Genomic DNA, 57671 nt, shown 5'->3' on the forward strand with positions numbered 1-57671 from the left:
CCCACCGTCGGCCACAGGCGGGAGGCCTGGGCATCCGCGCCCCCGCGGGCCTGGGCGACCCGCTGGAGTGCCATGGCCACGTCCTGGTTGGTCGACAGGGCGTCCCTGACGAGCCTGGTCAGCGTGGGGTCGCCGAAGCTGCGCCACCAGGCATCGTCGATTGGCGTGGCGGCGGCGGATGCCGGGTCGTTCATGAAGGTGGGAGCCAGCGGCACGGATGGGGACGGGGCCTGAAGCTGCGGGGCCGAGCAGGCGGAAAGAAGCGTCACTGCCAACGCGGCCACCGTAGAACGGCTGGATCGCATGCGGACGTCACGGCTGCGATGCAATGGAGGCGTCATGTGTTTCCTGCATTTAGTGGACTTACTAGTACAGCAAGTCTAGCGGCATATAATGGACTGTCAAGTCCATAAACACATTCAATGGCACAAAACGACGAACCCGCGCCGCCTCCCGCGCGTCGCGGTCGACCACGCGACCCCGAGCGCTTGCGACGCATCATGGAAGCAGCCCGCAGCCACTTCTTCGCCCATGGCCTGGAGCGCGCCAGCGTGGACGCCATCGCTGCGGAGGCAGGTGTATCGAAGATGACCATCTACAGCCACTTCGGATCGAAGGAAGGGCTTTTCGAGGCGGTGGTGCAGGACCGCACCGACCGTGTGATGGGTGGCTCTGCCGGTGTTGAAGCGCTGGATCCGCTGCAGCCGCGCAAGGCGCTGCTCGCTGTCGGCGAACAGTTCCTGGCGCTGACGCGCGAAGAGGGCGCCCTGGGCAAGTTTCGTTCGGTCTACGGCGCCGCCAGCGCGTATCCCGAAGCCTGCCGGGCGTTCTACCGGCAGGGAGCGGATCGACTGAACAACGAGCTCGCCGCGTACCTGCGCCGCGCGAGCGAGGCCGGAACAATGGCAGTGAAAAACCCACGCTTGGCGGCCGATCTGTTCCTGGCCATGTTCCTGGGGGATGGCCATATTCGCGGCCTGCTGATGCTGGAGATGCCCGACGCACGCGAGAACAAGGCGCTGTTGCGCGAGGCTGTGCGGGTCTTCATGGCGGCTTACGCAACCCCCGGCTGAGGATTGAACTGCCAATTTCAGATCGGAGGCGATGTGGCGACTTTGCGGGCGTGCTGGACGAAGAATTCCAGGAAGATGCGGGTGCGCAAAGGCATGAATTGCCGGCTGGGCATTGTGGCCACGAGTTTCAACTCGTCGGCGCTGACCCACGGGGCCAGCACTCGGCGCATTTGTCCACCGTGCAGTCGGGCGGTCAAGGCGAGATCGGGCAGCACCGTGAGACCGGCGCCCGACAAGGCCGCTTGATACGCCACCTCATCGTCGTTCGAAATCACGGACGAAGCTGACAAGACCTCGAAGCTGCGGCCACCTTCCGCAGGATTCACGAGCCTGATCGTCGGCAGCCGCGTGCCGGGCTCGCGCAAGCGCACCAGACAGTGCCCTGACAAGTCTTCAGGCGTCCGCGGGGTGCCTCTGGCCTGCAGATATGTCAACGAACCGCACAGCACATAGTTCATTTCGAGCACGGGGCGAACGACGACATCGGGGTCCAGCTGATCGTCCTGCCTCACGATCGTGAGGTCGAACTGGTGCAGTTCCTGCGCGGGCCGATCGGATGTGTGAATTTCGACCATGACATCGGGATGCTCACGTTGGAACTCGGCCACGCAAGGCGCCAACAGGTTGACCGCGACCAGGGAGGTCGTCACGACGCGCACGCTCCCCGATATCTCTCGCGAGTGCTGCTTTGCCTGGTCCCCCGCCTCGTCGATCTCGGCGAGGATGAGGCGCAGTCTGGACAGGTAGGCGTTGCCCGCCTGCGTGAGCGCGATTTTCCGGGTCGTGCGATGCAGCAGCCGGACGCTGAGCGAGCGCTCCAAGTCCTGGATCAGCCGGGTGACCACCGCCGGCGCGAGATCCATCTTGCGAGCGGCTGCGGCAAACCCGCCCTCGTCCACCACGCATCTGAAGACGTGCATCGATTGAAGAAGATCCATCGGGACACCCTTGCGTTGGTGCGCCTTCGGTTCGCGCTGGAGGCACTGCATCGGTCAATGAGCGCACCACCCCGTGACGAGCACGAGCGGTTGGTGGCTCGCAGCCGCGGGTCCGCCGCCTGTGGCCAAGGGCGTCAGCCCAGGCCGAATGTCTTGCGAAGACTTCCATCGACGGGGCCGGCCGGCATGAAGCGGCGCAACTTGCTCAGGAGCGATGCCTCGCCCTTGGGTGTGCGACGCATCCTCCAGTTGCCGAGCGCGGCGTCGACGATGGTGGCGGCGACGCTGTCCGGCCCCGGAGCCTTCTGGACGCTTCGCACGATGGCCTTTGACACGAGGTCCCGATCACCATCGTAGTCGGAGATTCGATTCGCCGTCTGCGGCGCGTTGAGGTCCAGATTGGTCTTGGTGTAGGACGGTTCGACCAACACCACACGGACTCCAAACTTGCGAACCTCGTGATCCAGCGTTTCCGACATCCCCTCGATGGCGTGCTTGGATGCGGAATAGAGCCCCATGTAGGGAGCGGGCAGGAAGCCCAGCACGGAACTCAGGTTGATGATCCTTCCGGAGCGCTGCTGCCGCATGTGCGGCAGCACGGCCTGCGTTGTGCGCAGGGCGCCGAATACGTTGGTGTCGAACAGCGCCTGTGCCTCGGCGATCGACGTCTCTTCAACCGATCCGAGCAACGTCCCGCCAGCATTGTTGACAAGCACGTCGATCCGCTTGGACTTGCCGACGATGACGTCGATGGCTTGCTTCACGGAGGCGTCGTCGCGCACATCCATTTCCACGAACTCGACTTCAGGGATGGCCTGTGCCTTCCTGATGTCTCGAACTGAGCCAAACACCTTGCAGCCCAGCCTTGCGAACTGTTCTGCAGTAGCGCGCCCGATGCCGGATGAGACGCCGGTGACGAAAACGACTTTGGAACTTGACATGTTCTTTCTCTCAGTGGGCTGTGGTGAACCGATGCTGTCTGGTGCCCGGTACCATGTTTTACTGTACCCTTTAGTCCACTAAAGTTTATCCCAACATAACGTACTGTCAAGTACAAAAAATCGTTGCGGCGTTCGACCGCTTGCAGAGTGGAGACCCGCCGCGACTGCCGCAACTGCCGCAGGCGCGGTCGAGCTCATCGTCGATGAGGCAAGGGTGGGTGGGCCTCACCTTGCCGGCCAGCGGTCGAACGAAATTGCCGCTGGCCGATGGTGAAAACGAAGGCCTGTGCGCCTTCGTCCGACGACTGGCGAATCAGCTGGTAGAGGCGCTGCGCATCGATCCTCAGCCTTGCTTCGCAGCCGCCGGCATTGCCGAAACATCCATCCACATCGCTCCCCACAGGTGCCCGTCCGGGTCGGCCAGGTCGCGGCCGTACATGAAACCCCAGTCCTGAACCGGGTTCACGTCGGCCTGCCCGCCGTGGGCGGCTGCGGCGCTGTTCATCGCGTCGACAGCCTCGCGGCTGTCCAGGCTGAGCGTGAGCATCGTGGAGGCGGTGCCGGCTGGTGGGAACGGCCGCTCGGTGAAGGTCCGCCATTTGGCGTGGGTGAGCAGCATCACCTGGATGGTCTCGCTCCAGACCATGCTGGCGCCGGTGTCGTCGGTCCATTGCGGGTTCGGCTCGAATCCCAGGGCCTTGTAGAAGGCGACCGATGCCTGGAGGTTGGCAACCGGCAGGCTGACGATGATCATCTTGGTCATAGGGTTTTCCTGTGGCTTGTCTGAGGGTTGAAGTCTTCACACCTGTGGAGACTCCACCCGCACGACGATCGACGCCGGCCGGAATCGACAGGCGCGGCGTGGAACGCGCTGTCGATCCCCGGTGTGCCGGATCGTCGTTCCCCTGACTGGCCCGGTCGGCCAGGCTTTGGAAAGGGCACCATGAAACTACTCCTGACTTCCGCAGGCATCAAGAACCCGAGCATTCACGGCGCGCTGCTCGAACTGCTGGGCAAACCGATCGCCGACTGCCGCGCCCTTTGCATCCCGACAGCGGGATACGGGCATCCGCGTGTGACGCCTGACATGGCCTGGCATTTCGTGGCTGGCAAGGAGCTGGACACGCCGATGTGTGAACTTGGGTGGCGGTCCATCGGGCTGCTGGAACTCACGGCGCTGCCCAGCATCGACAAGGCACGCTGGGAATCGTGGGTGCGGCAGGCGGACGTGTTGCTGGTCAATGGCGGCGACCCGATGTACCTCTGTCACTGGATGCGGCAGTCCGGGCTTGCGGACCTTCTCCCCTTGCTGCCAGAGATGGTCTGGGTGGGCCTGAGCGCGGGAAGCATGGTGATGACGCCGCGGGTCGGGGTGGACTTCGTCTCGACCAAGCCCTCCATCACCGGTGACGACATTGCGCTCGGGATGGTCGACTTCTCGATCTTTCCTCACCTGGACTACCCGAGCTTCCCGGACAACACCATGGCATGCGCGGAAAAGTGGGCGGCCAGCCTCGGCTGCCCGTCATACGCCATCGATGACCAGACTGCCCTCAAGGTGGTGGACGGCTGCGTGGAAATTGTCTCGGAGGGACACTGGAGGTCCTTCGGCCGATGAGGGCGAGCGCTGGTGTGCTTGCCGGGGCGATTTCGCCATGCCCTGTACCCATTTCGCGACCGCCTCACAAATGCCTCGTGCGGTATGGCCGCAGTCCATCAGGCGCAGGCAAATCCTGAGTCCTGTTTTCTTCGATCTGTCGAGAGGAAATACCTCAAGTCCATTCTTCACAGGCGGGCCAGCTGCTGTGAGAACATCGGTGCGGCGCCGCCAAACCAGACATGATGCTTGTCCTGAAGTGCGCGGCATGACTGCTGTTTTAGGGAGCTGCAGTTGAACAAACTACTTGCCGCCGCGGTTGCCGGATCGGCCTGCGGGCCATCGATGTCGGACGATGACGCAGGACCCGCCGTGGCCCGCATCCTGAATGCCATCCGGACGCATTTGGGCATGGAGGTCGCTTTCGTCTCCGAAATCGTCGGGGGGCGCCGCTTCTTTCGCCATGTCGATGCGCGAAACCCGGACGGGTTTGTCCAGCCGGGCAATTCCGACCCCGTGGAAGACAGCTACTGCCAACGTGTCGTCGATGGCAGGCTGCCGGAGCTCATGACCGATGCCTGCATGAACGCCGAGGCACTCAGCCTGCCGGCGACACGCGCGTTGCCGGTGGGCGCCCACATGAGCGTGCCCATCCGGCTGCACGATGGGCGTGTGTACGGCACGTTCTGCTGCTTCAGTCATGCGGCGAATGAAACCTTGAATGATCGCGATCTGGGCATGATGCGAGTCTTTGCCGAAATGGTCGCAGAGCAGGTCGATGCAGACTTGTCGAAGCACAAGGCGATCCAGACGATCGAGCGGCAGATCGACAGGGTTTTTGAATCGGGCGGGCTCGGGATGGTCTACCAGCCGATCTACGACGTCGTCGACGATCGGGTCGTCGGTTTCGAATCGCTTGCCCGCTTTTCCTCTGAGCCCTATCGCACGCCCGATGTCTGGTTTGCCGAGGCTGCCTGGGTGGGGCGGGAGCTGGAGTTGGAATCGAAGGCCATCCGCATGGCCCTGACTGCGCTCAAGGTTCTGCCTGCCGAGGTTTATGTGGCCGTGAATGCGTCGCCCGAGATGATCGTCAAGGGCCGGATCGCTGATGCGCTGCAGGATTTGCCGCTGCACCGCGTCGTCCTGGAGGTCACCGAGCACCATGCCGTCGAGCGCTACGAGGACATCGTGGCCGTGATGAGGCCGCTGCAGAAGGCCGGTTTGCGCATTGCCATTGACGATGCTGGCGCCGGCTACGCGAGCTTCAGGCACATCCTCAATCTCCAACCCCAGATCGTGAAGCTCGACACCAGCATCACCCGTTCGATCGACGCCGATCCTTCGCGACGCGCGCTGGCCGCAGCGCTGCACGGATTCGCCTTTGAAACGGGTTGCAGCATCGTTGCCGAAGGCATCGAAACGCCAGCCGAACTCGAGACACTCAAGCGCCTGGGCATCACGCGAGGCCAGGGCTTCCACCTCGGTCGCCCAATGCCAATGGCCCAAGCGCAGGCAGTGGCACATTGAGGCCTCGATGACGCCTCGCCAGGCCGCCTCGGCCGACTGGGCATGGCTGGCTGCGCGGCCGGCCAGCGCGCTGCATGCGGGCACCGGCATGCCTTGACCTGCCTGCAGGACTTCACACTGACCTCACCGAAGGTCCGCACACTCCAGCGCACAGCAACCGACACCCAGGGCGATCATGTACCGGGGACGGCGCGCAGGAGGAATCGATGAAGGTCGTCTTGATCAACCCGCCGCACACGGCCATTGGCAGCCGGATTCCGGACGACCATTTGCCGCCGCTGGGGCTGCTCTGCATCGGCGGGCCGTTGATTGACGCCGGTTTCGCGGTGGCACTGATCGATGCGGACCTGTCGAACATGCCGCTGAATCGCATCGTCGAAGAAGCGGCCAACCGAGAGCCGGATGTGGTGATGCTGGGTCATTCGGGCTCCAGCTCCGCACACGCCACCGTGGTCGCGCTGTGCGGTGCCCTCAAGCAGCGGCTGTCCGACCTCATCATCGTCTATGGCGGCGTGCATCCCACCTATCACTGGGACGAGATCCTGAGGGACAGCCCGTGCATCGACTTCATCGTGCGCGGAGAGGGCGAGCAGACCGCCGTTGACCTGATGCGGGCGCTGAAAGGGAAGGGCGACCTGCACGCGGTGCGTGGCATTGCCTTTCGCGATCCGCAGGACTCGGCGAAGGTCGTTGAAACCCCGGCGGCTTACATGATCCGTAACCTGGACGACCATCGCATCGGCTGGGAGCTGATTGACCACAGCAGCTACTCTTACTGGGGTGGCAAGCGCGCAGTCGTCCTGCAGTTCTCACGCGGCTGCCCCTACCTGTGCAACTACTGCGGGCAGCGCGGGTACTGGACGCAGTGGCGCCACCGGGACCCGGTGAAGCTGGCCAGGGAGATCGGCAGGTTGCACCGCGAGCACGGCGTGGAGCTGATCAACTTCGCCGATGAACTGCCTACGGGTTCGCGTCGGATGTGGCGCACTTTCCTGGAGGCCTTGATTGCCGAGAACGTGCCGGTGCTGCTGGTCGGCTCCACGCGGGCAGGCGACATCGTCCGGGATGCCGATATCCTGCACCTGTACCGGCAGGCCGGGGTCATTCGCTTCCTGCTGGGCATCGAGGCCTACAGCGAAGCCACGCTCACGCAAATCCGCAAGGGCGCCAGCGTGCATGAGGACCGGCAGGCGATCCGATTGATGCGCCAGCACGGCATCATCTCGATGGCGACCTACGTCGTCGGGTTCGAGGAGGAACGGGACGTGGACCTCTGGCGTTCCCTGCGCCACCTGTTGCGCTACGACCCGGACCAGATCCAGCTGCTGTACCTGACGCCGCACCGCTGGACGCCGTTCTACAAGACCGCCGAGCACCGCCAGGTCATCCAGACCGACACCCGCCGCTGGGACTACAAGCATCAGGTGCTGGCCACTCGCCACATGCCGCCGTGGCGCCTGTTCCTCTGGTTCAAGTCCATCGAGCTGATCCTGCAGCTTCGCCCCAAGGCGTTGTACCGACTCTTGGGTCACCCCGATGCTGTCTTCCGGCAATCCATGCGCTGGTACTCGGAGATGGGGCGCCGAACTTGGCTGCGCGAAGTTTTTGAATTCATGTTCAAGACCGTTCGAGTGCGCGAGGGGCAGAGCCTGAAGACCTTCCTCGGGCCGACGCTGGAGGCGCGGGAGTACGCGCTGGAGAAGGCCAATCCGGCCAATTCCGCCAGGCGGATCATTCCGTTGACCGAGTCTCGATAGACGCGCGCGGCGACGGAATGCGGGCTTGGCGGGGCGAAGCTCACGCGCCGCGAACGCGCCTTTCGGCGCCGTCCCAGACGTCGACAGGCTTTGTGCTCATCGGGCCATACCGCCCGCCTGAAGAGGCGGCTTTGTGAAGCATGCCGGTTCGGTTGGCGATGACGACCGCTTCGGTCCGGCTCCTGGCCGAGAGCTTGGTCAGGATCGCCGACATGGCCGCGAACGTGACCGCCACAAGGATCAGTGCGAGGTCCCGGTCCGCACACTTGCGACGCAGCACCTCGGCGCCCGCAGGCTGACTTGCCAGGATCACCCCGGGGCGGGCGTCGGAGATGGCCGTCAGCAGTTCGTCGGCGGTCGCCGCTTCCCGCCCCAGTTTCAGCTGGGTGGACATGCGGATCATGGCGGCCAGGCCGTGACGAACCACCGGGCTCTCGTGGACCAGATCAACAATGATCGGCTGGGACAGGTTCATCTTTCGACCTCGAGGCTTGCATGCGGGTGGACTAGCGCTTGCGCAGTGCCAGGGCCTCGTCGGCCAGGCGCCGGGTGAGTTCGCCGGCCCCCATTTCGCGCCCGAGTGCAGCGGCCTGGCCTGACCACAAGGACATGAAATCGCCCGAGCCTTTTGCCTCCGCGGCGGCACGCAGCGGCGCCAGCGCGCCACCGGCCAAAGGGAAGGCTGGTGCCAGCGGCGACAGCGGCCCCAGCTCGCGCATCAGGCGGTTGACGATGCCGCGTGCCGGCCGGCCGGTGAAAAGATTGGTCAGCGCGGTGGTCTCGACTTGCGGGCTGCGCAGGGCCGCCCGGTGCGCGGCCGGCAGCTTGGCTTCGGGCGTGTAGAGGTAGGCCGTGCCGACCTGCACGGCGGCGGCGCCCAGCATGAAGGCTGCCGCGACGCCGCGTGCATCGGTGATGCCGCCGGTGGCGATCACCGGCAGCTCGACCGCGTCGACCACCTGCGGCACGAGCGCGAATGTGCCCAGCTGGCTGTGCACTTCGTCGTGCAGGAAGACGCCGCGATGGCCGCCGGCCTCCAAGCCCTGGGCAATGATGGCGTCCACCCCATGCGCCTCCAGCCAGCGCGCTTCCGCCACCGTCGTCGCGGAGGAGATCACCTTGGCCCCGGTGGCCTTGACGCGCGCGAGCAGATCCGGCGCGGGCAGCCCGAAGTGAAAGCTCACGACCGCCGGCCGGCATTCTTCGACCAGCGCGCACATCGCCGCGTCGAAGGGGTTGCGATTGGAGACCGGGACCGGCGCCTCGGGGTCCAGGCCCAGTTCCAGGTAGAACGGGCGCAGGCGGGCCCGCCAGGCGGCCTCGCGCGCGGCATCCGGCTGCGGCGCCTGGTGGCAGAAGAAGTTGATGTTGAACGGGCCGGCTGTCTGCGCACGGATCAGCGCGAGCTCGCTGCGCACCTGCGCCTCGCTCAGCAGCGCGCAAGGCAAGGCGCCCAGGCCGCCCGCCTGGGTCACGGCAATCACCATCTCGTGCAGCGAGGGGCCGGCCATCGGCGCTTGCAGGATGGGCAGATCGATGCCGAACAGATCGAGAAGGCGGGTGTCGGGCCAGGCGCTCATGATGGGGACTCCGGGATTGAGTAGGCGGCGGTGTCGCGGTGGGTGATAATACCAATTGAGAGATTGATATCTTGCTATCAATCTTATTTTGAGAACATTTCATGGATCTTTCTTCGCTGGACATCTTTTGCATCGTGGCCGACGAGTTGAGCGTCACGCGGGCGGCTGACCGTCTTCAGCGCGCGCAGTCGAACGTCACGACACGGCTGCGGCAGCTGGAAGAGCAGCTGGGCACCGCCTTGTTCTTGCGCGAAGGCAAGCGCATGACGCTGACCCCCGAAGGCCAGCTGTTCCAGACCTATGCCCAGCGCCTGCTGGCCCTTGCCGCCGAGGCCAAGGCGGCGCTGCAGCCGCAAAACCCGAAAGGCCGCCTGCGCGTCGGAACCATGGAAAGCACGGCGGCGAGCCGCCTGCCCGGCCTGCTGGCGCGATATCACAAGCGTTGGCCGGAGGTGGCGCTGGAGCTGCAGATGGCGCCTTCGGCCAGTCTGATCGAGCAGCTGCTGGGCCACCAGTTGGACTGCGCCCTCGTCGCGGACACGGCGGTGCTTGGTGTGGCGCTGGATGACAGCCTGGAGGCCCGTGCGGTGTTCCAGGAGGAACTGCTGCTGTTGCTGCCGGCCGAGCATCCCGAGGTCGACAGCGCCGGGCAACTGCGGGTCAGCAGCCTTGCAGCGCTGGAGCCGGGTTGCACCTACCGGCGGATGGCGCAGCAATGGCTGGCCGGCAAACCGGGCATGCGGGTGCTGGAGCTGGGCTCGTACCACGCCATCTTCGCCTGCGTGGCGGCGGGCACCAGCGTTGGCGTGGCGCCGCGTTCGGTGCTGGAATTGCAGCGCAAGCCTCCCGGCCTGCGCACCCAGCCGCTGGCGCAGGTCGACACCTTGCTGCTGCATCGTCGCGGCTATGTCTCGGCAGCCTTCGAGGCCCTGCAAGGCATGCTGCTCGAACGCTGACCCTGCGCCCACCGGGCCGCGCGTTCACCGACATTGCGCAGTTTCTCCAGCAGTTGCGGCCACCCGGGGTTGGCTGCCCAAGGCAGTGCGGGCTCGGTGCCTTTCCCTAAGCGCCTGGGCCGGCCGGCAGGGTACGCTCAGCTGGCCGAGACCATGATCAGCAACGGCTACTTCAATGGCGAGTGCGTGCGCCTCGATGGCGCCATTCGCATGAGTCCTCGACAACGAACAACGCAAGGAGACATCCCATGGCAGCAGAGGCATTCATCGTTGCAGCGGCGCGAACGGCGGGCGGCAGGCGCAACGGCCGCCTGTCTGGCTGGCACCCAGCGGACCTGGCAGCCCAGGTGCTGGACGCGCTGGTCGCGCGTTCGGGCATCGCCCCGGCCGCCATCGACGACGTGATCATGGGTTGCGTGGGCCAGGCCGGCCAGCAGGCTGCCAACGTGGCACGCAATGCGATCCTGTCGTCTTCGCTGCCCGAGGCCGTGCCCGGCACCACGGTGGACCGGCAGTGCGGTTCGTCGCAGCAGGCGCTGCACTTCGCGGCGCAGGCGGTGATGTCCGGCAGCATGGACGCGGTGATCGCCGCTGGCGTCGAGAGCATGAGCCGCGTGCCCATGGGTCTGCCGATGACGCTGCCGGCCAGGAACGGGCTGGGCACCTATGTCAGCGAGGCCATGCAGCGCCGTTACCCCGGCGTGGAATTCAGCCAGTTCAGCGGCGCCGAGCGCATCGCGCAGAAATACGGCCTGTCGCGCGAGGCGCTGGACGACTACGCGTACCAGAGCCACCTGCGTGCGATTGCTGCCAGCCAGGGCGGCGCGTTCGACGCCGAGGTGGTGGCCGTGGCGGCGCGCAACGCGGAGCAGGGCGACCTGGGTGAGCTGCATCGCGTGGACGAAGGCATCCGCTTCAGCGTGACGCGCGAGGGCTTCGCGGAAGTCAAGACCATCCAGCCCGACGGCGGGCTGTTGACCGCGGCCAGCGCCTCGCAGATCTGCGATGGCGCCTCGGGTGTGCTGGTGGTCAGCGAGCGTGGACTGAAGGCGCTGGGCGTGAAGCCGCTGGCACGCATCCACCACATGAGCGTGATGGGGCATGACCCGGTGATCATGCTGGAAGCCCCGCTGCCGGCCACGCAGCGGGCGTTGCAGCGCGCCGGCCTGGGCATCCACGAGATCGACCTGTTCGAGGTCAACGAGGCCTTTGCCTCGGTGCCGCTGGCCTGGCTGAAGGCACTGGAGGCCGACCCGGCACGGCTCAACGTGCACGGTGGGGCGATTGCGCTGGGCCACCCGCTGGGCGCCTCGGGCACCAAGCTGATGACAACGCTGGTGCATGCGCTGCAGCGCCGCGGCGCGCGCTACGGCCTGCAGACCATGTGCGAAGGCGGCGGCCTCGCGAACGTGACCATCATCGAACGACTGTGATGGTCCAGGCTGCGCCACATGCGCAGGCCGAGCGCCACGGCGAGGAACCTGCTGCGCCGAAAAGCGCATTGCTGCCTGGGCTTTTCCAGGCATTGCCGACGCATGCCGGCGGCAGCATCCGGGGTTCCGAGGCCAGGCCTCCAGCGACAGGATTCTTCCCCATGAACTTCAGCAGCATCGGTGGTGGCGCAGGCATGTCCGCTTACATCAATGCCTTGCTTGCGAAGGCGAGCGGTGCTGCCGGCACGACGGGCAGCAGCACCGACAGCGCCAACGCAGCGGCAACGCCCGCCACGGTGGCTGCCAAGGCGGCTGCGGCCGCGTCGCTCGCCGCTGCCTCGCAAAGCTTCAAGTCCACCAGCGCGCAACAAAAGCTTGACCAGAAGCAGACCGCGCTGGCGACCGACATGCGGGCCGCGATGGCCAAGGCCGGTGTCGCGTTGAGCGGCCCGGTTGCGTTTTCGGTGGACGCCAAGGGCGGGCTGACGGTGGAAGGCAGCGACAAGGACAAGGCTGCAGTGGCAGCCTTCCTCAAGGCCGATGCCAGCAAGCCGGGCTTCTCGTCGCGCCTGAGCGCGCTGTCCACCGAGGCCAGCGCACTGTCCGCCACCATCCGGCAGAGCGCCGCGATTTCGCAGGCTGCGCGCTATGCCGGTGCCTCCGGCAATGTGATGTCGATGTACAGCTCGCTGCTGGCGCAGCAGGATGCGACACCGGCCACGTTCTCGCTGTCCGCGGCGAGCAGCTCGCTCACCTATGCGGGCGTGTTGTCGTCAAAGGCCTGAAGCAGGCCTGGCCTGAGATCAGGCAGTGAGGCGAGCCGCGGCATGGCCGGGCGGCTCGCAGGACGCAAGGAAGTTGAGGGACCGGGAGGTTCAGACCGCGAAGTCTTCCAGCGACTTGCCGCTGTTGATCGCGGCCGTCAACCAGCGCGGCTTGAGCCCGCGGCCGGACCATTCCTGGCCGGTGGCGGCGTCGCGGTACTTCGCAGCGACCTTGGCGCGGCCTTCGCTCGGCACCTTGGCGCCAGATGGCTTGCGGCCGGCGGCAGCGATGTCGTCCACCGTCAGGCCGTATTCGGCCATCAGCGACTTGATCTTGCCGATTGCATCGGCGCGGGCGCCGGTCTGCATTTCAGTGATCTGCTTGTCCAGCGCGGCCTTTTGGGCCAGAAGTTCTTGAAGTGTGCTCATGGGCCGCGATGATAGTGCCGATGACGGGCCGGGCAGGCAGCGGCCCGCTCAGCCGCCATGGGCACGTGCTTCATGCGCGGTTTCGCAGCGCGTGCAGCGCTGGGCGGCAGGTTGCACCAGCAGCCGCGGCATGCCGATGGGTTCGCCGCAGTCGACGCAGTTGCCGAAGCGGCCTTCGGACATGCGCTGCAAGGCCTGGTCGACCTGGCGCAGCTCGAAACGGTCGCGGTCCTCATGCGCCTGCACCAGGTGGGCTTCGACCTCGACCTCGCCCAGGTCTTTCTGGTCCATGACATCCGGTGCCGCCTGCTCCCGCTGTTGTTGCCGCGCCAGGTCGGCGGCCTGCACGGCCGACTGCAGTTCGCTGCGGCGGAAGCTCAGCAGTTCGCGCAGCGTCCCGAGGGAAGCGTCTGTCGACGGGTTGTTTGTTGCCTGGTTCATTGTGTTCTCCATCAGTGGGCCATCAAAACCGGCAGGGTCATCGAGTCCAGCACGGTGCGGGTGGCGCCGCCCAGCACCCATTCGCGCAGGCGGTTGTGGCCGTAGCAGCCCATGACCAGCAGGTCGGCCGAGGCATCGGCTGCCAGCGACAGCAAGGCTTCTCCCACCTGCTGCTCGGGCAGGCCGTGCACGGCCATCGGGGCGGTCACGCCGTTCAGCCGCAGCCAGCGTTCAACGGCTGCACTGCCGACCCGGTCGGCGTCGCGTGTCGCGGTGTCGCAGGCCAGGTGGATGGACTTGGCCTGGCGCAGCCAGGGCAGGGCCGCGGTGGCTGCGCGGGCGGCCTCGCGCGTGGGCTTCCATGCCAGCAGCACCTCGCGCCCGATGGGCTGGAAGCGGCCGGTGTGCGGCAGGATCAGCGCCGGCTTGCCGCTGTCGGTCAGCAGCGTGGCGATGAAGCCGGGCGGCACGGCACCGGCCATGCCGTCCTGCGGGTCGACCTGGCCGAGCACCAGCAGATCGGCCAGCAGCGCATGCTGCAGCACGGTGGATTCGAAAAGCTCGTTGCCGGTCTCGGCCCAGGCCATGGTGCCCGCAGGCAACTGGCGCTCGAACAGTGCGCGCGCACGGCCGCGCTGTTCCCGGTCCAGCTGTTCGAACACGGCATAGGCCGATTCGGCGCCCGCTGCGCCGGCAAACGGCAGGGCCAGCAGCGTGGGCACCACGGCGTACAGCGCAGTCAGCGCCGCCTGGTGTTCACGCGCCAGCCCCTGGGCCAGCGTGAGCCGGTCGGCCGAGCGGGCCGATGCGTCGAGGTGGACGAGGATGTGCTTCATGGCGAGGGCCTCCGGTTGGGCGCGAATGGAACAGCGCAGCGTCCCATCATGAACACCGGAACCCCGGGCGCGTTGATGCGCATCAAGAACGGAGGCGCTCAGGCGCGCCGGCCGGCCTTCCGGCCTTCCTCTTGCTCGATCTGGCCCTGCGTGCGGACCCGGACGCTGCTGCCGCTGGCCGTGACCATCGGCAGCGCCAGGTCTCAGCCTCTCAGGGCTGGCCCAGGTTGCGATGGGTCTGCGCGCTCAAGGCATGAAGGCTGGCGAGATCGTCGAGACGGGGTCCTGCGTGGCCGGGTCGACCTGGGTGATCAGCCCCTTTTGCAGCAGCGCCTGCACGCTGTCGGGCACGCTGCTCTGGGCGGTTGGCCATTTGGCGGCAGCCTCGGCGTCCAGCAGGTCGGCCAGGTGGGCCAGCGGCGTGTAGCCATTGACCAGCAGCAGCAGGCGGCGCAGCGGCTCGGCCAGTTCGAGGTGGCTGTCGATCACCTGTTGCTGGCCTTCGGGCGTGCGGGCGAAGACCGCTTCACCGTTCAATTCAGCCTGGAAGTGCATGGAAACTCCTTCGTGGATACGCGGCGGGTTTCGTTGCGCGAACTGCAGCACATGGCGTGCCGGCGATGTTCGCGGGCAATGGAACGCACCCGGTTGGCGGGTGTTGTCTCGCTCCAAGGGGAGGGCAGGGGCGCTCAGGTCTTGTGGCAATCATCATAGGGCCAGTCTCCCCAGGCTGTGGCCCCCAAAGTGCCTGTCCCGGCCAATCGGCCAGGGCGGGCCTGTTCCCTTTGCCAGGCCTGCCGCAGGGAAAATCAGTTGAGCAGCCGGCCAATCAACTTCACGCCCAGCATTTCGCCCTTGGCGCCTGTCACCTTGGAAATTTCGCGGTAGGCGCTGGCCTGCACCTTGTCGGGCAGCGGCACGAACTTGGCCTGGCGGGCCAGCGCGTCGCCGTGCAGGTAAGCCCAGGTGACGAACTGCAGGGCGCGTTCCGCCCGCTCGGTCTGCTGGGCCACGCGCGGCACGGCAATGTAGGTGCCCATCGTGATGGGCCAGGTGCGCTGGCCGCGCATGTTGTTGATCGGCGCCGAGAAGTCGCCGTTGCTGTACCAGGTGCTGTGGGTCACCGCTTCGCGAAAGCCCTCGACGCCAGGGGCGACGAACTGCCCTTCGGCGTTTTTCAGCATCACGCCGGCCAGGCCATCGTCCAGTACATAGTTGTAGTCGATGTAAGCAATTGCGCCGGAGGTCGCGCGCAGCGTCTCGGAGACGGCGCTGCTGCCCTTGACCGCCAATGCGCCTGCCGGCCAGTCGAAATGGTTGGCCACGCCGCGGCGCTGCTTCCATTCCGGGCTGACGCGGGCCATGTAGTCGGCGAAGTGCCAGGTCGTGCCCGAGCCATCGGCCCGCACCACCAGCTTGATCGCCAGCGAGGGCAGCTTCAGCTCCGGGTTCAGCGCCTTCAGTTCCGGCGCGTCCCACTGCGTGACCTGGCCGAGGAAGATGCGGGCCAGCAGCGGGCCGTCCAGCTTCAGCGCGTTTGGCCCGATGCGCGGCAGGTTGACCACCGGCACCACGCCGGTGATCACCGTGGGGAACATCACCAGGTCGTTTTTCTTCAGGTCCTCGGCGCTGGCCATCACGTCCGAGGCACCGAAGTCCACGTCGCGCTTGGCAATGCGGGCCATGCCCGCGCCCGAGCCGACTGGCTCGTAGCTCAGCGAGTCGCCTTTTTCCTTGGCGTACTCGGCGCCCCAGATGCGGTAGACCGGTGCTGCGGCCGATGAGCCGGCGCCTGTGATGGCTTCCGCCCGGGCCGGTTGGACACCGCACAGTCCGGTCAGGCCGACCAGGCAAGCCGACAGCAGCGGCAGAAGTCCACGCCTGTGGCGGGGGGAGGCGACGCGCTGGGCGGCGGCAGGAAGGAACAGGCTCATGGGGTACAGCAGTGACGGCGGCGCGGGAAAACCCGGTATTTTCGCTGACTTGGCCGCCCCGTGCATGACCACGCCGTGACCGCCTCTGGCGCGAAGGTCTATGCCGCCGCACCCGGCTTGTGCGCCGCCCGCTGCGAAAGCTGTTCCAGCAGGCGCAGCAGGAAGGGCAGTTCCAGGTCCTCGGTGGCTTCTTCGCCTTCGCCAGCAGGCAGCGAATCGCCGAAGCGCACGCCGAAGTCCTCGGCCAGGCGCTGGTTGCAGCCTGCGAAATCGGTCAGCAGCTGCTGGCGCTCGTGGCGGCCCAGCAGGTGCTTCCTGGCCGGCAAGCCGTCGCGTGCCAGGGCCTCGGCGGCGCGCATCAGCGGCGGCAGCGCGTAGTCCAGCTGCATGCGGTTCATGCGGTTGAGCAGCAGCGCCAGCCGCATGTCGGGCGAGACATTGGCCTGCTCCCCGGGCAGGTCCAGCGCCGGCAGGCCCAGGCATTGTTCGAACGAGGCCAGCAGCCCGATCTCGCGCACGGCGGGGCCGTCGAAGTCCGACACCCGCACCCGGGCCGGCAGCGCAGCCCAGCGCGAGAGCATGGCGTGGTAGTCCAGTCGCGCCCGCGTGGCCTCGGCGCGAACGAAGCCCAGCATCGGCCTGGCCTCGCGGCGCAGCACTTCCCGCGTGAACTGGTTGAACAGCGATTCGGCAAACAAGTCCTGCCTGCGCAGGTAGCACAGCACCTCGATGTCGAAACTGTCCGCCAGCGGCGCGAAAAACGCCGGGATGCGTGGCACCGGTTCGGACAGGCCCTCCTCGCTGATCAGCATCGTGTGCGCGCCCAGCGCTGCCGCGGCCTGCCACTCCCGCATCAGCGTGCTGCGCTCGCGGTCCTGCAGCTGCGCGTCGTCCGAGATCGCGGCGCGGAACACCGAGCAGTGCTTGGGCTGTGCTGGCAGCGGCGGGCGGCTGGTGTCCGGATAGAACAGGCCGTGGTCCTGCAGCAGCCGTTCGCGCGCGGTGGCCAGGCCATGCTGCAGGCTGGTGGTGCCGGTCTTGTGGGTGCCGATGTGAAGCACCAGGCGAGGGCGGGTGGCCTGGCTCACAGCCGGTAGCGCCGGCCTTCGCCGCGGCCGAAGCGGGCGTAGTGCTGGCCAGGGTCCATGCCGGTGCGGGCCACATCGGCGTTCAGCGCGAGGTATTGCGCGGGATCGAAATCGGCCGGCAGCGGCGCTTCCGTGTGGGCACTTCGGCGGCGGTTGCCGCGCGAGGCGGTCGGGCGCCGCAAATCGTGCCACCAGCCGGCCAGGCCGCGCAGGCTCCCGCTGGAAGAGGCCTCGGCTTCGCTGCCTGCGGCCTGGCGGCGCAGGCGGGTCAGGTTGGCCAGCTCACGCTCCATGCGCTGGCGTAGCTCGCGCACCGGCACCGCCTGCGGCAGCGCCGGTTCATGGCTGCGGCTGGCCACCGGCAAGGCTTCCAGCGGTGTGTCGCCGCAGCGGCCGGTGCCGGGTGCTGGCCGGCGGGCGCTGGTCTCGGCCAGCAGCTGCGTGGCGGCGGCATGCTGCTGCGCCACCTCGCACCAGAACTCGGCCCGGCCGGAAGCGGCCAGGCGCTGCTGCCAGAACGGCTGCAAGGCATCGAATTCCTGCACCCAGCGGCTGAGTGCTGCCAGGTAGCGCGTCATCAGCGCCAGGCGCTCGGCAGGCGTGACCGGCGGCAGCTCGCGGTAGCTGCCGGCGCCGCCGTTGACCAGCACCACCGCGCGGTGGCGCGCGGCATCGGGCTGGTAGCCGGGGTAGACAAATGGCCGCAGCAGCACGCCGCTGTCGCCCGCATCGCGTTCGAGCCGCTGGCGGTCGGCCTCCGGCAGCGGGCTCATGCGGGCGGCCAGGCAGGCCGGCAGGGCCCGCAGGTAGTGCTGCTCGAACTGCGGCGTCAGCACCAGGCTTTCGCGGTCCAGCAGGGTTTCCAGCACGCGCAGGTAGAGCTGCATGCCGGCCAGGTCGTCAATCGAGCCGTGCTCCACCATGCGCTGCTCGAACCAACGCGCCAGCTCGGCTGCACCACCGTCGGAATGCGTCAGGTTGATCAGCACCGCATGCAGGATGGCCATGTATTCCTGGCCGTAGGAATGGCCTGGCTCGTGCCAGGCGGCGAGGTTGGGGTTGGTGATCACCGGCACGCCGGCGGCCTGCGCGCGCAGCGAAAATTCGATGTCGTCGCCACGCAGGAAAAACGCCGCCGGCAGGCCGATGCGGCGCAGCGTGGCCAGCGGCAGCGCGAAGAAGATGAAGGTGGTGTATTCGCAGTGGTTCAGCGGGCCGAACTCGTCCAGGTGGGCGAAGTTCTCCAGCGACAGGCCGTGCTTGAGCAGGTGCGGGAACAGGTTGCGCTTGCGGCCGAAATCGCCGCGGGCGTGGAAGTTCAGCCGGCCCCAGAAACCGCCGTCTTCCCAGACCTGCGTGGGCTTGCTCTTCATCAGCACCGGCAGGCTGGCCACGTGTTCGACTGCCCGGTAGGCGCAGGCCATGAAGTGCCGCGCCAGCGACTCCATCGACAGCACCAGGTCGTCGTCCAGAATCAGCACTTCCTGAGGTGCCTCTTTTGGCGTGGCGTCGCAGTGCTGCAGCAGCTGGTGGATCAGGTGGCTGGCATTGCCGCCGCCGCCCAGGTTCGGGCCGGTGAGCACCCGCAGGTTCAGGCCCAGTGCGGCGGTGGTCGTGGCAGGCCAGAGTTCACCGGCATCGGCACTGGTGTCCAGCACCCAGAACTGCATCTGGCCCAGCAGTTCGGCATGGAAGGGGTCTTCCTGCGCACCTTGCACCAGCCGCTCCAGTTGGGCCTGCAGCTCGTGCGTGCGGCCCCAGGTGCGCAGCAGCACCGCCAGGCGCAGGCGCTCGCGCGGCCGGGCGCGGGTGCACCAGGCGGCCTGGTGGATGCGCGCGCCGTCGATGGCGTCCACATGCCAGAACAGGCGGCTGTTTTCCGGCAGCGCCGACAGCGAGCCCAGCGGCAGTGCATGGCAGCTGCGCGAGGCGCTGTCCACATGCAGCTCGCGCAGGACCACCGGGGTTTGCCCGCGCGAAGCGCGCATCACGCGCACCCGGAAGCTGCCCTGCGCGTCCAGCACCAGGGCCAGTTCGCGCGCAGTGGAGAGCTGGGCCCAGGGCTCGACATAAAAACTGTTGCGCAGGGTGCCGCTGCCCAGCCAGTCGTCGGCCCGCAGTTCCAGCGCGGCTTGCGAGGCGGCCAGCATCAGGCCTTCGCTGCCGGCGAGGTAAAGCTGCTGGGCACCCAGCATGGACCTGTCGATGCCTTGCAGCCGGTACCAGTCGGTGCCGGCGTGTCGGTGCCAGGGTTGCAGGGAGGTGGGCGAGGGCGAGGTCACGGGCTTGGGACCGGGCGGTCCTGTTCTTGCATGCGCCGTCATCTTCGTTGCTGCCGGTGACGGTTTCGCGTCAGCAAACACATAAGGCTGGCGTTTGTAGAAACGTGAACGTCATGTAAAGGTCATCTTGGCCGCCTAAGCTCGCCTCGGTTCCGGGAGGGGGCACACCATGCAGTACCAAGCTTGCGAGCGTCGCAAACCAGCGGCCGGCCGGCCATGAATTCATTGCGACCACCGCTGTCCAGCCAACTGGAATTTGGCGACGCATTCTTGCGCGGCGTGGAGGCCGCGCACGCCATTGGCTCGCCGCAGCAGTTCTTCGTCTGGCTGCGCCTGCACATTCACCGCTTCGTGCCGCATGAGCTGGCCTTGTGCCGCATGGATGGTGGCCGCGGGCTGCGGCGGGCCCGCATGCTCAATTGCGTGCCGCTGCCTGAAGCCCTGAAGCTTTCGCTGGCCGACCCCGAAGCGCCAATGTGGCGCCGCTTGCTGGAACTGTGGGAGCGGGGCGACGAGCGCGCCTTGCAGATCCCGCTGGCGCAGCGGGAGGCGGCTGGCGCCAGCCGCGGGGCCGAGCCTGGCAACCCGCTGTTCGCGGGCCTGGGCGAGGCCGGCTTTTGCAGCTTGCGCGTGCATGCGCTGCACACGGGGCTGTCGCGCGGCGGGCCTGAGCTGTTGTTCGCTTTTGTCAGCCAGCACCCGGCCAGCGAGGCTGGCGTGGCCGACGCGTTGACGGCGCTGGAGCTCTGGGTGCCCTACCTGCACTTTGCCTGGTTGCGCGCCGAAGGCGGGGCGCAGCTGGCTTCGCGCCGGCAGCCCGTGGGCGAGGGCTCGGCGCTGTCTGCGCGCGAGCTGCAGGTGCTGTCTGCCGTGCGGGACTCGCATGCCAACGCGCAGATCGGCGAGCTGCTGGGCATCAGTCCGCTGACGGTGAAGAACCACCTGCGCAGCATCCAGCGCAAGCTGGGCGCACGCAACCGTGCGCACGCGGTGGCCGAGGCCATGGCGCGAAGGCTCATCGCCTGAGCCTGGCAGGTTAGGGGGGTGCCGGACCGGGCCGGGTTGAATGACAGCTGGTGCGCGGCGCATGGTCCGAATGCCGCATCGCAATCGGCCTGCGTGCCCCTCGCGGTGTCACTCCTGCTGGTGATAGTGAGGTCTGTTGCACGCTGTACGAAGCGCAACTGCCCTGACAACCAAATTCCCTGGATGGAGCCTATCCCATGAAAACTCGCCTGATCGCTCTCGCCGCGCTGGCTGCCGTTGGCAGCGCGCATGCCCTGACCCCCGCCCAAATCGACGCGGCCCGCACCGCCGGCACCTTGAAAGAGGTCTACATGGCCGGCGGCTCGGCCCAGCGCCTGTTCGTCGGTGCCTGGTTCCAGGCGCAGTGCAACCCGTCGACGTTCGACGTGTTCTTCAACGGCACCGGTGCCGCGCCTTCCGGCAGCAACTACCGCGCCTATTCCTGCAACCTGAAGAAGAAGGTTGGCAACTGGGTGGTCGGCACCCCGGTGCTGTTCGTCAAGCGTGACGCAGGTGGTTCGTTCCAGGGCGTGAACCCGATCGCCACCGCCACCCCGCAGGACCTGATGGCCGTCAACGGCACCTGCACCGCCACCGGCAACGCTTCGCCGGCCACCGACATCCTGGTCCCCAGCTTCGCCTGCAACAACACCGTCTCGCGCCTGGCCGATGCCGGCGTCTCCGACGTCGAGCCGGCGCTGTTCCAGAAGCCGGTCAACCTGCCCGCGCCGCAAGTCAAGGTCGACACCACGACGCTGGACTCCAAGGCCTTCAACCAGACCATCATGGGTGTGGTGGTCAACAAGAAGCTGTACCGCGCGCTGCAGGAAGCCCAGGGCCTGATCGCCGCCGGTGGCGTGATCGACGAAGCCCCGAACAAGATGCCCACGCTGTCGCGCACCTTCGTCGCTTCGGCCATGTCGGGTCAACTGACCGGCAGCACCGCCGACAAGCGCGGCTGGAACATCGTCGTGCCGGCCAGCGTCGACGCCGCCGTGCTGGGCAAGCAGGTCAACGTCTGCCGCCGCAACATCGGCTCGGGCACCCAGGCCAGCTTCAACGTCGAACTGCTGAACGCCGGCTGCGGCACCGGCACGGCGACCTACGCACCGGTCGGCCAGACCGTCGGCACCGACAACTCCACCGTCGTCGCTTCGCCCGCGCTGGCCGAAACCGGCACGCTGGCCTGGAACCTCGGTTCGGGCTCCGGCGCCGTCGAGACCTGCCTGGGCACCACCGTCGAAGGCCTGCCTGGCACCGCCTACGCCATCGGCATGCTGAGCCGCGAAAACACCCCGACCCCGACGGGCACCAGCACCGACAAGGGCTACCGCTTCGTCAAGCTGGACGGCGTTTCGCCGGCCCGTGACTCGGCCAAGGTCGGCAACTACAAGTTCGTCTACAACGCCACGATGCAGTGGAGCAAGACCACGCTGACCGACGCGGACGTCAAGGCCTTCCTGACGGCCCTGCGCGCCAACGGCGGCAAGGCTGCGCAGCTGAACGTTGCAGACGTGGACACCCAGCAAGGCGTGATGGCCGCTCCGGCCAGCTACACCGGCGCCTACGAAGACCAGACCGACCCGGTCACGCTGAAGTTCGCTTCGCGCATGGACCGCAACATCGCGGCTTCGTGCTCGCCGATGCGCATCGTCAAGTAAGTCACGACAACGCTTCCCGGCTTCGCGCTGGGCCGGCCCGGAGCTCGCTCCGGGCCGCATGCAGGGTGGGTGCCACATCGCGGGGCCCCACCCGTTTTTTCTTCTGCTGCTGCCGGCGCTGCCGCCGTCACAAATCCGCCTCGCGGGCCGGGTTGGCATGGGCCGTTCGGGCCATGCCGCCGGGCCCGCTGCGTCACCCCATCCACCGAACATGCGAAGCGTGAATCATTTCGCCGCCGCTTCTGTCCTTTGCGCTCGTCTGCTCGCACCCGCGCTTGCGCTGGTGCTGGCCGCTTCGCCGGTCCTCGCCCAGGCGCAGCCTGCAGGCTTCGACCTGCTGGAGCTGCAGGTCGAAGGCAACACCGTGCTGCCCGATGCGCTCATAGCGGCCACCGTCGAGCCCTTCCTCGGCCCCGGCCAGGGCATGAAGGGTGTGGACGCGGCGCGCACCGCGCTGGAGGCGGTGTATCAGAAGGCGGGTTACCTGACGGTGCTGGTGGACGTGCCTGAGCAGCGGGTGGACGGCGGCGTGGTGCGGCTGGTCGTCATCGAAGGCCGTGTCGGCGCGCTCTATGTCGTCGGCTCGAAGTACCACGACCAGGGCTACATCCGCAGCAAGGTGACCGAACTGAAGCCTGGCGGCGTGCCGGACTTCAATCGCGTGCAGACGCAGCTGGCGGAGGTCAACCGCAGCGAGGACAGGCGGGTGCAGCCGGTGCTCAAGCCCGGCCGCCTGCCCGGCACTGTGGACGTGGAACTGCAGGTCGACGACAAGCTGCCGTTCTCCGGCTCGGTCGAAGTGCACAACCAGCATTCGGCTGGCACCGAGCCCGTCCGCCTGCAGGCCACGCTGCGCTACGAGAACCTGTTCCAGCGCGACCATGCGTTGCAGCTGAACTTCATCACCGCGCCGCTGGCACCGCAGCAGTCCAAGGTGCTGGTGGCCAACTACACGGTTCCCGACAGCGAGACCGAGAGCTGGAACTTCTCGCTGACCTTGTCGAACAGCGACGTGGAAACGCTGGGCGGCAGCCAGGTGCTGGGCCGCGGCACGACGCTGGGCCTGCGCCGCGCCACGGTCTTCTCGCATCACGGCGGCGAACGCACCGCCACGCTGAGCTGGGGCGCCGACCTGAAGCTGCTGCGCGAGCGCACCGTGTTCGGTGCCGGCGAGATCGCCACGCCGCTGCACTACCTGCCGTTCCAGCTCGCCTACAGCGACCAGATGAGCGACGGCGACTGGCGCATGCAGTGGAACGCCAGCGTCACCGCCGCGGCGCGTGGTCTGCTGGAGCGCCAGGTGGACTGCCCGGCGGCCGACAGCGGCACCGGCCAGGACGACCAGTTCGCCTGCAAGCGCAAGGGCGGCGACGGCAGCTTCCTGATCGGCCGGCTGGACCTGCGTGCGCAGCAGCGCCTGGGCAGCGGCGCCTTGTCGTGGCGCCTGGGCGGCCAGGCGGCTTCGCATGCGCTGGTCGGGCCTGAGCAGTATTCGCTGGGCGGCGCCGACAGCGTGCGCGGCTACGACGAAAGCGAGGCCACCGGCGACCACGCGCTGCTGGGCTCGATGGAATGGCGCGTGGCCAACCTGGCGCCGAGTGACATCCCTGGCTGGCGCGAGATCACGCCGCTGATCTTCATCGACGCCGGCCGTGTCTTCACGACCGACGCCCCGGCCGGCCAGCTCACCCGGCAGTCGCTCAGCGGCGCCGGCTTCGGGCTGCGCTGGTCCGGCGGCGACACCAGCGGCTCGACCGAAGGCGGGCTGGATTTCGCCTGGCCGCTGCGCGCCAGCACCAACGCCGCGAAGTACGACCTGCACCTGCATGCGCGCCTGGCCGCGCGCTTCTGAGAGACCTCACCAATGGCTTCCGGCATGGCTTCCCCCCGCGCGCTTCGCTTCCCGTCTTCGCTGACCCCGCTGATGGCCGCGCTGGCCACCTGCTGGCCGCTGTGGGTCGCGGCCCAGGCCAAGCCGGCCGCGCCACCGGTCGCCGCGGTGCCGGTGCCCTCCGCCAGCTGGCGTGTCTACGGCAGCGGCGGTGCCGCGCCGGTCAACACGCCCAATGCCAATGGCGGCGTGAACCAGAGCATCAGCCAGACCAGCCAACGCGCCATCTACCAATGGCAGAGCTTCGACATTGGCGCCAACAGCAGCGTCACTTTCGACATGGCGGACAAAGGCTACAGCGCGCTGAATCGCGTGACGGGCGGCACCGCACCCTCGCAGATCTTCGGCAAGCTGAGCGCCACCAAGGGCGGCGAGATCTACCTGATCAATGCCAACGGCATCCTGTTCGGCAAGGGCGCGCAGGTCAACACCGGCTCGCTGATCGCCTCGGCGCTGAACCTCACGGATGACGAGTTCAAGTCCGGCCTGACCAACAGCCTGCTCTACAACACCCTTTCGCCGACCTTCAAGTACGACGGCGAGGCCGCCAACTTCGTCGACAGCAAGAACTTCGTGCGCGTGGACGAGGGCGCGACCATCACCACCGACAACGGCGGCCGGGTCTTCCTGTTCGCCAAGCGGGTGGAAAACGCCGGCAGCATCAGCACGCCAGGCGGCCAGACCATGCTGGCCGGTGGCGGCGCCATCTACTTGCAGCAGCCCGGCAGCCGATCACTGTATGCCTCCGAGAACAACCCGGACGTGCCTGCGCTGCGCGGCCTGCTGGTCGAGGTGGGGGCCGGCCCCAAGGATGCGGAAGACCGGCAGGGCAGCGTCGTCAACACCACGACCGGCCTGATCAGCACGGCGCGCGGCAACACCACGCTGGTGGGCATGACGGTGAACCAGATGGGCCGCATCAGCGCGACCACCAGCGTCACAGAAAACGGCAGCATCATCCTGCGCGCCCAAGGCAACGCCAAGGCCGGCACCAGCAGCGTGGACGCGACCCAGGCCGGCGCGCTGGTGCTGGGCGCCGGCAGCCAGACGACGATTGCCCCTGACAACGCGGCCGAGCAGAACGGCAACAAGCCGCTGACCAGCGACGGCAACGCCACCTTCGTCGCACCGCGCATCGACCTGGCCGGCGCCAGCGTGCTGCTGGACACCGGCGCGAAGATCATCGCGCCCGGCGCCACGGTGGACGTGCGGGCCGAGAAGGTGCCCAACTACGAGCCCACGGCCACGCGCGGCTACGCTGCCGACAAGGGCGTGGACGATGCCTCGCGCATCGTGCTGGCCGAAGACGCGCTGATCGACGTCTCCGGCACCACCGACACGGTCGCGAGCGTCTCGCAATTCTTCGTCACCACCGGCCTGCTGGGCAGCAACGACCTGAAGGACGCACCCATCCAGAAGGACGGCCTGCTCTACCGCAGCAAGGTCACCGTGGACGTGCGCCAGGACTCTGCCCTGCTCGGCAGCCTGGAGGGCTACCGCGACGGCATCCAGCAGACGATTGGCGAGCGGCTCTCGGCCGGCGGCAAGGTGCGGCTGACGGCCGGCAGCGGCGTGCTGATCCGCGCCGGCTCGCGCATCGACGTGTCCGGCGGCCAGGTGGCCTACACGGCGGCCGAGGTGCGCGAGACCCAGCTGATCAGCAGCACAGGCCAGCTCTACGACCTCAACAGCGCCCCGGCCGACCTGGTCTACAACAGCGCGCTGAACCTGCAGAAGGGCAGCGCCGCCGGCTACGACCGCTGGGGCGTGAAGGTCAACTACGGCAGCCTGACGCCGACCCACCACGAAGACGGCTACACCGAAGGCCGCGCCGCCGGCAGCGTCGCCATCGTCGCGCCCCGCGTGGTCGCGCAGGGCGCGATGGACGCGCACGTGATGCAGGGCACGCGCCAGCAGCAGGGGCTGGACGCGCAGGCCGTGCGCGGCAGCCTGAACATCGGCGCAGTGGTCCAGCGGCAGCAGGATTTCAGCAGCGACAAGTACAACGGCGACGCGGTGCTGGACTTCTTCAACCTCAGCACCCAGGGTCCGCAGGTGGATGAGGGCCTGTGGACCGACGCGATGGCCGCAGCATTGCCTGCCGCCTCGGGCATGTCGCGCGACACGCTGCTGGACGCCGGCTTCGGCCAGGTGGCGATTGCCGCCAACGGCAATGTCTCGGTGCTCGGCCAGTCGACCAACGCCGCGCTGGACCTGGGCGACCAGGCCACGTTGCGGCTGCTGTCCAGCCGTGGCGACGTGCAGCTCGGCGGCCAGGTGCGCAGCGCTGGCGGCAAGGTCGAGCTGAACAGCAAGCAGGGTCAGGCAACACTGGCGAACGGCACCACGGTGCAGCTGCAAGGCCGCTTCATCAACACGCTGATCGACGGGCCGAAGGCGACCTCCGCCAGCACCGGCGGCAGCTTCTCGGCCTCGGGCAACACCGGTGTGCAGCTGGGCCGGGGCAGTGTGGTGGACGTGTCCGGCGGCGCCGTGGTCGGCACCGACGGCACGCTGCGTGGCGGCAATGCCGGCAGCATCGCGCTGGCCTATACCGCGCTCGACCTGCCCGAAGCGCCGGGCCTGCAGTTGGGCGGCCAGTTGCTGGGCCAGTCACTGGCCACCGGCGGCACGCTGAGCCTCACCGCGCCGAGCTTGCAGCTCGGCAGCTCGGCCGTCGCCCCGGCTGCCGGCACCCAGCTCGTGAACGCTTCGCTGCTGCAGCAAGGCGGCTTCGGCAGCTTCGTGCTGGACGGCAGGCACGAACTGCGGGTGGCGGCCGGCAGCCATGTCACGCTGCACCGCGACGAATGGCAGCTCGACCCGCGCCTGGCCGTGCTGGCGGCGAGCGGCAGCGACTGGCGCAGCCTGGCCACCGCCGGCCCGCTGCCCGGCGTGGCGCCGGCCGCGGTGAACCTGAGCCTGCGTGCCAGCGGCACCGACAGCACCGACGGCCGGCTGGTCGTCAACCAGGGCGCGGTGATCGAGTCGACTGCCTTGTCCACGCTGTCCCTGAGCGCGCGCAACCAGCTGCTGATGGACGGTGCCTTGCACACCGCCGGCGGCAAGGTGGCGCTGGCGGTCTCGGCCACCAAGGAAGAAGTTGCAGGCGCGCCCAGCGACACGATGCTGTGGCTGGGCTCGCACAGCAGCGTCGATGTCTCCGGCACCACGCTGCCGAGCCCGACCACCAACGGCCTGCGCCAGGGCCAGGTGCTGGACGGCGGCAGCATCGCGCTGAAGGTCGGCAGCGATGTGCCGGCCACTTCTCCGGTGCTGGTGATCCAGCAGGGCGCGACGCTGGCCGCCCATGGCGCCAGTGCCGAGCTGGACCGCAGCAGCCTGGGCGAAGGCGGCGTGCGCTGGGCGCGCCAGCAGGTCGACAGCAACGGTGGCACGCTGAGCATAGAGGCCGGCCGCGCGCTGGTCACCGAAGGCAGCATCGACCTGCACGCGGGGGGTGCAAAGGCCAGCGGCGGCACGCTGAACGTGACGCTGAATGCAGCCGCCACGCAGCAGCCCGGCAATGCCGAGAACGTCCGGCACGAACTGCGCATTGCCACAGGCCCGACCGAGAAGACCGCCGGCGTGACGCTGGGCGACACCGCCGCCATCGATGGTCTGAATGACACGGCTTCGATCTCCACCGCCGCCATCCGCGCCTCCGGTGTGGCCAACCTGGGCCTGAGCGCACGCGACAGCTTGCGCTTCCTCGGTGGCGCCAACCTGGATCTCACCGGCACGCTGACACTTGCCTCGCGCTCGCTGGGCGTGCAGCCCGGCCAGGCGGTGCAGCTGAATGCCGGCCAGGTGCAGCTTCAAGGGGGCGTGAGCGGGGCCAACGGCACCGCCATGCCGGTGATGCAGGCCCGCGCTGGCGATGCCACGCTGGGCATCCACTCGCGCGATGGCCTGCTGGTCTCGGGCAACTGGGTCACGCAAGACCTGGCCAAGCTGGCGCTGGCGGCCGAGGGCGACCTGATGCTGCAGGGCCTGAACAGCAGCGCGCTCAAGGGCAGCCTGGTCACCGCTGGCGACCTGTCGCTGCGCGCGCGCCAGCTCTATCCCGGCACCGGCGTGGACTTCCGCATCAGCGCGGTGGACCATGACGTGAGCATCGCCGGCAACGGCGCGGACGCCACCAAGATCGCCGCGCCGCTGTCGGCCGGCGGCACGCTGGGCATCACGGCGGCGACCATCACCCAGGGCGGCGTGGTGCGCGCGCCGCAGGGCCAGATCCTGCTGACAGCCAGCGAAGCCGTGCGCTTCGAGGCCGGCAGCAGCACCTCGGTCTCGGCCGCCGGCCTGCTGCTGCCCTACGGCACCGGCAGCGAAGACCGCTGGCTGGCACCGGACGGCAGCGTACTCGCGGCGGCGCCCACCAAGCGCATCGACATCGCCTCGCCCGACGTGGCCGTGGCCGCCGGTGCGCAGCTGGACCTGTCCGGCGGCGGCGACCTCGCGGCCTACACCTTCGTGCCCGGCCGTGGCGGCTCGACCGACGTGTTCGCCGGCGGCAACGGCGCCTACGCGCTGGTGCCCACGGTGCACGGCGCAGCGCTGTACGACAGCACGCTGGCCGGCGCCGCAGCCCAGGGCCGGCAGATCGAGATCGGCACCGGCGGCCCGGTGCCGGCGGGCACCTACACCTTGCTGCCGGCGCGCTACGCGCTGCAGCCCGGCGCCTTCCTGGTCGAGCCAGTCAAGGCCAGCACGCCGCTGGCGCTGAACACCGCCGTCACCCAGACCGACGGTTCAGTCTGGGTCGGCGCCCGGCTGTCCACCGCCGGCACCGGCGCGGCGGACCAGCAGACCAGCACCTGGCGCATCACCACCCGGGAGATTGCCAGCACGCGCAGCGAGGTCCGCAGCGCATCCGCCAACACCACCTTCACGGACCGTGCGGCGACTGCCGGCACGGCCACGCTGGAGCGCCCGATGGACGCTGGCACGCTGGCGCTGTCCACCGTCAACGCGACGCTGCAGGGCCAGGTGGCGATGGCCGGCGCCAAGGCCGGCACCGGCCAGGCCGCAGGGCGCGGCGGCAGGGCCGAATTCAGCGCGGCCGAGATCGCCGTGGGCGCCGTCGAAGGCGGCGCTGGCGACGGTGCACTGCAGCTCGGTGTTGCCACGCTGAACCAGCTCGGCGCGCAGACGCTGGTGCTGGGCGCACGCAGCGGCAGCGCCGCGGCCGACGGCAGCGTGCCGCTGAGCGTCAACGCGCAACAGGTCACAGTCGCCACCAACGGCGAGGTGCTCAGCGTGCCGGACCTGGTGATCGCCGCGACCGACAAGGTCGACATTGCCGCCGGCTCGGTGCTGCGCGCCGCGCCTGCCGTCGCATCGGCCGATGCACCGGCCACCTACAGCCTGCAGGGCGACGGTGCCGCGCTGCGCCTGGCCAGCGCGCCCGGCGCCACGCTGAGCCGCCAGGGCACCACGCTGCAGGCCGGCGCCCTGAGCGTCGGCAGCCAGGTGCAGCTGCAGGCCAGCAGTGGCAGCCTGCTGCTGGACGCGACCCAGGACGCCAAGATCGCCGGCTCGGCCCAGTTGCTGGCCAGCGAGCTGACGCTGGGCGCGCCGACGCTGACCATCGGCGGCCCGGCCGGCGGGCCTGGCGTGCTGTCGCTCACGCCCGCGCTGCTGGCCCAGGCCAGCCAGGCCAACCAGCTCACGCTGCACGCCTACCGCTTCATCAACCTCAAGGACGGCGCAGTGCTTGGCGAAGCGGCGGACGGCACGCCCACGCTGGACCGCCTGGTGCTGGACACGCCGACGCTGCGTGCCATCGAAGCCACCGGCGCCGGTGCACGCATCACCGCCGGCGAGATCACGCTCACGAACAGCGCCGGTTTGACCGGAGGCGCGGCGCAGGCCGGCGACGGCCAGGTCACGCTGCATGCCAGCGCGGCGGCCGGCGGCAGCGGCGACATTCGCCTGGCCAGCGGCCGCATGGTCGCCCAGGGTGCGGCTTCGCTGACGCTGCAGGCCGACAACGCCGTCGCCATTGCCGGGCGCGACGCCGCACTGGCCAGCGCCGGTGACCTCACGCTGCAATCGCGCGGCGTGGTCGCCGAAACCGCCGGTGCCGACGCCACGCTGCAAGCCGGTGGCAAGGCCTGGCTGACGGCCACTGCAGACAGCGTGGCCCCGCCTTCCGCACTGGGCGCGGCCTTCCACCTCGAAGCCGCGCAGATCCAGCAGGACGGCCGCATCGTGCTGCCGTCCGGCGACGTGAGCCTGAGCGCGCGCGATGGCGTGGTGCTGGGCGCCGGCAGCCGCATTGACGTGTCCGGCCGCACGGTGGCGGTGGGCGAGGCCAGCGTGGACCTCGGCGGCGGCCAGGTGAACCTGAGCGCGCAGGCCGGCGACGTGATGATGCAGGGCGGCGTGATCAACGTCTCGGCTGCCGGCAATGCCGAAGGCGGCCGGCTCAGTCTGGCCGCACCGCAGGGCGCGGTGCAGCTGCTGGCTGGCCAGCTGGTTGGCAGCAGCCAGGGCCAGACCGGCGCAGAGCTGTCGGTCGACAGCGGCGCGGCGGTGGACCTGGCCGCACTGGCCCAGCGCATGGGCGAAAGTGACCCGGCAAGCTTTGCCGGCGCCATCCGGGTGCACCAGCGCAGTGGTGACCTGCTGATCGGCGCGCAGACGCAGCTGGCCGCACGCGAGATCGAGCTCAGCACCGATGGCGGCGCGCTGACCGTGCGCGGCACGCTGGACGCCCGCGGCGCCGACGGTGGTCGCATCGCACTGGCGTCACGCGATGCCCTGACGCTTGCGTCCGGCTCGGCGCTGCTGGCCTCGGCGCAGGCCGTGGACGGCAGCGGCGACGGCGGCCGGGTCGAACTGAATGCGAGCGCCGGCGCGCTGCAACTGCAGGCCGGCAGCCGCATCGACGTGGCCGGTGGCGTCAACGGCGATGCGGGCCGGCTGCTGCTGCGTGCAGCGCGGCAAGGCATCACCGCCGACAACCCCGACGGCGCCGGCGTGGCCATCGCGCCGTTGGCCGCCAGCATCACCGGCGCCGGTCGCATCGACGTCGAAGCCGTCAAGGTCTACGACGGCATCGATACCGTCACCGACTACGCGGCACCGGCCGCCGGCACCCTGCTGGCCAGCACGCTGGCCACCGAAGGCCAGAACTTCATCGGCGCCAACGGCGGCAAGGCCGAGCTGCTTGCGAACCGTCTCGCGGGTGGCAATGCCGACCTGCTGGCTGCCCTGCGCATCCATGCCGGCGCCGAGATCCGCAGCGAAGGCGACCTGTCGGTGGCCATGCAGGGCGGCACCTGGGCCACGCCCACCGAACGCGCGACCGTGCAGCAGAACGACGGCGAGGCCAGCCATGTGGGCGACAGCAGCATCACGCTGCGCGCAGCAGGCAGCCTGAGCGTCGGCTCGTCCATCGCCGCCGGCTTCCACTGGAGCGGGCTCAGCAGCGCCGGCGGCAGCCTGCGCTTCGTCGCCGGCGCAGACCTGAACGCGGCAGCGGTCAACGCGGTGCAGCGCGGCAGCAATGCCGACCTGAGCATCGGCCGCATGCAAAGCGGCACGCCGGCGGTCACCACGGTGCGCACGACCACCGGCGACATCACGCTGGCCGCCGCCCGCGACATTGACCTGACCCAGGGCCAGACCCGGCTCTACAGCTGGGGCGTGGGCAGCACCGATGCGGCGGCGCTGGCCGCGAGCAAGACGCTAGGCCAGGCCGACCTGTTCCGCGTGGACGCGGGCGACCTGCGCGTCAGCGCCGGCCAGTCGGTGCGCTCGCGCTCGGTGACCGCGGATCCGTACCAGCAGTACTACACCAACACCTTGCAGTCGGCCCATGCCAACGGCTGGACGCGCATCACCGAGCGCGGCAAGCTGGTCTACTGGACTTCCGAGCCGGACACCTACGAAGCCGGCTTCCAGCACGGCCTGGCGTCGTTTGGCGGTGGCCGCATCGACGTGAGCGCCGGTACGGATGTGCGTGAGCTGATGCTGGCTGCGCCGACGACAGGCTTCATTGATGCCGACGGCGCGCACAGCTACGGCGGTGGCAGCGTGCATGTGCAGGCCGGGCGCGACGTGGTCGGTGGCCTGATCCAGGCCGGCGGCCGGGAGCTCACGGTGCAGGCCGGCCGCGACGTGGCCTGGCAGGAGAACCAGGCGCTGACCGAGCGCGGTGCGATCACTGCCGGGCTGCAGCTGGCGCACGAGAACACCACGATGGACATCAGTGCGCGGCGCGACCTGACGCTGGGCTCGGATGTCAGCAGCCATGCCGTCGATGGCCGCTGGATCAGCGGACTGGATGGCCAGGCCTCGCTGAGCTTGCGCGCCGCAGGCGGTGACCTGCACTACCGGGCCGATGCCGAACCCGACACACCGCTCAACACCGCCGGCGACGCGCAGACCGTCAACCTGCTGCCAACGCAGGTGCTGATGGCCGCGCCATCCGGTTCGCTGCAGGTTGGCGGCTACCTGGCCGCTCCGGTCATCCAGCAAGCCGAAGCGGCTGCCGCACGGCTGGACCTGCTGGCCGGCCAGCAGCTCACGCTGGCGACCAGCCTGCAGGTCAATGCCAGCTGGACGCAAGGCGTGTCGTACCAGGATGACAGCGGCATCGACGCGCAGAGCCTGAACGGTCAGGGCCTGCCTGGCAGCGCCTGGCTCGCACTGGGCTATGGCGACCTCGCGCGCGGCGACGGCAACGGCCTGGACCGCACGGACCGCACGCCGGTGCGCATGATCGCCGCGGGTGGCGACCTGGAGGTGCAGAGCTCGCTGCGCTCGGCCCGCCCGGTGCGGTTGATGGCAGAACGCGACATCCTGCTCACAGGCAGCAATGTCAACGCCGGCCTGGAGGTCCAGCAGCAGGCTGTGCGGCTGGACGGCAACACGCCAGCCATCAACGCGCCCGCCAGCGAGCTGAGCCTGCTGCAGGCCGGGCGCGACATCCAGCTCGGTCTGGCCTCCATCCGCGTGGCCGGCCCCGGCGACCTGGTGCTGACGGCGGGTCGCGACATCGACCTCGGCAGCGCCGCCGGCCTGCAGGCAGTGGGCAATGTGGACAACAGCACGCGCCTGTCCGAAGGCAGCGCCCACCTGACGCTGGTGGCCGGCCTGCGCGCCGACGGTGCCGACTACGCCGACGCGGCCCGCCGCGGCTTTGGCGTGCTGGGCGCCGCTGCGCTTGCGGCCCGCGCAGGCGACGTCTATGCCTTGTTGAGCGCAGCCGACGGCCAGGTGCCCGCGCTGGGCAGCGAGGCCGCGAAGGCGTTTGCGGCGCAGGGCACCCAGGCACAGCTCGCGCAGGTGAAGGCCTTGCTGGGCGACGCCGGCTACCAGGCCGCAGTGGTGCGCTACGTGCGCAGCCTGCCGGGCCATGCCAGCGACAGCGACGCGCAGGCGCTCGCCGCCTTGGGCACGCTGTCGGCCGTCAAGCAGGCGGCCGCACCGGCCGCGCTGCTGGCCGAGGCGCTGGGCCGGGCCGACGCCGCGCGGCGCCAGCCCTTCATCGCCGCGGTCGCGAAGGCCGACACGCCGGCCGGCGCCAAGGCGCTGGTCGACTTCATGCAGGCGCAGACTGGCCAGGCCCTGTCGCTGGATGCCGCGCTGGTCGCCTTCGAGGCCTTGCCGCAGGAGCGCCAGCTGCTGCGCCTGAACGCGGTGCTGGTCGACGAGGTGCGCACCCAGGGCCGCGCCGCGGTCGCCGCGCGCCTGGCCGACGACAAGGAGGCCGCCTACGACCGCGGCTACGCGGCCATCAACGCGCTGTTCCCGCTGGAAGGCAACGGCCGGCCGGGCGGCGAGATCCGCCTGCCTGCCACCCAGGCGCGCACGCTGCAGGGCTCCGGCATCACGCTGCTGGCGCCCGGTGGCGCGGTGAATGCCGGCGAGAGCGGCGGCAGCCAGAAGCCGGCCAGCGAGCTGGGCATCGTCACCGTCGCCGGTGGCGACATCGATGGCATTGCGCATGGCGACATCCTGGTCAACCAGTCCCGCATCTTCACGCTGGCCCAGGGCGACATCCTGCTGTGGTCGTCCACAGGCGACGTGGACGCCGGGCGTGGCGCGAAGACGGTCGTCGGCGCACCGCCGCCGGTGTTCCGGCTGGACGGCAACGGCCGCATCGTGGTCGACACCAGCGGCTCGTTCAGCGGCAGCGGCATTGCCGTGCTGGACGCTAACAGCGCGCTGGACTTGTACGCGCCGGCCGGCGCAATTGATGCTGGCGAGGCCGGCATCCGCGCGCTGGGCACGGTGACGCTGGGTGCGGACGTGGTGCGCGGCGCGGACGACATCGTCGGTGGCTCGGTCGTCGGTGCGCCGCCGGCCGCGCCCAACGTGGGCCTCACCGCCGGCCTGGCCCAGGTCAACGAGGCCAGCGCCAGCGCCGCCAAGGCAGCCGGCGACGACGAAGAGGAGCGGCGCCGCAAGCGCCGTGCGCGCCGCCAGTTGCTGCTCGAGTTCCTTGGCTTTGGCCAGGGCTGATTCCATTCCGATCCGAAGAAAAGAAACCCACCCATGATTCGCCAACTGCTGACTGCCCTGGCCCTGTCCACGGTCCTCGCCACGCCGGCCCACGCCTGGTGGAACGACGCCTGGACCACCCGCACCCGCGTCGAGCTGGACACGACGGCCAAGGGCCTGGCGCTGCCCAATGCGCAGGCCGATGTGCTGGTGCCGGTGCGCCTGCACTCGGGCAACTTCGACTTCGCGCTGGCGCTGCCGGACGGCGCGGACCTGCGCGTCGTCGGCGCCGACGACAAGACGCCACTGCCGTTCGAGATCGAGCGTTTCGACGCGATCAACGAACTGGCTGTGTTGTGGGTGCGCATGCCCAGCGTGGCGCAGGGCAGCGACAAGAACCTGCTGCACGTCTACGCCGGCAACGACAAGGCCACGGCCGAAGCCAAGCCTGGCCTGTTCGCGGCCGACCATGCCGCGGTGCTGCACTTCAGCGAGCCGGCCGACGGCCCTGCGCATGACGCCACCAGCAGCGCGGTCAGCACAACCGTGATGCAACGCGAGCCCAACGGCCTGCTCGGCGGTGCGGTGCGCCTGGCCGGCACGCCGCTGAGCTTCGGCCCCAATGCGCGGCTGGTGCTGTCACCCGAAGGCGGGCTGACGATTGCGCTGTGGCTCAAGCCCGACGCGCCGACCGAATCCTCGACGCTGCTGGCGCTGGGCCCCGTCAAGCTGATGCGCGTGCTGGACCAGCTCGAAGCCCGCATCGGCGACGAGCGCCTGGGCGGCGCGGCGCTGCCCGGCTCGGCCTGGTCGCACGTGGTGCTCACGGTGGGGCAGGGCAAGGCCCAGCTCTACATCAACGGCAAGCCGGTGGGCCAGGCCGATGCCTTGCTGCCCGCAGCAGCCACGCCAGCCATGGTGCTGGGCGAGGGCTACAAGGGCCTGGTGGACGAACTGCAGATCCTGCCGGCCGCACGCGACGCCGGCTGGGTCAGACTGGCCGCCGCGGCGCAAGGCATGGACGGCAGCTTCATCAAGAGCCAGAAGGAAAGCGCCGACGGCGGTGGCGAGTCCGGCGGTGGCGGCTACTTCGGCATCCTGTTGAAGAACCTAACCGGTGACGCCTGGGCGGTGATTGGCGTGCTGATCGTGATGTTCTTCATCGCCGCTGCGGTGATGGTCACCAAGGCCATGCTGGTCCAGCGCGTGGGCCGCGACAACGAGCGTTTCCTGGAACGCTTCCGTGCCGACTTCACCGGCCAGGGCCTGAAGACTGCGGGCGAGTTCGTGCACTCCACGCTGTACCGGCTCTATGCCACCGGCGAGGCCGAGATCGCCAAGCGCCGCGAGCGTGGCATGCAGACGCTGACCGGCGCCTCGCTGAACTCGATCAAGGCGACGATGGACGCGGTGCAGGTGCGCGAGAACCACGTGCTGAACGCCCGCATGGTGCTGCTGACGATTGCCATCTCCGGCGGCCCGTTCCTTGGCCTGCTCGGCACCGTGGTCGGCGTGATGATCACCTTCGCCGCCATTGCCGCGGCCGGCGACGTCAACGTCAACGCGATTGCCCCCGGCATTGCCGCCGCGCTGCTGGCCACCGTTGCCGGCCTGGGCGTCGCGATCCCCGCGCTGTTTGGCTACAACTGGCTGGCCTCGCGCATCAAGACCATCTCGGCCGACATGCAAATTTTTGTCGACGAGTTCGTGACCCGCGCAGCCGAGCTGCATGGTCCGCAATAAGCGACTAGCAGGCCATGTCAGCTGACGTGAAGAGCGGCAATGAGCCGTACGACGACATCAACATCACGCCGATGCTGGACCTGGCCTATGTGCTGCTGGTCACCTTCATCATTCTGACGACCGCCTCTGTGCAAGGCGTGAAGGTCAACTCGCCGCGCACGCTGGCGGCCAACCAGCTGGCCAAGCCGCAGACGCGCGCGGTGACCATCACCAAGGAAGGCGCGGTCTACCTGGACGCGTACCCGGTCACGCTGGAGGAACTGTCTCAGCGCCTCTCGGCGATGAAGGCGGCCAACCCCTCCTTGCCGGTGGTGCTCAAGGCCGATGCGCGCACCCAGTACCAGAAGGTGACCGAGGTGCTGGAAGTGGCCAAGAAGCTGGACATCACCGAGCTTGGCCTGGTGACGCAGCGCGAAGCGCAGTGAACAAACGGGAGCGCACGCCATGCAAGTCCAGAACGACACCAAGCCCTACGACACGATCAACGTCACGCCGATGCTGGACCTGGCCTATGTGCTGCTGGTGGTCTTCATCCTGATGACGACCGCCTCGGTGCAAGGCCTGTCCATCACGCTGCCCAAGCCGTCGAACACGCCCAGCAGCGAGCACCACGAACTGCTGGTGGTGCAGATCACGGCCGAGGGCGCGCTGCTGCTCAATGGCGCGGCGCTCACGGCGCAGGAGATCGAGCAACGCCTCGCCGCAGCCAAGGCCGCGGACCCGAAGATCACCGTGGCCATCAAGGGCGACGGCCAGGCCAGCTACGAGCCGGTGGTCAAAGTGATTGACCTGTGCAACCGGCTGGCGGTGGACATGGCGCTGGTCACGTCGCGGATCGGCACATGAGCGGGACCTGACATGCACCACACCACCGCCCTGATCGCCCGCCGCCAGCGCCTGGGCCTGAGCAGCCAGCAGGAAACCGGCCGCGTCTCGCAGCCGCTGCTGCGCCGGCTCGCACTGGGCTTGCTGCTGTGCGCCGGCACCGCGCTGGTGATCTGGACCCTGGTCCATTTCGCCAGCGGCAGCACGGCTGGCCCGAAGCGCCAGGTGGCGCGCATTGCGCTGCTGCCGGACACGCCGCCACCCCCTCCGCCGCCACCGAAGGAGCAGAAGAAGGAAGAGCCCAAACCGCAGCCGCGGCCGCAGGCCCAACCCGAGCAGGCGCCCAAGCCGCCGCAGCCGGCCAACGAGCCGCTGAAGATGGAGGGCGCGGCTGGCAACGGGCCCAGCGCGTTTGCAGCCGGCGCCGTCAACAACGAATACCGCACCGGCCCGGCCAGCAGCGGCGGTGCCTCGTCGCCCGGCGTGGCCGACCGAGCGGCCGAGCGGCTGTACGCCAACACCGTGCGCCAACTGCTGCTGGCCGAGATGGAGCGTCGGCTGGCGCCCGAGGCTGGCGAGCTGAGCGCGAACTTTGCGCTGTGGATCAACCCGGACGGGCGCATCGCCCGCTGGGAAGCCGACGGCAGCTCGCCCGCGCTGAAGACCGCGCTGGACGCCAGCGCCGAGGCGCTGCGCCTGCCAGTGCCCCCGGCCGTGGCTCAGCCCATGCGCTTTCGCCTGACCGTGCGCGCCGGTGCGTGAAGAACAACCCATGTCTTTCGAGAACCCCATGACCCGAATCTCCTTCCGCCTCGCGCCTTTGGCCCTGGCGCTGCTGGCCGCGCTGCCGCAAGCCCATGCTGACACTGCGCCCGCCACCAGCGAAGCCGCCGCGCTGGGCGAACTCAAAGCCACCACGCTGGCGTTGATCGACGCCCTGGTCGAGCAAGGCCTGCTGACCCGCGCCAAGGCCGACGAACTGCTGCGCAAGGCCAAGGCGGCGGGCGAAGCGGTCGCCGCGGGCAACCCCGCGCCCTTGCCGGCCGAGACCGGCTGGGGCGCGCCGCGCTCAGTCGTGCGCGTGCCTTACCTCAGCGACAGCACCCGCGCCAAGATCAAGGACGAGGTGCGCAACGAGGTGCTGGTCGCCGCCCGCGAAGAAGGCTGGACCGACGGCAGGCGCTTGCCGGGCTGGCTGCGCTCGGTATCCATCGACGGCGACATCCGCGTGCGCGCGCAGGACGAGATGTTCGCCAACGACAACATCGCGCCCGAGATCTTCCGCGCCCAGACCGACTCGCCCGCGTGGGCCCCGGACCTGACCAACACCCGCAACGACCGCCAGCGCATGACGCTGCGCGCCCGCGTGGGTTTCCATGCCAAGGCCAGCGACAGCTTCAGCGGCACCGTGCGCCTGGCGACCGGCAGCACGACGGGCAGCCCCACCTCCGAGTCGGTCACCGCCGGCAATGACGGCAACCGGTTCAGCATTGGCGTGGACCGCGCTTCGGTGCGCTGGGAGCCGCTGCAGGGCAATCGGCTGGACGCCGGTCGCATGGGCGTGCCGTTCGATGGCAGCGACCTGACTTGGCCGGACGACATGGGCCTGGACGGCCTGGCCGGCCACGGCGAGCTGGACATGGCCAGCGGCCTGTACGGCTTTGCCACCGCGGGCGGCTTCGCGCTGTCCGAGTTCGCCAACAGCCAGAAGGACAAGGCGCTGGTCGGCGGCCAGCTGGGCCTGGACTGGGCGTTTGGCGACGCCTGGCAGCTGCGCGTGGCCGCAGGCGCCTACAACTTCCGCAACGTGCAGGGCGTGCGCGAAAACGAGCTGCCGCCCACCGGTGCGCTGGCCGGCGTTGCGCCGTACCAGAACAGCGCCTACCCGGCGGCCATCCGGCAGAAGGGCAACACGCTGATCAACCTCAACGCGCCCACCTCGACCGCCGCGCCGGTCTGGGGCCTGGCCTCGCGCTTCAAGCCTGTGGACCTGAGCCTGAGCCTCACCGCGCGCCACTACAACCCCTACGAAGTCAACTTCTCGTTCCATGTGGTGAAGAACACCGGCTTCGACAACGATGACATCCAGCGCCGCGCCGGCACCACCGCGGTGGCCGACCTGAAGGACAAGACGCTGGGCTACCAGGCCAGGCTGCAGTTCGGCCATGCCAAGCTGATCGAGCCCGGCCAGTGGCAGGTCTTCGCGGCCTTCCGCCATTTGGAGCGCGACGCCTGGATCGATGCCTACACCGACACCACCTGGCACCTGGGCGGCACCAACTACAAGGGCTTCAGCGTCGGCGGCCAGTACGCCTTCGACAACAAGGCCACGCTGGGCCTGCGCTTCACCAGCACCCGCAACCTGGACGACAACGTGCGCTTCCTGAGCATCCCCGGCGACCCCAGCTCGATCAGCGGCAACCTCAGCAGCGCGCCGCTGAAGATCGACGTGTTGCAGCTCGAAACCAACCTGAAGTTCTGAGCATGCAATCAGGTCTCTCAATGATCCGCTGCGCCGCACTGGCCGTGCTCTGCAGCGTTGCGCTGGCCCACGCCGCAGACGGTGGCGACAAGCGGCTTGCCCAGGCCAAGGAAGTCGCCCGCGCCGCCCAGGCCGCGCTTCAGCAAGCCCAGCAGGAGCGCGACACGCTGCGCCAGCAGCAGGCCACCGACAAGGCCGAGAAGGAACAGCTGGCCCAGCGGCTGTCCCGCGCCGAAGGGGCGGCGCGCGGCGAACAGGCCGCCAAGGTCCAACAAGCGCAGGCACTGACGGTCGCGCAGGCCGAGCTGGCGCAGTTGCGCACCGAGCTGGCAGCCGAACATCAGCGTCGCGAGCGGGCCGAACGTGCCGCGGCCGATGCGACTGCGCAAGGCCAGCAGGCGCTCGCATCGCAGCGCCAGGTCACCGCCGCCGTCACCGCACTGCTGGAAAAAAGCGTGGCCTCGCTGGCCCGCGCCGAGCAGGCCAACCGCACGCTGCACGGCCTGGGCCTGCAGGCGGTGGATGCCTACACCCAGCGCACCCCCGAAGCCATGCGCGCCCGCAGCGAGCCCTTCCTGGCGCTGGGCGCCGTCACGCTGGAAGACGAAGCCGAAGGCCTGCGCCGCGCGCTGGACGCGCAGCGCGTGGCGCCCTGAGGCGCTGTTCTCCGCACTGCGCTCGTCCATCGACATCAGTTGGAAGCCAGCTGAGCTTGCGGCACACTGGTCGGCTCCCTGCCGGTCCCGCCGCCAACCCCAGCCGAGGGTTCCACCATGAACAACACCTCCGATCGCATCGCCGTCCGGCGCCGCGAGTTCAAGCGCCTGCACGAAAGCGGTTGCTTCGTGCTGCCCAATCCCTGGGATGCCGGCAGCGCCTGCTACCTGCAAAGCCTGGGCTTCCAGGCGCTGGCGACGACCAGTTCCGGCTTCGCCTGGTCGCAAGGCCTGCCCGATGGCCGCCTCAGCCGCGCGCAGGTGCTGGCCCACTTGCGCGACATGGTGGCCGCCACGGACCTGCCGATCAACGCCGACTTCGAGAGCGGCTACGCGGACGATCCGCATGGCGTGACCGAGAGCGTGCGGCTGGCCGTTGCCACCGGCGTGGCCGGCCTGTCGATCGAAGACTCGACCGGCGACGCCGCAAAGCCGGTACGCGACATCGGCGACGCCGTGGCCCGGATTCGCGCCGCCCGCCGGGCGATTGACGAAACCGGGGGCGACACGCTGTTGGTTGGCCGCGCCGAGAACTTCTTCCTCGGCCGCCCGGACCTGGCCGACACCTTGCGGCGCCTGCAGGCCTACGCCGAGGCCGGCGCCGACTGCCTCTATGCCCCCGGCATCCGCACGCCCGAAGAGATCGCCGCCGTCGTTGCCGCGGTCGCCCCCAAGCCCGTCAATTTGCTGGTCGGCTCCGCCAGCCCCTTGACGCTGCAGGACATTGCCGCGCTGGGCGTGCGCCGCGTCAGCATTGGCGGCGGCCTGGCCCGCGCCGCATGGGGCGGCCTGATGCGCGCCGCCAGCCTGATCGCCACCGAAGGCCGCTTCGACGGCCTGGCCGATGCGGCCTCAGGCAAGGTGCTGGATGACTTGATGGGCTGAGAGGCTTGGCAGCGGCGCGCCAGGGCCCGCGGTGGCGCCGCGCCGGCCCTCAAGGCCTGACCTTGGCGGTCGATATAGTCGAGATGCTGTGGGGTCGGTCCCGCGGCCGGACCGGGTGGGCCGCACGTGCCGCCCGGTTTTGAACTTCTCTTTTTTTGCGCTGCGCGGCGCTGGGTCCAGTGCCCGCCGCGCTGCAGCCGCGTGCCGCCATGCGTTTGTCCCTGTCGTCCCTGCAGTTTTTCGGTTCTGCCTGTGCCCTGGCTTGCGGCGTCATCAGCCTGCCGTTGAGCGCCGCCGAGCCGACCAGCGCGGCCGAGCTGGCGGCCTTGCCGCTGGACACGCTGCTGGACCTGCCGGTCACCGGCGCCTCCAAATTCGCTTCGCGCGCCAGCAGCGCGGCTGCTGCGGTGACAGTGGTCAGTGCCGAGGAGATCCGCGCGCTCGGCTACCGCACGCTGGCCGATGTGCTGGCCTCGATGCGTGGCGTGATGGTGACCACCGACCGCTCGTACAGCTACATCGGCGTGCGCGGCTTCTATGTGCCGGGCGACTACAACACCCGCGTGCTGCTGCTGATCGACGGCAACCGGATCAACGACACCATCTACGACCAGGCCTACCTCGGCAGCGAGATGCCGCTGGACCTGGCGATGGTCGAGCGTGTCGAATTCATTCCCGGACAGGGCTCGGCCGTGTATGGCGGCAATGCCTTGTTCGGCGTCGTCAACGTGGTCACGCGCCAGCCCGGCGCGGCCGGCACTTCGCTGGCCAGCGTCTCGGCCGGCAGCTTCGGCGCGCGCAGCCTGCGGCTGGCCGACAGCGTGCAGCTGCCCGGCGGCGCGGCGCTGCAATGGTCCATCAGCCGCGCAGTGATGGCCGGCGACACGGTGCCGCTGCCAGACGGCGGCTCGGCCCGCCATGGCGACGCGGAAGGCCGCACCACGCTGTTCGCCCGCGTCCGCCAGGGCGACTGGCGGGCCACGGTGCTGCATGCGCTGCGCACCAAAGGGAATCCGCTGTTTCCAGACGGTGTGCAGGGCGACCCGCGCACCGTCAACCATGACGAGCAGTCATTGCTGGACCTGAGCTGGGTGCATGCGACCGACGAGGGCGACGAGCTCACGGCGCGCGGCTTTGCCGGGCGCTACCGCTTCGAGGGCCGCTATGCGATGGACTATCCGCCGGTGACGGTGAACCAGGACATTGCGGTGGGCCGCTGGTGGGGCCTGGAAGGCCGCTGGCTCAGCACCCGCTGGCAGGACCACAAGCTGCTGGTGGGCGCCGAGCTGCAGGTCTTGCCGCTGCTGCTGCAGCGCAATGCCGACATCGATCCCCCCACCGCGCCGCTGCTGGACGACCGCCGCAGCCTGCAGCGCCATGCCTTGTTCGTCGAGGACCAATACGCGCTGGCCCGCGACTGGACGCTGGACACGGGACTGCGCTGGGACCAGACCAGTGGCAGCGCGCGTGAATTCAGCCTGCGCACGGGGCTGATCTGGCGCGCCGACGACACGCTGGTGGCCAAGCTGATCCATGGCACCGCCTACCGTGCGCCGAATGCCTTCGAGGCCCACTACCAGGTCCCCGGCAGCGGTGGCTATGAAATCAATCCGAAGCTGACCAGCGAAGGCGTGCGCGGCAGCGAGCTGGCGCTGGACTGGCGGCCCGATTCGCAGGACCGCTACAGCCTGTCGCTGTTCAGCAATCGGGCGCGCCAGCTGCTGGTGCTCAACCGCGACCCGGACAGCGAGCGCTATCGCTTCGACAACCAGGGCGGCGTGCGGACCCACGGCGCCGAGCTGGAATGGGAGCGCATCTGGGCCAGCGGCGGCAGGCTGCGCGCCAACCTGACGCTGCAGCACGGCCGCGACAGCGACATGGACACTCAGGTGGCCGGCTACTCGGCCGAGCGCATGGCCAAGCTGGCGGCGATCTTGCCGCTGGGACGGGGCTGGCAGGCCGGGCTGGAGTGGCAGGGCATCGGCCGGCGCGGCGCAGCGGCTGCCTACCAGTTGAGCAACCTGACGCTCTCGACACCGCTGGCCTCGCGCGGCTGGTCCTTCTCGGCCAGCGTGTTCGACCTGTTCGACCGACGCCATCAGGACCCTGGTGGCGACGCCACGAGCCAGCCGGTGCTGCCGCAGGCGGGCCGCAGCGTCGAGCTGCGTCTGGACTTTGCGTTCTGACGCGATGCGCCTGCCCTGCACGTCCTTCTTCAGGCGGCTGTGCTGGCTGCCCGGCCTGGCCGTGCTGGGCCTGCCGCTGGCGCACGCCGTCGAGCGGGCCGACCTGGAGTCGGCCATCGTCTACAACCTGCTGCAATACGTGGAATGGCCCGCCGAGGCCCTGCCGGCTGCCGGTGGTGCGCTGGTGCTGTGCCTGGCGCAGGGCAGCCCTTTGCGCGGCCCGGTCAAGTCGCTGGAAGGCCGGCCGGTGGGGCCGCTGCGGCTGGCCGTGCGCACGCTGGAACCGGCTGAGGCGCCGCATGGCTGCCATGCCTTGTTCATTGACGGCGAGCCGCCCGCCCGCCGCCGCCCGCCGCGGGCCACTGCGTTGCTGCTGATCGGCGACGGCCCGGCCCAGCCCGACGACGGCATCACCATCCGGCTGGCGCAGGCCGACGGCCGCATGGTGTTCGAGATCGACCTGGTGGAGGCCCGCGAAGCCAGGCTGCAGGTCAGCTCACGCCTGCTGCGGCTGGCACGAAAGGTCACTGGATGAACCGGCCAGACCCCGCCCCGCTGCCTTTCCAGGCCCTTCGCGAGACACCTGCCGTGCCGCTGCTGGCCCGTGCCCAGCGCCGCGGCCTGGGCCGCCAGCTGACCCGGGCGGCCGTGGCATCGGCCGGCGTGGCGCTGGCCGTAGCCGGGCTGGTGTTGAACCTGTCGCTGCATGCCTGGTCGCGTGTCGCGTTGCATGAAGATGCGCTGGTGCAGGCCCGGATGGCGGCCGACAACAGCGCAGCGGCCTTGTTGTTTGCCGATGTCAAGGCGGCCACCGAAACCCTGGCCTCGCTGCGCGCGGCGCCGGCCGTCGCCGAGGCGCTGCTCTACACACCCGATGGCCGGCTGTTTGCCAGCTACCGTCGAAACGCGGCTGGCAGCGATGCTGGCATGGTGGTGGAAACGCTGGTCGAACTCAAGCAGCGGGTGGTCGGCCGCATCGTGCTGCGGGTCTCGCTGACGCCGCTGCACGAACGCGCGCTGATCTTCGCGCTGCTGACGGTGGTCTCGGCGCTGCTGGCGCTGGTCATCGCCTACCTGCGGGTGCGGCGGGTCCGCCGGGCCATCGACCACACCGAGGCCAGGCTGGACCAACTGGCCTACTTCGACCCTGTGACCGGCCTGTACAACCGCCACGCCGCCAACGAGCACCTGCGCGCCATGGTCGACAGCGCCCGCGCACTGGGCCATGGCTTCGTGCTGATGCTGCTTGACCTCGACGACTTCAAGCTGATCAACGACACGCTGGGCCACGTCGTCGGCGACGAGGTGCTGCGCCTGCTGGCCGGGCGGCTGCAGCGCGGCCTGCGCCGCAATGACCTGGTGTTCCGCTTTGGCGGCGACGAGTTCATCGTCGTGTGCGAGCACCAGGGCGATGACGAAGCGCTGGACCGGCTGGGTCGGGCCGCGCTGGCCTGCCTGGACGCACCGCTGCAGGCCGGCGGGCAGGAGATCCATGCCCGCGGCAGCGTTGGCCTGGCACGTTTCCCGTCCGATGCAGACAGCGCCGAAGCCCTGCTGCGTGCGGCAGACACCGCGATGTACGCCGCCAAGGCCAGCGGCAAGAACACCTTCGCGGTCTTCAGCCGCTCGATGAACGAGGCCGCGTCTTCGCAGCTGCAGCTGGACGCCGAGCTGCGCCGCGCGATCCGCGGCGACGAGCTGCTGCTGCACTACCAGCCCATCATCGACCTGCGCCAGGGCCGGGTCGTCGGCACCGAGGCGCTGGTGCGCTGGCAGCACCCCGAGCGCGGCCTGCTGATGCCGGCTGCCTTCATCGACATGGCCGAACGCACCGGCCTGGTCAGCGACCTCGGCGCCTGGGTGCTGCAGGCCGCCGCGCGCCAGCAGGCGGCCTGGCGCGAAGCCGGCCTGGGCCAGCTGTTCATCGCGGTCAATGCCTCGGGCCGCCAGTTCAAGCGCAAGCTGCTGGAGCAGCAGGTGGCCGACGCGCTGGCCAGCAGCGGCGCCGACCCCGGCCGGCTGCAGATCGAGATCACCGAGCACACGCTGGTCGAAGACGTGGCAGCCAATGTCGGCACGCTGGCTGCACTGCGCGCGCGAGGCGTACAGATCGCCATCGACGACTTCGGCACCGGCCTGTCCTCGCTGGCCTACCTGAAGCGCCTGCCGATCGACAAGCTGAAGATCGACCGCAGCTTCGTGCGCGACCTGCCCGACGCCGCCGAAGACGGCGCCATCGTCGAAGCCATCGTCTCGCTTGCCCACGCACTGGGCCTGCAGGTGGTGGCCGAAGGCGTCGAGACCGAGCGCCAGCAAGCCTGGCTCACCCAACGCGGCGTGGCCCACGCCCAGGGCTACCTGTTCAGCCGCCCGGTGCCCCCCGAACAGATCCCCGAAGCCATCCAAGCCGTGGCCGCCCGCTGGGGCCAGCAAGACAGCGCGGGCTTCGCCAGCGGGATCTGAACAGGCGGCTGAGGCCCACGGGCACCGTGCATATGCCGTCGGGCGTCGGCTTCCGCACGCCGACCGATGTGTGGGCGGTGGGCGAGGGCGGCACCGTGCTGTCCACCGCAAACGGCGGCCGTTGATCCTGTTGCCCGGAGCAAAACGGCCAGCACCGAAAGGCGCTGGCCGTTTTTTCTTTCCGCCCAACCCCTCATCGCCCCCAATGTCGATCACCGCGCTGGGTGCGCTGGGTGCGCTGAGTGCGCAGGTCCATGCTCAGGTGCATGTCTCAATGTCGGGCTCATGCACGCGCAGGGCCAGGCCTTGCCGCCGCCGCTGACCCTTGCCTTTGCCTTTGCCTTTGCCTTTGCCTTTGCCTTTGCCTTTGCCTTTGCCTTTGCCTTTGCCTTTGCCTTTGCGGGTCTTGACTTGACCTGCATCAACGGCGGGCATAGGGGCCGGGTGCAACCTGTCCTCAAGGGGCGCCGATGGCGCACCCAAAACACAAGGAATCGTCACCATGAAACTTGCCCCCGGTTTGAGCGCGCTGGCCGTCGCCTTGTTGGCCGGATATCCGGCGATGCCCGCAAGCGCCGCCAACGAGGCCGAAGAACACGCTGCGCACCACCCCGCCAGCCCTGTGGCATTGCCCGCGCCTGCCGGCTACGACCAGCAGATGAAGAAGATGCAGGAAATGCACCAGCAAATGGCCGCTGCCAAGTCGCCCGAGGAGCGCGCCGCGCTGATGAAGAATCACATGAAGGCCATGCAGGACGGCATGGGGATGATGGACCAGATGCGCGGCGCAATGATGGGCGGCAAAGCCGTGGCCGGTGGCAAGTCGGCAATGCCCATGGACGCTTCGATGATGAGGCGCCGCATGGACATGATGGACATGATGATGCAGATGATGATGGACCGCGAGGCAATGAAGGCCGCGGCACCCCAGTAAAGGGAGACTGCAGACAGGAACAGGAAAGCGCCATGACAAGCCACACGGATACACCCCGCAGCACTGCGCACCACGGCCAGCATGTGATGCCTGACGGTACGGTGATGGGTGGTACCCCCGCTGCGGCAAAACTGCCGGCCGAGGGCGGCCACGGCCAGGTCGAGTACACCTGCCCGATGCACCCGCAGGTGCGCCAGATGGGCCCAGGCAATTGCCCCATCTGCGGCATGACGCTGGAGCGGGTGTTGGCGACGGCGGATGCCGGGGAGAGCCCAGAACTGCGCGACATGACGGGGCGTTTCTGGATTGCCACGGCACTGACGCTGCCGGTCTTCGCGCTGGAGATGGGCGGACATCTCTTCAACATCCATCACCTCATCGCGCAGCAGACCTCGAACTGGGTGCAACTGCTGCTGGGAACGCCGGTTGTGCTGTGGGCCGGATGGCCATTCTTCGTGCGCGCCGTGGCGTCCGTGAAGAACCGAAGCCTGAACATGTTCTCGCTCATTGCGCTTGGAACAGGGGCGGCCTGGATCTACAGCATGGTTGGAACTCTTGCGCCCAGCCTGTTCCCGGCCGAGCTCCGGTTGGCTGATGGTGCCGTGCAGATCTACTTCGAGGCGGCGGCCGTCATCACCGTGCTGGTGTTGCTGGGCCAGGTGCTCGAACTCCGGGCACGCGAGAAGACATCGGGTGCCATCAAGGCCTTGCTCGGGCTTGCGCCGAAGACGGCGGTCAAGGTGAAGGCCGATGGCACTGACGAAACCGTTCAGGTGGACGCCATCCAGGTCGGCGAGTTCTTGCGCGTGCGTCCCGGCGAGAGGGTGCCGGTCGACGGTGAACTCACCGAAGGCAAGGGCAACGTGGATGAGTCGATGGTCACTGGCGAGCCCATTCCGGTTGCGAAGGCCCTTGGCGCCAAGCTGACAGCCGGAACGCTCAACCAGACAGGCGGCTTCGTGATGCGCGCTGAGAAGGTCGGCGCGGACACGCTGCTGGCCCAGATCGTCCACATGGTGGCCGCGGCGCAGCGCAGCCGCGCGCCCATCCAGCGCATGGCCGACCTGGTCGCGGGCTGGTTCGTGCCGGTGGTCATCCTGATGGCGGTGCTCACGTTTGTCGCCTGGCTGGTGTGGGGCCCGCCGCCGGCCTTCAGCTACGCGCTCGTCACAGCGGTCGCCGTGCTCATCATTGCCTGTCCATGCGCGCTGGGCCTGGCCACGCCGATGTCCATCATGGTCGGCGTTGGCAAGGGTGCGCAACATGGCGTGCTGATCCGCGACGCCGAAGCACTGGAGCGCATGCAGAAGGTCGACACGCTGGTGCTCGACAAGACGGGGACCTTGACCGAAGGTCGCCCGAGCGTCGTTCAGGTCGAACCGGCCCCAGGTTTCAGCAAGGACGACGTGCTGCAGAAGCTGGCGAGCGTCGAGCGGGCCAGTGAGCACCCGCTGGCCACGGCCATCGTCAACGCCGCGCAGGAGGGCAGGCTGAACCTGTCGGCAGTCACCGACTTCGATTCTCCCGTCGGCAAGGGCGTGGTCGGCACTGTCGACGGAAGGCGGGTGGTTTCCGGCAGCGCGAAGTTCCTGGCCGAGCGTGGCATTGACTGTGCACCATTGAATCAGCCGGCAGAAGTGCAGCGTGCCAACGCGGCCACCGTCATCTTCGTCGGGGTCGACGGCAAGCTTGCGGGCTTTGTGGCCATCGCCGACCCCATCAAGGCCACGACGCCCCAGGCGCTTCAGGCCTTGAAGGCCGCGGGCATTCGCATCGTGATGCTGACGGGTGACGGCAAGACCACGGCCGAAGCGGTCGGCAGGCAGCTCGGCATCGACGAGGTGGTCGCCGAGGTGCTTCCGGAAGACAAGGTCGCGGTGGTGCAGCGCCTGATGAAAGAGGGACGGGTCGTGGCCATGGGCGGCGATGGTGTCAACGATTCACCGGCGCTGGCCGCTGCGACGGTCGGCATCGCGATGGGCACCGGGACGGACGTGGCCATGGAGAGCGCCGGCATCACGCTGCTCAAGGGCGACCTGATGGGCATTGTTCGCGCGAGGACCTTGTCGCAGGCCACGATGCGAAACATCCGCCAGAACCTCACGCTGAGCTTCGTCTACAACGTGGCCGGCATCCCGCTCGCTGCCGGTGCGCTCTATCCCTTGTTCGGGCTCTTGCTGTCGCCTGTCGTTGCCGCCGCGGCCATGGCGCTGTCATCGGTCAGCGTCATCGGCAATGCGCTGCGGCTGCGAGCGCTGAAGCTGGAATAGTCGAAAAAGCAAAGGCAGCTCCGCGCTCGGCCCTTCACCTCGCCGCGTTCCAGCCGTTCTTCAGAGGTGGCGATGATCTCGTGGCCTGGCACCACGGGTCCAGGGCGCCAGCGGGCTGCCGAGTTGACGGGCAGCGTGGCCGACGACCTGCATGCGTGTCTCCGAAGGGATGGTTCGAGGCAGCGGTGTCCGCAGGAGCAGCCGGGTAGCAAAGGACACTTTGGCGACACCGCGCGACAGGTCAGTCGAGCAGGCGCTTGACATCTACTAATCATTTAGTACTATTCGCCTAATACTTGACTGCGACTGGCTTGGCGATGACCTTACCCCGACCGACCGAAGGCGAGCTCGCGATCCTGCGCGTGCTCTGGCAGAGCGACGGGCCCTGCACCGTGCACCAGGTGCACGAGGTGCTGTCACAGGCCAAGGACACGGCCTACACCACGGTGCTGAAAATGCTGAGCATCATGGCCGAGAAGGGCCTGGTGACGCGTGACGACAGCGACCGCCGGCATCGATACAGCGCCGCCCAGCCCGAGCCCGAGGTGCAGGCCGTGCTGCTGAAGGACCTGATGCAACGCGCGTTTTCCGGCTCGGCTTTGCAGCTGGTGCAGCGCGCACTGGACGTGGACAAGGCCAGCGCTTCGGAGCTGGACGCGATTGCCCGCGTGATCGCCGAGGCCAAGGCGCGCCAGCGCAAATCCACCTGAAAGAGGTGCCCCCATGAATCTCTTCGAACACATCCAGGCCGCGCTCGCGCTGAGCCTGTTGCATGCCTTGTGGCAAGGCACGCTGCTGGCGGTGCTGGCAGCAGCGGGCATGGCCTGGCTGGGCCCGCGGCGGGCGGCGGCGCGGCATGCGCTGGGCATGCTGGCGCTGCTGACGATGCCGGCGGCAATGGCGGCCACTTTCGTGTCGGCCTTCGCCCCGCAGGGGCCGGCGGACGCACCCGGTGGCGTGGCGGCGACGGACTGGGCCGAAGCCGGGCCGGCGGTGCTGGTCATCGGCGCCAAGCTGATGCAGTTGCCCAGCTGGCTGCCGGGCTGGCTCGCCGGGGCCTGGCTCGTGGGCGTGGCGCTGATGGGCCTGCGCGTGGCGCTGGGCCTGCGCCAGGTGCGGGCCCTGGAGCGCCAGCCGTTCCAGCCGTTGCCGGCCGAGTGGGCGCAGCGGGTGCGGCGGCTGAGCCGTGCGCTGGGGCTGGTGCGGCCGGTCGAAGTGCGCCTGCTGGCGCAACTGGAGACGCCTTGCGCCGCGCGCTGGCTGCGCCCGCTGGTGTGGCTGCCGGCCTCGGCGCTGACAGGTCTGTCGCCGGACCAGCTCGAAGCCGTGCTGGCGCATGAGCTGGCCCATGTGCAGCGGCGCGACTGGCTGTGGAACGGGCTGCAGTGCGCGGCCGAATCGCTGCTGTTTTTCCACCCCGCCGTGTGGTGGCTGAGCCGGCGCATCCGCCAGGCCCGCGAGCATGCCTGCGACGACCTGGCCGTGGCGGCCTGCGGAGGCCGGGCCTTGCCGCTGGCCGAAGGGCTGGCGATGCTGGCCGGCGCATCAGCGGCCGGGCAGCGGGCCATCGGCGCGCTGGCGCTCACGGCGGCGCAAGGGCCGCTGCTGGACCGGGTCACGCGCCTGCTGTCACCCCGGCCGCAGCCGCGGCTGCACTGGCGCCTGCAGGCCGGGCTGCTGGCGGCCTGCGGCCTGCTGTTTGGCGGCGCGCTGCTGGCCGCGCAGCTGCCGCCGACAACTGCGGTTCGCGTCCCTGCGAAGCCGGTGGTTACCGTGGCCGCGCCGTCGCCTGTGGCCAGCGTGGCGCCGGTTGCCGGGGTGGCGCCGGTCGCCGGAGTTGCGCCAGCGCCGGCCCATTCCGCCCTGCCAAAGCCGGCGCCCGTGGCCCAGCCCGCGCCGGCGGCCGCTGCGGCACCGGCCTCGGCTGCCAGCAGCGCGATGCTGCCGCTGGTCACCGGGCACTGGTACAGCCCGGTGGGCAACTCGTTTGAGCTGCACGAAGGCGAGGGCGCCCAAGAGCGCGTCTACAAGCAGTGGGCCGGCTTTGGTGGCGGCGTGAAGGAGAGTTACAGCGTGGGCGGCGAGCCTGCGCTGATCGACGAAGCTGTGCGCCAGTGGGTGGCCAGGCGGGCCGCCGAGCCGCCACCGCTGCCACCAGTGCCTCCACCGCCGCCCATGTTGCCGCCCGTGCCGGCCATTTCCGACAGCCTGGCTTTCCTGGCGGCCCTGGCCGCTGCAGGGCAGGACCGGCACATCGTCGAGCAACTGGGCACGCCGCTGCGCGCCACGCAAGGCGGTCCTTCGCGGGTGGACAACGACAGTGCCGTGCTGACCCTGAGGCTGAGCGGCCCACGCGGCAGCGCGCTGCTGAGGGCCGTGGGCCGGCACAGCAGTTCGGCCGGCTGGCAGTTCCGGACGCTGGACCTGTCGCCGGCGCCCGGCGGCACCGAACCGGCCTTGGCCCCGCCGGCCCGGTCCTGAGGCTGGCTCACATCTGCTTCATGATTTCCTGCGCCACGCCGCCCAGCGGCACGATGCGCTCGACGCCGCCGCGCTTGATGGCTTCCTTGGGCATGCCGAAGACCACGCAGCTCTCTTCGTCCTGGGCCACGGTGCGGGCGCCGGCGTTGCGCATTTCCAGCAGGCCGGCGGCGCCATCGTCGCCCATGCCGGTCATGATGATGCCGAGCGCATTCACGCCGGCGGCCTTGGCCACCGAGCGGAACATCACGTCGACCGAGGGCCGGTGGCGGTTGACCAGCGGCCCGTCGACCACCTCGACCATGTACTGCGCGCCGCTGCGCTTCATCAGCACGTGCTTGCCGCCGGGGGCGATCAGCGCGCGGCCGGGCACGATGCGGTCGTTGGTCTCGGCTTCCTTGACCTGGATCTGGCAGATGCTGTCCAGCCGGGCCGCGAAGGCGGCGGTGAATTTCTCCGGCATGTGCTGCACGATCAGGATGCCCGGCGAGACGCGCGGCAGCATGGTCAGGACTTCTTCCAGTGCCTGCGTGCCGCCGGTGGAAGTGCCGATGGCGATCACGCGTTCGGTGGTCTGCGCCATCGCGCGCGGGCTGCCCGAGGCGGGGGCCAGGATCACGTCGGCGGTGTGCTTGACCGGCGCGGTCAGCGGCGCTGCGCCTTCGGCCCGCGGCGAGAGCCGGCGCACATTGGCGCGCGCGGCGGCCTTGACGGTCGAGACCAGGTCGTTGCTGGCTTCGACCAGGAACTGCTTCAAGCCCAGCTTGGGCTTGGTGACGATGGCCACCGCACCGGCGGCCATGGCCTCGAGCGTGGTCTTGGCGCCTTTTTCGGTCAGCGTCGAGCAGATGACGACAGGCGTCGGCCGCTCGCTCATGATCTTGCGCAGGAAGGTGATGCCGTCCATGCGGGGCATTTCCACGTCCAGCACGATCACGTCGGGCCACTGCTGCTTCATGCGCTCCATGGCCAGCAGCGGGTCTGCCACCGCGGCAATCACCACGATGCCGGGCGTTGCGCTCAGCATGCCGGCGACGACCTGCCGCACGACGGCGGAATCGTCGACCACCATGACCTTGATAGCAGCTTGCATTGTTGACTGTCTCCGGCGGCGCGGGGCCGCTCAGCTTGAAGTGGACGGGGGCGCGGACGGCAACGGTGTGCCAAGCGGGAAGGGCAGGGCAGGCAGCACCGGGGACTCGGTCTGCACCGCCATTTGGCGCGCCCACACGTCGCCGCTGCCCACGTCGAAGATGATCTGGCGGTGGCCATTGCCAAACAGGCTTTCGGACACCACCTGGATGCCATGGCCCTGCAGCAGCCTGCGCGCTGCTTCGCCGTTGCGCCGGCCAATGCCCATCTGGCTGCTGGGCTTGTTCTCGGGGAACATTTCGCCGCCGCCGAAGATCTTGGCCTGGCAGTCGGCGGGCTTCACGTCACGCCGGGCCAGCAGGTCCAGCATCAGGCGCAAGGCCTCGTCGGCATAGCGGCCATCCAGCGTCTCGTCGGCGTGGCGCGACCGGCCGCGCTTGGCCAGCAGGAAATGCGACATCGCGCCCATGCGCCTGGTGGCGCACCACAAGGTGATGGACACACAGGAGCCCAGCAGCGTGCGGATGCGGTGCTGCGCGTCGCCGACAAAAAATTCGCCCGGCTGCAGGAAGACATCGCCCTGCCTGCCGGAAGGCGGCGGCGCGGGGCTCTGGGAAGGGTCCATGGCCAGTCAGCCGCAGCGGGCTTGGCTTGCCAGCGTACAGCTGCCGGGCGTCTGTTGAAGGGGGCGGAAGTCCGGCATCACAGGGGCTTGCGGTAGATGGACGGCGCGACCTGCGTCACCGAGTTGTTGATGTCGTTCAGGCTTTCCGAGTGGCCGATGCAGAAGTGGCCGCCCGGCTTCAGCAGCGACAGCACGCGTGCCACCACCTGGCGCTTGGTGTCGCCATTGAAGTAGATCATCACGTTGCGCAGGAAGATCACGTCGAATTGCCCCAGGCGCGGCAGCTCGGTGTTCAGGTTGGCATGCACGAAGCTGACGCGCTGGCGCAGCGCGCGCTCGACCAGCAGCGTGCCTTCCTGCTCGCCGTGGCCCTTCAGGCAGAAGCGCTTCAGGTAGGGCGGCGGGATCAGCCGGGTGCGCTCCAGCGGGAAGTGGCCGGTGCGGGCCTTGGCCAGCACCCGGGTGCTGATGTCGGTGCCCAACACGTCCCAGGGAGCGCTGCCCAGGCAGTCGGCCAGCACCATCGCGATGCTGTAGCCTTCTTCGCCGGTGGACGAGGCGGCGCTCCAGACGCGGAACGGCTGCGTGCCGCGCGCCGCAGCGGCGGCCGTGGCCAGCTCGCGCAGCAGGTCGAAGTGCTTGGGCTCGCGGAAGAAATAGGTTTCGTTGGTCGTCAACAGGTCCACCGCGGTCTGCACCTCGGCTGGCGCGGAGCCGTCGCGCAGCAGCTTGAAGTACTCGCCGTAGGTGGACAGCTGGTGGGCGGCCAGGCGTTTGGACAGGCGGCCGCTCACCAGTGCCTTCTTGGCCGGCGACAGCGTGATGCCGGCGGCCTCGAAGATGAAGCGCTGGAAGTGGCCGAATTCGGTGTCGGTGATCGTCGTGTTCATCGAAGAACTTATCGGCAACTTGCGCGGATTACTGCAGTGCAGGGTTTTCCGGCGGCAGCTCGGGAGAGGGGCCGGCGCCGGTCGATTCGTGACGCAGCTCGCGCAGGCGCGGCTGGTGGCGCTTGATCCACTGCAGCATCTCGCTGGCCGGCATCGGCTTGGCAATCAGGTAGCCCTGGCCGACATTGCAGCCGCCTTGCTGCAGCAGCCGCCAGTCCTCCAGCGTCTCGACGCCTTCGGCCACCGTGACCAGGCCCAGCTGGCGCGCCAGTTCGAGGGCCGACTGCAGGATCACCCGCAGGTTGCTGCGCTGGTGTGCGCCGTGCACGAAGGAGCGGTCAATCTTCAATTCAGTGAACGGAATGCGGGCCAGCTGCTGCATCGAAGAGAAGCCGGTGCCGTAGTCATCGATCGACAGGCCGAAGCCCTTGAGCCGCAGCCGCGCCAGCGCGCCCAGCGCCGTGCCCAGCCCGTCGGCCAGCGTGCTTTCGGTGATCTCCAGCACCACCTGGTCTGCTTTCAGGCCACGTTGCTGCACCAGCGCCGAGACTTCATCGACCAGCGTGGGCCGGTCCAGCAGGCGCTGCGACAGGTTGATTGCCATCGACAGCTTGAGTCCCCGGGCGTTCCATTCCGCGGCCTGGGCCAGGGCCTGGCCCATCACCGAGAGCGTCAGTTCGTGGATCAGGTTTTCTTCTTCGGCCAGCGCCACGAACAGGTCGGGCCGCACAAAGCCCGTGCCGTGCCGGTGCCAGCGCGCCAGCGCCTCCACACCACGCACGATGCCGGTGCGCATGTCCACCTTGGGCTGGTAGTGCACGCCCAGTTCGCCGCGGGCAATGGCCGAGGCCAGCTCCTCGCGGCAGATGCTGACGGCCGGGTTCGCAGGAGCCGGTGCGGCGGCGCCCTGGCAGCGCGCCAGCTCGCCAAAGCGCTGCAGCATGGCTTGCAGCGGCGGCAGCGTCAGCGGCTTCTGCAGTCCGCCCAGCACTGGCAGCCCCAGGTTGCGCGCCATCAGCTCGACCGAATGGATCAGCGAAAGCTCGCGGACCGAAGCCACCACCAGCGGGATGTGGATCTGGCGCTGGTGCAACTGCTGGATCAGCTCCACACCGTCCATGCCCGGCATTTCCAGGTCGACGATCAGCAGGTCCGGCGACAGCGCCAGAAGGCCCAGCAGTTCCAGTGCTTCGCTGCCGGTAGCGGCCTCGTAGATCAGCGGCACGCCGAACTGCCGGCACAGGTCGACGGCATGCATGCGCTGCACGCCGCTGTCATCGACGATGAGCAGCGAGCCGACCGGGCAGGAGGTATTGCCGTGCTGCGTCATGCTGGGCCGAGGCGTGGGCGGCTGCGGGAGGGGTTCAGAACCGGGTGAAGTGGGTTTCGTCCGGACCGTGCGCCATGGCCAGCGCCGGGGCGGGCGCGGGCGCCACGCGCGGGCTGGGCTTGCGGCTGGCCCTGGCCACAGGCTTGGGGGCAGGCATGGGGGCAGGCACCGGCTTGCGCACTTCGTTGCCGGCCAGCTTGAAGAAGGACATGGCCTGCTGCAACTGCTCGGCCTGGCTGCTCATTTCTTCTGCCGTGGCGGCCAGCTCTTCGGAGCTGGAGGCGTTCTGCTGCGTGGTCTGGCTGAGCTGGGTCACGGCGCCGTTGATCTGGCCCACGCCGGAGGACTGCTCCTCCGAAGCAGCGGTGATTTCCTGCACCAGGTCCGAAGTCTTGCGGATGTTGGGCACGATCTGGTTCAGCAACTGGCCAGCCCGTTCGGCCAGCTCTACGCTGGACGAGGCCACGGTGCCAATCTCCTGCGCCGCCACCTGGCTGCGCTCGGCCAGCTTGCGCACCTCGGCGGCCACGACCGCAAAGCCCTTGCCGTGTTCGCCGGCACGTGCGGCCTCGATGGCCGCGTTCAGCGCCAGCAGGTTGGTCTGGTAGGCGATGTCGTCGATGATCACGATCTTCTGCGCGATCTGCTTCATGGCCACCACCGTGGCCCTGACCGCCTCGCCACCTTCGGCGGCTTCGGCAGCAGCCTTGGTGGCCATGCCGTCGGTGACCTTGGCGTTTTCGGTGTTCTGCGAGATGGAAGCCGTCATCTGCTCCATCGAGGCGCTGGTCTCTTCGACGCCTGCAGCCTGCTCGCTGGCCGCCTGCGACAAGGCCTGCGCGGTGGCGCTGACTTCCTCCGAAGCACCGGCCAGCGACTCTGCGCCGCTGTTGACTTCGGTCACCACCTCGGCGAGCTTTTCCATCGTGCGGTTGACATAGGCCTTCATCTGGCCGAAGGCGCCCTGGTAGTCGCGCTCGATGCCTTGCGTCAGGTCGCCTTCGGACAGCGCCTCCATGACCCGCACGACGTCGTGCACGCTGGCGCCGGTGGTGGCCATCAACTGGTTCAGGCCTTCGCCCATGTCGCGCTGGAAGCCTTGCAGGCCGTTCAGGTCGATGCGTGCATCGAAGTTGCCGGCGTTGGCCGCGGCCACCACTTGACGCTGGCCGTCCACCACCTGGGCCAGGCGGGTCACCATCTGCTTGACGGCAAACAGCATGCTGCGGGTGTCGTTCTCGCGAAGGTGGATCTCGGCGCTCAGGTCGCCATCGGCCACGCGGCGCAGCAGCTCGGCGGCTTGGGCCGGCTCGCCACCCAGGTCACGCGAGATGACGCGGGTCACCATCAGGCCCAGCAACACCGCCAGCACCACCGACGCGGCGACCACGCCCATCAAGACCATGCGGGCATGCTCGACGGTGACCTGGCCATTTTCGTTGGCAGCCTTGGCCTGCGAAGCGAGTTCGTCGATCAGCTGGCTGACGACTTCTTCGGCGGCATTGATGGCCTTGCGGGCATCGCCGTTGCTCAGCTCGGCAGCGGCAGCGAAGTTGCCGGCCGAGGCCAGGTCCGCCACCTTGTTGTTCTGTGCCAGGTAGTTCGGGATCAGGCCGTCCAGCTTGGTCAGCAGTTCCCTTTCCTTGGGCTGCAGATCGGTCGCGCGGTAGGCGTCCAGCACCTTGCGGAACTTGTCCATGTGGCCTTCGGCGCGCTTGACGGCGTCCTTCACATCGGCCGGTTCCTTCAGCGCAGGCAGCCGCACCATGGCGCGCGAGTGCGCAGTCAGGCGCGCAGCCGCTTCCGCCACGTACTGCGCCGGCACGACGGTGCCGGTGTAGGTGTTGTCCAGCGACTTGCCCAGCTCCGTGATGCGCAGCAGGCCAAAGCCACCGACGATGCCTGTCAGGACCGAGCAGACGAGGAAGGTCAGCAGCAGCTTGTGCGCCAGCTTGAGACGGAGGAACCAGTTCATGGGGAACCTTTGGAAAAGCTGAAAGAGAAGGTGGCCGGCGCTCAGTGCGCCAGCGAGGCCGCCTCGGCGGCGACCGGTCCGCCAGCCTGGCCGATTTCGTCGATCGACAGCACATGGTTCACGTCCAGCAGGATCACGAACTTGCCCTTGACCTTGCCCACG

Annotated in this window: 44 protein-coding genes and 2 pseudogenes (1 of these 46 running past the window's edge); 26 read left to right on the forward strand and 20 right to left on the reverse strand. The window is 68.8% G+C overall.

Annotated elements, in window-relative coordinates; translation table 11 throughout:
* Positions 1-194: pseudogene (locus AC3WR5_RS32535) on the reverse strand (hypothetical protein); the annotation flags it as partial.
* Positions 195-500: 306 nt separating this feature from the next.
* On the opposite strand from AC3WR5_RS32535, the gene AC3WR5_RS32540 reads away from it, so the two are divergent.
* Positions 501-1073: a TetR/AcrR family transcriptional regulator gene (locus AC3WR5_RS32540; RefSeq protein ID WP_492489933.1), complete on the forward strand. Its 573-nt coding sequence runs from the start codon at positions 501-503 to the stop codon at positions 1071-1073.
* Between the two features lie 17 nt (positions 1074-1090).
* Here the strand turns inward: AC3WR5_RS32540 and AC3WR5_RS32545 are convergent, their stop codons facing one another.
* The 3 genes from AC3WR5_RS32545 to AC3WR5_RS32555 all read right to left on the reverse strand — a co-directional run bounded on the left by AC3WR5_RS32545 (position 1091) and on the right by AC3WR5_RS32555 (position 3715).
* The gene (locus AC3WR5_RS32545; RefSeq protein ID WP_492489935.1) at positions 1091-2011 is read right to left on the reverse strand and encodes a LysR family transcriptional regulator; all 921 of its coding nucleotides are present in this window, start codon (positions 2009-2011) and stop codon (positions 1091-1093) included.
* A gap of 134 nt (positions 2012-2145) precedes the next feature.
* On the reverse strand, positions 2146-2952 hold the full coding sequence (locus tag AC3WR5_RS32550; RefSeq protein WP_492489936.1) for an oxidoreductase: 807 nt from the start codon (positions 2950-2952) through the stop codon (positions 2146-2148).
* 343 nt (positions 2953-3295) lie between these two features.
* Complete coding sequence (locus AC3WR5_RS32555) at positions 3296-3715, reverse strand: VOC family protein (RefSeq protein ID WP_141287119.1); 420 nt, start codon at positions 3713-3715, stop codon at positions 3296-3298.
* Positions 3716-3895: 180 nt separating this feature from the next.
* Here AC3WR5_RS32555 and AC3WR5_RS32560 point away from each other — a divergent pair, with 180 nt between their 5' ends.
* From AC3WR5_RS32560 to bchE, 3 genes are all read left to right on the forward strand, one after another.
* The gene (locus AC3WR5_RS32560) at positions 3896-4570 is read left to right on the forward strand and encodes a Type 1 glutamine amidotransferase-like domain-containing protein (RefSeq protein WP_492489937.1); all 675 of its coding nucleotides are present in this window, start codon (positions 3896-3898) and stop codon (positions 4568-4570) included.
* A gap of 351 nt (positions 4571-4921) precedes the next feature.
* Positions 4922-6076, forward strand: a complete 1155-nt coding sequence (locus AC3WR5_RS32565; RefSeq protein ID WP_492489939.1) for a sensor domain-containing phosphodiesterase — start codon at positions 4922-4924, stop codon at positions 6074-6076.
* A 206-nt stretch (positions 6077-6282) separates the two neighbouring features.
* Positions 6283-7833, forward strand: a complete 1551-nt coding sequence (gene bchE / locus AC3WR5_RS32570) for a magnesium-protoporphyrin IX monomethyl ester anaerobic oxidative cyclase (protein ID WP_492489940.1) — start codon at positions 6283-6285, stop codon at positions 7831-7833.
* 40 nt (positions 7834-7873) lie between these two features.
* On the opposite strand, the gene AC3WR5_RS32575 is transcribed toward bchE, so the two are convergent.
* Positions 7874-8308, reverse strand: a complete 435-nt coding sequence (locus AC3WR5_RS32575; protein ID WP_492489941.1) for a helix-turn-helix domain-containing protein — start codon at positions 8306-8308, stop codon at positions 7874-7876.
* A 31-nt stretch (positions 8309-8339) separates the two neighbouring features.
* The gene (locus AC3WR5_RS32580) at positions 8340-9413 is read right to left on the reverse strand and encodes an NAD(P)H-dependent flavin oxidoreductase (protein ID WP_492489942.1); all 1074 of its coding nucleotides are present in this window, start codon (positions 9411-9413) and stop codon (positions 8340-8342) included.
* Positions 9414-9514: 101 nt separating this feature from the next.
* Here AC3WR5_RS32580 and AC3WR5_RS32585 point away from each other — a divergent pair, with 101 nt between their 5' ends.
* The 4 genes and pseudogenes from AC3WR5_RS32585 to AC3WR5_RS32600 all read left to right on the forward strand — a co-directional run bounded on the left by AC3WR5_RS32585 (position 9515) and on the right by AC3WR5_RS32600 (position 12587).
* The gene (locus AC3WR5_RS32585) at positions 9515-10369 is read left to right on the forward strand and encodes a LysR family transcriptional regulator (protein ID WP_492489943.1); all 855 of its coding nucleotides are present in this window, start codon (positions 9515-9517) and stop codon (positions 10367-10369) included.
* A gap of 87 nt (positions 10370-10456) precedes the next feature.
* A pseudogene (locus AC3WR5_RS32590) lies at positions 10457-10591 on the forward strand (3-hydroxy-2-methylbutyryl-CoA dehydrogenase); the annotation flags it as partial.
* A 26-nt stretch (positions 10592-10617) separates the two neighbouring features.
* Positions 10618-11802 carry an acetyl-CoA C-acetyltransferase gene (locus AC3WR5_RS32595; protein WP_492489944.1) on the forward strand — a complete coding sequence of 395 codons (1185 nt, stop codon included), beginning with the start codon at positions 10618-10620 and terminating at the stop codon, positions 11800-11802.
* A 161-nt stretch (positions 11803-11963) separates the two neighbouring features.
* Positions 11964-12587, forward strand: a complete 624-nt coding sequence (locus AC3WR5_RS32600) for a hypothetical protein (protein ID WP_492489945.1) — start codon at positions 11964-11966, stop codon at positions 12585-12587.
* Between the two features lie 90 nt (positions 12588-12677).
* Here the strand turns inward: AC3WR5_RS32600 and AC3WR5_RS32605 are convergent, their stop codons facing one another.
* The 7 genes from AC3WR5_RS32605 to AC3WR5_RS32635 all read right to left on the reverse strand — a co-directional run bounded on the left by AC3WR5_RS32605 (position 12678) and on the right by AC3WR5_RS32635 (position 19576).
* Positions 12678-12995 carry an H-NS histone family protein gene (locus AC3WR5_RS32605; RefSeq protein ID WP_492489946.1) on the reverse strand — a complete coding sequence of 106 codons (318 nt, stop codon included), beginning with the start codon at positions 12993-12995 and terminating at the stop codon, positions 12678-12680.
* A gap of 48 nt (positions 12996-13043) precedes the next feature.
* On the reverse strand, positions 13044-13436 hold the full coding sequence (locus tag AC3WR5_RS32610) for a TraR/DksA family transcriptional regulator (RefSeq protein WP_492489947.1): 393 nt from the start codon (positions 13434-13436) through the stop codon (positions 13044-13046).
* An 11-nt stretch (positions 13437-13447) separates the two neighbouring features.
* Positions 13448-14272, reverse strand: coding sequence for a universal stress protein (locus AC3WR5_RS32615; RefSeq protein ID WP_492489949.1), 825 nt, complete (start codon positions 14270-14272; stop codon positions 13448-13450).
* A gap of 246 nt (positions 14273-14518) precedes the next feature.
* Positions 14519-14827 (reverse strand): hypothetical protein, encoded by a 309-nt coding sequence (locus AC3WR5_RS32620; RefSeq protein ID WP_141290241.1) that lies wholly within the window; start codon positions 14825-14827, stop codon positions 14519-14521.
* Positions 14828-15081: 254 nt separating this feature from the next.
* Positions 15082-16206: a phosphate ABC transporter substrate-binding protein PstS gene (gene pstS, locus AC3WR5_RS32625; RefSeq protein ID WP_492489950.1), complete on the reverse strand. Its 1125-nt coding sequence runs from the start codon at positions 16204-16206 to the stop codon at positions 15082-15084.
* Positions 16207-16304: 98 nt separating this feature from the next.
* Positions 16305-17294 carry a hypothetical protein gene (locus tag AC3WR5_RS32630; RefSeq protein WP_492489951.1) on the reverse strand — a complete coding sequence of 330 codons (990 nt, stop codon included), beginning with the start codon at positions 17292-17294 and terminating at the stop codon, positions 16305-16307.
* Positions 17291-19576, reverse strand: a complete 2286-nt coding sequence (locus tag AC3WR5_RS32635; RefSeq protein ID WP_492489952.1) for a hypothetical protein — start codon at positions 19574-19576, stop codon at positions 17291-17293. The genes AC3WR5_RS32630 and AC3WR5_RS32635 overlap by 4 nt, the downstream gene beginning before the upstream one ends.
* Positions 19577-19792: 216 nt before the next feature.
* Between AC3WR5_RS32635 and AC3WR5_RS32640 the strand changes: the two genes are divergently transcribed.
* The 14 genes from AC3WR5_RS32640 (at position 19793) to AC3WR5_RS32705 (ending at position 45912) form a co-directional block, all read left to right on the forward strand.
* A complete protein-coding gene (locus AC3WR5_RS32640) occupies positions 19793-20602 on the forward strand; it encodes a helix-turn-helix transcriptional regulator (RefSeq protein WP_492489953.1) in 810 nt (269 codons plus the stop codon).
* 197 nt (positions 20603-20799) lie between these two features.
* Entirely contained in the window at positions 20800-22263 is a 1464-nt protein-coding gene (locus AC3WR5_RS32645; protein ID WP_492489954.1) for a hypothetical protein, read from the forward strand.
* A gap of 220 nt (positions 22264-22483) precedes the next feature.
* Entirely contained in the window at positions 22484-24115 is a 1632-nt protein-coding gene (locus tag AC3WR5_RS32650) for a ShlB/FhaC/HecB family hemolysin secretion/activation protein (protein ID WP_492489955.1), read from the forward strand.
* 24 nt (positions 24116-24139) lie between these two features.
* Complete coding sequence (locus tag AC3WR5_RS32655; protein ID WP_492489956.1) at positions 24140-34633, forward strand: filamentous hemagglutinin family protein; 10494 nt, start codon at positions 24140-24142, stop codon at positions 34631-34633.
* Positions 34634-34666: 33 nt separating this feature from the next.
* A complete protein-coding gene (locus AC3WR5_RS32660) occupies positions 34667-36355 on the forward strand; it encodes a DUF2341 domain-containing protein (protein WP_141290815.1) in 1689 nt (562 codons plus the stop codon).
* Between the two features lie 14 nt (positions 36356-36369).
* A complete protein-coding gene (locus AC3WR5_RS32665; RefSeq protein ID WP_141290817.1) occupies positions 36370-36780 on the forward strand; it encodes an ExbD/TolR family protein in 411 nt (136 codons plus the stop codon).
* A gap of 19 nt (positions 36781-36799) precedes the next feature.
* Positions 36800-37201, forward strand: a complete 402-nt coding sequence (locus AC3WR5_RS32670; RefSeq protein ID WP_141290819.1) for an ExbD/TolR family protein — start codon at positions 36800-36802, stop codon at positions 37199-37201.
* A gap of 12 nt (positions 37202-37213) precedes the next feature.
* The gene (locus AC3WR5_RS32675; protein ID WP_492489958.1) at positions 37214-37942 is read left to right on the forward strand and encodes a hypothetical protein; all 729 of its coding nucleotides are present in this window, start codon (positions 37214-37216) and stop codon (positions 37940-37942) included.
* 28 nt (positions 37943-37970) lie between these two features.
* On the forward strand, positions 37971-39662 hold the full coding sequence (locus AC3WR5_RS32680) for a putative porin (RefSeq protein ID WP_492489960.1): 1692 nt from the start codon (positions 37971-37973) through the stop codon (positions 39660-39662).
* Between the two features lie 2 nt (positions 39663-39664).
* Positions 39665-40318, forward strand: coding sequence for a hypothetical protein (locus tag AC3WR5_RS32685; protein ID WP_231013027.1), 654 nt, complete (start codon positions 39665-39667; stop codon positions 40316-40318).
* A gap of 117 nt (positions 40319-40435) precedes the next feature.
* On the forward strand, positions 40436-41263 hold the full coding sequence (locus tag AC3WR5_RS32690; protein WP_231013026.1) for an isocitrate lyase/PEP mutase family protein: 828 nt from the start codon (positions 40436-40438) through the stop codon (positions 41261-41263).
* A 209-nt stretch (positions 41264-41472) separates the two neighbouring features.
* A complete protein-coding gene (locus AC3WR5_RS32695; protein WP_492489962.1) occupies positions 41473-43449 on the forward strand; it encodes a TonB-dependent receptor plug domain-containing protein in 1977 nt (658 codons plus the stop codon).
* Between the two features lie 4 nt (positions 43450-43453).
* Positions 43454-43984 (forward strand): YfiR family protein, encoded by a 531-nt coding sequence (locus tag AC3WR5_RS32700; protein ID WP_492489964.1) that lies wholly within the window; start codon positions 43454-43456, stop codon positions 43982-43984.
* Complete coding sequence (locus AC3WR5_RS32705; RefSeq protein WP_492489966.1) at positions 43981-45912, forward strand: putative bifunctional diguanylate cyclase/phosphodiesterase; 1932 nt, start codon at positions 43981-43983, stop codon at positions 45910-45912. Before AC3WR5_RS32700 ends, AC3WR5_RS32705 begins: the two co-directional genes overlap by 4 nt.
* A gap of 258 nt (positions 45913-46170) precedes the next feature.
* On the opposite strand, the gene AC3WR5_RS32710 is transcribed toward AC3WR5_RS32705, so the two are convergent.
* Positions 46171-46416, reverse strand: a complete 246-nt coding sequence (locus AC3WR5_RS32710) for a hypothetical protein (RefSeq protein WP_492489968.1) — start codon at positions 46414-46416, stop codon at positions 46171-46173.
* Between AC3WR5_RS32710 and AC3WR5_RS32715 the strand changes: the two genes are divergently transcribed.
* The 4 genes from AC3WR5_RS32715 (at position 46415) to AC3WR5_RS32730 (ending at position 51597) form a co-directional block, all read left to right on the forward strand.
* Positions 46415-46846 carry a hypothetical protein gene (locus AC3WR5_RS32715; protein WP_492489970.1) on the forward strand — a complete coding sequence of 144 codons (432 nt, stop codon included), beginning with the start codon at positions 46415-46417 and terminating at the stop codon, positions 46844-46846. The two genes, AC3WR5_RS32710 and AC3WR5_RS32715, sit on opposite strands and share 2 nt — an antisense overlap.
* Positions 46847-46878: 32 nt before the next feature.
* On the forward strand, positions 46879-49116 hold the full coding sequence (locus AC3WR5_RS32720) for a copper-transporting P-type ATPase (RefSeq protein ID WP_492489972.1): 2238 nt from the start codon (positions 46879-46881) through the stop codon (positions 49114-49116).
* 317 nt (positions 49117-49433) lie between these two features.
* Positions 49434-49826, forward strand: coding sequence for a BlaI/MecI/CopY family transcriptional regulator (locus AC3WR5_RS32725; protein ID WP_141288603.1), 393 nt, complete (start codon positions 49434-49436; stop codon positions 49824-49826).
* A gap of 13 nt (positions 49827-49839) precedes the next feature.
* Positions 49840-51597, forward strand: coding sequence for a M56 family metallopeptidase (locus AC3WR5_RS32730; protein WP_492489974.1), 1758 nt, complete (start codon positions 49840-49842; stop codon positions 51595-51597).
* A gap of 7 nt (positions 51598-51604) precedes the next feature.
* On the opposite strand, the gene AC3WR5_RS32735 is transcribed toward AC3WR5_RS32730, so the two are convergent.
* From AC3WR5_RS32735 to AC3WR5_RS32760, 6 genes are all read right to left on the reverse strand, one after another.
* Positions 51605-52690, reverse strand: coding sequence for a protein-glutamate methylesterase/protein-glutamine glutaminase (locus tag AC3WR5_RS32735; RefSeq protein ID WP_492489976.1), 1086 nt, complete (start codon positions 52688-52690; stop codon positions 51605-51607).
* A 30-nt stretch (positions 52691-52720) separates the two neighbouring features.
* The gene (locus tag AC3WR5_RS32740; RefSeq protein ID WP_141290062.1) at positions 52721-53314 is read right to left on the reverse strand and encodes a chemotaxis protein CheD; all 594 of its coding nucleotides are present in this window, start codon (positions 53312-53314) and stop codon (positions 52721-52723) included.
* Between the two features lie 77 nt (positions 53315-53391).
* A complete protein-coding gene (locus AC3WR5_RS32745) occupies positions 53392-54204 on the reverse strand; it encodes a CheR family methyltransferase (RefSeq protein ID WP_141290061.1) in 813 nt (270 codons plus the stop codon).
* 28 nt (positions 54205-54232) lie between these two features.
* Entirely contained in the window at positions 54233-55534 is a 1302-nt protein-coding gene (locus AC3WR5_RS32750; RefSeq protein WP_492489978.1) for an EAL domain-containing response regulator, read from the reverse strand.
* A 34-nt stretch (positions 55535-55568) separates the two neighbouring features.
* Positions 55569-57509 carry a HAMP domain-containing methyl-accepting chemotaxis protein gene (locus AC3WR5_RS32755; RefSeq protein ID WP_492489979.1) on the reverse strand — a complete coding sequence of 647 codons (1941 nt, stop codon included), beginning with the start codon at positions 57507-57509 and terminating at the stop codon, positions 55569-55571.
* Between the two features lie 41 nt (positions 57510-57550).
* A protein-coding gene (locus AC3WR5_RS32760) for a chemotaxis protein CheW (protein ID WP_231013019.1) crosses the window boundary here: on the reverse strand, positions 57551-57671 show its 3' end. It continues 446 nt past the right edge of the window; the window shows 121 of its 567 coding nt (coding positions 447-567); its start codon lies off the right edge, out of view — the gene reads right to left on this strand; its stop codon occupies positions 57551-57553.

It is taken from the genome of Ideonella sp. FW305-24, assembly GCF_058788035.1.

Excerpts from the sequence above, each read along its gene's own strand:
- bchE (WP_492489940.1), top strand. The coding sequence starts at position 6,283 with ATGAAGGTCGTCTTGATCAACCCGCCGCACACGGCCATTGGCAGCCGG.
- AC3WR5_RS32550 (WP_492489936.1), bottom strand. The coding sequence starts at position 2,952 with ATGTCAAGTTCCAAAGTCGTTTTCGTCACCGGCGTCTCATCCGGCATC.
- AC3WR5_RS32755 (WP_492489979.1), bottom strand. The coding sequence starts at position 57,509 with ATGAACTGGTTCCTCCGTCTCAAGCTGGCGCACAAGCTGCTGCTGACC.
- AC3WR5_RS32705 (WP_492489966.1), top strand. The coding sequence starts at position 43,981 with ATGAACCGGCCAGACCCCGCCCCGCTGCCTTTCCAGGCCCTTCGCGAG.
- AC3WR5_RS32730 (WP_492489974.1), top strand. The coding sequence starts at position 49,840 with ATGAATCTCTTCGAACACATCCAGGCCGCGCTCGCGCTGAGCCTGTTG.
- AC3WR5_RS32670 (WP_141290819.1), top strand. The coding sequence starts at position 36,800 with ATGCAAGTCCAGAACGACACCAAGCCCTACGACACGATCAACGTCACG.
- AC3WR5_RS32710 (WP_492489968.1), bottom strand. The coding sequence starts at position 46,416 with ATGGTGACGATTCCTTGTGTTTTGGGTGCGCCATCGGCGCCCCTTGAG.
- AC3WR5_RS32740 (WP_141290062.1), bottom strand. The coding sequence starts at position 53,314 with ATGGACCCTTCCCAGAGCCCCGCGCCGCCGCCTTCCGGCAGGCAGGGC.
- AC3WR5_RS32715 (WP_492489970.1), top strand. The coding sequence starts at position 46,415 with ATGAAACTTGCCCCCGGTTTGAGCGCGCTGGCCGTCGCCTTGTTGGCC.
- AC3WR5_RS32725 (WP_141288603.1), top strand. The coding sequence starts at position 49,434 with ATGACCTTACCCCGACCGACCGAAGGCGAGCTCGCGATCCTGCGCGTG.
- AC3WR5_RS32645 (WP_492489954.1), top strand. The coding sequence starts at position 20,800 with ATGAAAACTCGCCTGATCGCTCTCGCCGCGCTGGCTGCCGTTGGCAGC.
- AC3WR5_RS32595 (WP_492489944.1), top strand. The coding sequence starts at position 10,618 with ATGGCAGCAGAGGCATTCATCGTTGCAGCGGCGCGAACGGCGGGCGGC.
- AC3WR5_RS32610 (WP_492489947.1), bottom strand. The coding sequence starts at position 13,436 with ATGAACCAGGCAACAAACAACCCGTCGACAGACGCTTCCCTCGGGACG.
- AC3WR5_RS32660 (WP_141290815.1), top strand. The coding sequence starts at position 34,667 with ATGATTCGCCAACTGCTGACTGCCCTGGCCCTGTCCACGGTCCTCGCC.
- AC3WR5_RS32555 (WP_141287119.1), bottom strand. The coding sequence starts at position 3,715 with ATGACCAAGATGATCATCGTCAGCCTGCCGGTTGCCAACCTCCAGGCA.
- AC3WR5_RS32620 (WP_141290241.1), bottom strand. The coding sequence starts at position 14,827 with ATGCACTTCCAGGCTGAATTGAACGGTGAAGCGGTCTTCGCCCGCACG.
- AC3WR5_RS32675 (WP_492489958.1), top strand. The coding sequence starts at position 37,214 with ATGCACCACACCACCGCCCTGATCGCCCGCCGCCAGCGCCTGGGCCTG.
- AC3WR5_RS32640 (WP_492489953.1), top strand. The coding sequence starts at position 19,793 with ATGAATTCATTGCGACCACCGCTGTCCAGCCAACTGGAATTTGGCGAC.
- AC3WR5_RS32575 (WP_492489941.1), bottom strand. The coding sequence starts at position 8,308 with ATGAACCTGTCCCAGCCGATCATTGTTGATCTGGTCCACGAGAGCCCG.
- AC3WR5_RS32690 (WP_231013026.1), top strand. The coding sequence starts at position 40,436 with ATGAACAACACCTCCGATCGCATCGCCGTCCGGCGCCGCGAGTTCAAG.
- AC3WR5_RS32540 (WP_492489933.1), top strand. The coding sequence starts at position 501 with ATGGAAGCAGCCCGCAGCCACTTCTTCGCCCATGGCCTGGAGCGCGCC.
- AC3WR5_RS32685 (WP_231013027.1), top strand. The coding sequence starts at position 39,665 with ATGCAATCAGGTCTCTCAATGATCCGCTGCGCCGCACTGGCCGTGCTC.
- AC3WR5_RS32605 (WP_492489946.1), bottom strand. The coding sequence starts at position 12,995 with ATGAGCACACTTCAAGAACTTCTGGCCCAAAAGGCCGCGCTGGACAAG.
- AC3WR5_RS32600 (WP_492489945.1), top strand. The coding sequence starts at position 11,964 with ATGAACTTCAGCAGCATCGGTGGTGGCGCAGGCATGTCCGCTTACATC.
- AC3WR5_RS32665 (WP_141290817.1), top strand. The coding sequence starts at position 36,370 with ATGTCAGCTGACGTGAAGAGCGGCAATGAGCCGTACGACGACATCAAC.
- AC3WR5_RS32655 (WP_492489956.1), top strand. The coding sequence starts at position 24,140 with ATGGCTTCCCCCCGCGCGCTTCGCTTCCCGTCTTCGCTGACCCCGCTG.
- AC3WR5_RS32695 (WP_492489962.1), top strand. The coding sequence starts at position 41,473 with ATGCGTTTGTCCCTGTCGTCCCTGCAGTTTTTCGGTTCTGCCTGTGCC.
- AC3WR5_RS32700 (WP_492489964.1), top strand. The coding sequence starts at position 43,454 with ATGCGCCTGCCCTGCACGTCCTTCTTCAGGCGGCTGTGCTGGCTGCCC.
- AC3WR5_RS32615 (WP_492489949.1), bottom strand. The coding sequence starts at position 14,272 with ATGAAGCACATCCTCGTCCACCTCGACGCATCGGCCCGCTCGGCCGAC.
- AC3WR5_RS32720 (WP_492489972.1), top strand. The coding sequence starts at position 46,879 with ATGACAAGCCACACGGATACACCCCGCAGCACTGCGCACCACGGCCAG.
- AC3WR5_RS32735 (WP_492489976.1), bottom strand. The coding sequence starts at position 52,690 with ATGCAAGCTGCTATCAAGGTCATGGTGGTCGACGATTCCGCCGTCGTG.
- AC3WR5_RS32680 (WP_492489960.1), top strand. The coding sequence starts at position 37,971 with ATGACCCGAATCTCCTTCCGCCTCGCGCCTTTGGCCCTGGCGCTGCTG.
- AC3WR5_RS32580 (WP_492489942.1), bottom strand. The coding sequence starts at position 9,413 with ATGAGCGCCTGGCCCGACACCCGCCTTCTCGATCTGTTCGGCATCGAT.
- AC3WR5_RS32560 (WP_492489937.1), top strand. The coding sequence starts at position 3,896 with ATGAAACTACTCCTGACTTCCGCAGGCATCAAGAACCCGAGCATTCAC.
- AC3WR5_RS32750 (WP_492489978.1), bottom strand. The coding sequence starts at position 55,534 with ATGACGCAGCACGGCAATACCTCCTGCCCGGTCGGCTCGCTGCTCATC.
- pstS (WP_492489950.1), bottom strand. The coding sequence starts at position 16,206 with ATGAGCCTGTTCCTTCCTGCCGCCGCCCAGCGCGTCGCCTCCCCCCGC.
- AC3WR5_RS32585 (WP_492489943.1), top strand. The coding sequence starts at position 9,515 with ATGGATCTTTCTTCGCTGGACATCTTTTGCATCGTGGCCGACGAGTTG.
- AC3WR5_RS32545 (WP_492489935.1), bottom strand. The coding sequence starts at position 2,011 with ATGGATCTTCTTCAATCGATGCACGTCTTCAGATGCGTGGTGGACGAG.
- AC3WR5_RS32745 (WP_141290061.1), bottom strand. The coding sequence starts at position 54,204 with ATGAACACGACGATCACCGACACCGAATTCGGCCACTTCCAGCGCTTC.